Origin of the sequence: Kaistia adipata DSM 17808 (assembly GCF_000423225.1) — a bacterium.
Lineage (GTDB): Bacteria > Pseudomonadota > Alphaproteobacteria > Rhizobiales > Kaistiaceae > Kaistia > Kaistia adipata.
On sequence record NZ_AUHO01000011.1, the window covers coordinates 55,657 to 110,866 of the forward strand.

58 protein-coding genes, 1 tRNA gene and 1 riboswitch (2 of these 60 running past the window's edge) are annotated in these 55,210 nt (G+C 67.8%); of the genes, 25 read left to right on the forward strand and 34 right to left on the reverse strand.

Annotation, left to right across the window (positions count from 1 at the left end):
* Both G539_RS27575 and G539_RS0111850 read left to right on the forward strand, forming a co-directional pair.
* Positions 1–440, forward strand: partial view of a lytic transglycosylase domain-containing protein gene (locus tag G539_RS27575; protein ID WP_245576870.1) — the end only. The gene continues 679 nt to the left of window position 1, outside the view; only the last 440 of its 1,119 coding nucleotides appear in the window; its start codon lies off the left edge, out of view; the stop codon is at positions 438–440.
* Between the two features lie 91 nt (positions 441–531).
* Complete coding sequence (locus G539_RS0111850; RefSeq protein WP_029075392.1) at positions 532–1,014, forward strand: VOC family protein; 483 nt, start codon at positions 532–534, stop codon at positions 1,012–1,014.
* A gap of 9 nt (positions 1,015–1,023) precedes the next feature.
* On the opposite strand, the gene G539_RS0111855 is transcribed toward G539_RS0111850, so the two are convergent.
* The gene (locus G539_RS0111855; RefSeq protein ID WP_029075393.1) at positions 1,024–2,118 is read right to left on the reverse strand and encodes an ATP-dependent DNA helicase; all 1,095 of its coding nucleotides are present in this window, start codon (positions 2,116–2,118) and stop codon (positions 1,024–1,026) included.
* Between the two features lie 410 nt (positions 2,119–2,528).
* Between G539_RS0111855 and G539_RS24570 the strand changes: the two genes are divergently transcribed.
* On the forward strand, positions 2,529–3,341 hold the full coding sequence (locus G539_RS24570; protein WP_084639963.1) for a L,D-transpeptidase: 813 nt from the start codon (positions 2,529–2,531) through the stop codon (positions 3,339–3,341).
* A gap of 94 nt (positions 3,342–3,435) precedes the next feature.
* Here G539_RS24570 and G539_RS0111865 read toward each other — a convergent pair whose 3' ends face one another.
* The 3 genes from G539_RS0111865 to G539_RS0111875 form a co-directional block, all read right to left on the reverse strand.
* A complete protein-coding gene (locus tag G539_RS0111865) occupies positions 3,436–5,103 on the reverse strand; it encodes an NAD+ synthase (RefSeq protein ID WP_029075394.1) in 1,668 nt (555 codons plus the stop codon).
* Between the two features lie 73 nt (positions 5,104–5,176).
* Complete coding sequence (locus tag G539_RS0111870; RefSeq protein ID WP_029075395.1) at positions 5,177–5,971, reverse strand: DODA-type extradiol aromatic ring-opening family dioxygenase; 795 nt, start codon at positions 5,969–5,971, stop codon at positions 5,177–5,179.
* Between the two features lie 103 nt (positions 5,972–6,074).
* Positions 6,075–6,695 carry a TetR/AcrR family transcriptional regulator gene (locus G539_RS0111875; RefSeq protein ID WP_035831193.1) on the reverse strand — a complete coding sequence of 207 codons (621 nt, stop codon included), beginning with the start codon at positions 6,693–6,695 and terminating at the stop codon, positions 6,075–6,077.
* Positions 6,696–6,778: 83 nt separating this feature from the next.
* On the opposite strand from G539_RS0111875, the gene G539_RS0111880 reads away from it, so the two are divergent.
* On the forward strand, positions 6,779–8,053 hold the full coding sequence (locus G539_RS0111880; protein WP_029075397.1) for an MFS transporter: 1,275 nt from the start codon (positions 6,779–6,781) through the stop codon (positions 8,051–8,053).
* Positions 8,054–8,218: 165 nt separating this feature from the next.
* Positions 8,219–8,632: a DUF992 domain-containing protein gene (locus G539_RS0111885; protein WP_245576871.1), complete on the forward strand. Its 414-nt coding sequence runs from the start codon at positions 8,219–8,221 to the stop codon at positions 8,630–8,632.
* A gap of 51 nt (positions 8,633–8,683) precedes the next feature.
* Here the strand turns inward: G539_RS0111885 and G539_RS0111890 are convergent, their stop codons facing one another.
* The 4 genes from G539_RS0111890 to G539_RS0111905 form a co-directional block, all read right to left on the reverse strand.
* Positions 8,684–9,106, reverse strand: a complete 423-nt coding sequence (locus G539_RS0111890) for a GFA family protein (protein ID WP_029075399.1) — start codon at positions 9,104–9,106, stop codon at positions 8,684–8,686.
* Between the two features lie 5 nt (positions 9,107–9,111).
* Positions 9,112–10,497, reverse strand: a complete 1,386-nt coding sequence (locus G539_RS0111895) for a class II 3-deoxy-7-phosphoheptulonate synthase (protein ID WP_029075400.1) — start codon at positions 10,495–10,497, stop codon at positions 9,112–9,114.
* A 134-nt stretch (positions 10,498–10,631) separates the two neighbouring features.
* The gene (locus G539_RS0111900) at positions 10,632–11,444 is read right to left on the reverse strand and encodes an LssY C-terminal domain-containing protein (protein WP_029075401.1); all 813 of its coding nucleotides are present in this window, start codon (positions 11,442–11,444) and stop codon (positions 10,632–10,634) included.
* Positions 11,445–11,472: 28 nt separating this feature from the next.
* The gene (locus G539_RS0111905; RefSeq protein WP_029075402.1) at positions 11,473–12,270 is read right to left on the reverse strand and encodes a helix-turn-helix domain-containing protein; all 798 of its coding nucleotides are present in this window, start codon (positions 12,268–12,270) and stop codon (positions 11,473–11,475) included.
* Between the two features lie 118 nt (positions 12,271–12,388).
* On the opposite strand from G539_RS0111905, the gene G539_RS0111910 reads away from it, so the two are divergent.
* Positions 12,389–12,790: a hypothetical protein gene (locus G539_RS0111910; protein ID WP_029075403.1), complete on the forward strand. Its 402-nt coding sequence runs from the start codon at positions 12,389–12,391 to the stop codon at positions 12,788–12,790.
* A 27-nt stretch (positions 12,791–12,817) separates the two neighbouring features.
* A complete protein-coding gene (locus G539_RS0111915; protein WP_029075404.1) occupies positions 12,818–13,180 on the forward strand; it encodes a nuclear transport factor 2 family protein in 363 nt (120 codons plus the stop codon).
* A 97-nt stretch (positions 13,181–13,277) separates the two neighbouring features.
* Here G539_RS0111915 and G539_RS0111920 read toward each other — a convergent pair whose 3' ends face one another.
* From G539_RS0111920 to rpiA, 4 genes are all read right to left on the reverse strand, one after another.
* Entirely contained in the window at positions 13,278–14,225 is a 948-nt protein-coding gene (locus G539_RS0111920) for a DNA-3-methyladenine glycosylase family protein (RefSeq protein WP_051231329.1), read from the reverse strand.
* 82 nt (positions 14,226–14,307) lie between these two features.
* A complete protein-coding gene (gene gor / locus G539_RS0111925; RefSeq protein ID WP_029075406.1) occupies positions 14,308–15,687 on the reverse strand; it encodes a glutathione-disulfide reductase in 1,380 nt (459 codons plus the stop codon).
* A gap of 5 nt (positions 15,688–15,692) precedes the next feature.
* Positions 15,693–16,199: a DUF2059 domain-containing protein gene (locus tag G539_RS24575; protein WP_035831195.1), complete on the reverse strand. Its 507-nt coding sequence runs from the start codon at positions 16,197–16,199 to the stop codon at positions 15,693–15,695.
* Positions 16,200–16,227: 28 nt separating this feature from the next.
* Positions 16,228–16,926 carry a ribose-5-phosphate isomerase RpiA gene (gene rpiA / locus G539_RS0111935; RefSeq protein WP_051231339.1) on the reverse strand — a complete coding sequence of 233 codons (699 nt, stop codon included), beginning with the start codon at positions 16,924–16,926 and terminating at the stop codon, positions 16,228–16,230.
* Between the two features lie 153 nt (positions 16,927–17,079).
* Between rpiA and gph the strand changes: the two genes are divergently transcribed.
* Positions 17,080–17,751 carry a phosphoglycolate phosphatase gene (gene gph, locus G539_RS0111940; RefSeq protein ID WP_029075408.1) on the forward strand — a complete coding sequence of 224 codons (672 nt, stop codon included), beginning with the start codon at positions 17,080–17,082 and terminating at the stop codon, positions 17,749–17,751.
* 24 nt (positions 17,752–17,775) lie between these two features.
* Here gph and G539_RS0111945 read toward each other — a convergent pair whose 3' ends face one another.
* The gene (locus G539_RS0111945) at positions 17,776–18,666 is read right to left on the reverse strand and encodes a cell envelope integrity EipB family protein (RefSeq protein ID WP_169516642.1); all 891 of its coding nucleotides are present in this window, start codon (positions 18,664–18,666) and stop codon (positions 17,776–17,778) included.
* Positions 18,667–18,861: 195 nt separating this feature from the next.
* Here G539_RS0111945 and G539_RS0111950 point away from each other — a divergent pair, with 195 nt between their 5' ends.
* From G539_RS0111950 to G539_RS0111980, 7 genes are all read left to right on the forward strand, one after another.
* Positions 18,862–19,326 (forward strand): RidA family protein, encoded by a 465-nt coding sequence (locus G539_RS0111950; protein ID WP_029075410.1) that lies wholly within the window; start codon positions 18,862–18,864, stop codon positions 19,324–19,326.
* 5 nt (positions 19,327–19,331) lie between these two features.
* Positions 19,332–20,099 carry a glycerophosphodiester phosphodiesterase family protein gene (locus G539_RS0111955; protein WP_035831199.1) on the forward strand — a complete coding sequence of 256 codons (768 nt, stop codon included), beginning with the start codon at positions 19,332–19,334 and terminating at the stop codon, positions 20,097–20,099.
* Between the two features lie 442 nt (positions 20,100–20,541).
* A complete protein-coding gene (locus tag G539_RS0111960) occupies positions 20,542–21,816 on the forward strand; it encodes a GNAT family N-acetyltransferase (protein WP_029075411.1) in 1,275 nt (424 codons plus the stop codon).
* 6 nt (positions 21,817–21,822) lie between these two features.
* Positions 21,823–23,505: a sulfatase-like hydrolase/transferase gene (locus G539_RS0111965; RefSeq protein WP_029075412.1), complete on the forward strand. Its 1,683-nt coding sequence runs from the start codon at positions 21,823–21,825 to the stop codon at positions 23,503–23,505.
* A 132-nt stretch (positions 23,506–23,637) separates the two neighbouring features.
* Complete coding sequence (locus tag G539_RS0111970; protein ID WP_029075413.1) at positions 23,638–24,066, forward strand: HIT family protein; 429 nt, start codon at positions 23,638–23,640, stop codon at positions 24,064–24,066.
* Between the two features lie 72 nt (positions 24,067–24,138).
* Entirely contained in the window at positions 24,139–24,609 is a 471-nt protein-coding gene (locus G539_RS0111975) for a carboxymuconolactone decarboxylase family protein (protein ID WP_029075414.1), read from the forward strand.
* Between the two features lie 70 nt (positions 24,610–24,679).
* Positions 24,680–25,579: a sigma-70 family RNA polymerase sigma factor gene (locus tag G539_RS0111980; RefSeq protein WP_029075415.1), complete on the forward strand. Its 900-nt coding sequence runs from the start codon at positions 24,680–24,682 to the stop codon at positions 25,577–25,579.
* A gap of 60 nt (positions 25,580–25,639) precedes the next feature.
* Here G539_RS0111980 and clpA read toward each other — a convergent pair whose 3' ends face one another.
* From clpA to G539_RS0111995, 3 genes are all read right to left on the reverse strand, one after another.
* On the reverse strand, positions 25,640–28,081 hold the full coding sequence (gene clpA / locus G539_RS0111985) for an ATP-dependent Clp protease ATP-binding subunit ClpA (protein WP_029075416.1): 2,442 nt from the start codon (positions 28,079–28,081) through the stop codon (positions 25,640–25,642).
* 9 nt (positions 28,082–28,090) lie between these two features.
* Positions 28,091–28,420: an ATP-dependent Clp protease adapter ClpS gene (clpS, locus tag G539_RS0111990; protein WP_029075417.1), complete on the reverse strand. Its 330-nt coding sequence runs from the start codon at positions 28,418–28,420 to the stop codon at positions 28,091–28,093.
* Between the two features lie 311 nt (positions 28,421–28,731).
* Positions 28,732–29,064, reverse strand: a complete 333-nt coding sequence (locus G539_RS0111995; protein ID WP_029075418.1) for a phasin family protein — start codon at positions 29,062–29,064, stop codon at positions 28,732–28,734.
* Positions 29,065–29,565: 501 nt separating this feature from the next.
* On the opposite strand from G539_RS0111995, the gene G539_RS27315 reads away from it, so the two are divergent.
* On the forward strand, positions 29,566–31,083 hold the full coding sequence (locus tag G539_RS27315) for an SPOR domain-containing protein (RefSeq protein ID WP_210162817.1): 1,518 nt from the start codon (positions 29,566–29,568) through the stop codon (positions 31,081–31,083).
* A 53-nt stretch (positions 31,084–31,136) separates the two neighbouring features.
* Here the strand turns inward: G539_RS27315 and G539_RS27675 are convergent, their stop codons facing one another.
* Positions 31,137–31,766, reverse strand: a complete 630-nt coding sequence (locus G539_RS27675) for a DnaJ domain-containing protein (protein WP_281173899.1) — start codon at positions 31,764–31,766, stop codon at positions 31,137–31,139.
* A gap of 174 nt (positions 31,767–31,940) precedes the next feature.
* Between G539_RS27675 and panC the strand changes: the two genes are divergently transcribed.
* Positions 31,941–32,789: a pantoate--beta-alanine ligase gene (gene panC / locus G539_RS0112010; protein ID WP_029075421.1), complete on the forward strand. Its 849-nt coding sequence runs from the start codon at positions 31,941–31,943 to the stop codon at positions 32,787–32,789.
* Positions 32,790–32,862: 73 nt separating this feature from the next.
* On the opposite strand, the gene G539_RS0112015 is transcribed toward panC, so the two are convergent.
* A complete protein-coding gene (locus G539_RS0112015) occupies positions 32,863–33,303 on the reverse strand; it encodes a DUF1489 family protein (protein WP_029075422.1) in 441 nt (146 codons plus the stop codon).
* Between the two features lie 239 nt (positions 33,304–33,542).
* On the opposite strand from G539_RS0112015, the gene G539_RS0112020 reads away from it, so the two are divergent.
* The 3 genes from G539_RS0112020 to G539_RS0112030 all read left to right on the forward strand — a co-directional run bounded on the left by G539_RS0112020 (position 33,543) and on the right by G539_RS0112030 (position 34,789).
* Positions 33,543–33,728, forward strand: coding sequence for a hypothetical protein (locus G539_RS0112020; RefSeq protein WP_029075423.1), 186 nt, complete (start codon positions 33,543–33,545; stop codon positions 33,726–33,728).
* 84 nt (positions 33,729–33,812) lie between these two features.
* Positions 33,813–34,514: a DUF599 domain-containing protein gene (locus tag G539_RS0112025; RefSeq protein WP_029075424.1), complete on the forward strand. Its 702-nt coding sequence runs from the start codon at positions 33,813–33,815 to the stop codon at positions 34,512–34,514.
* On the forward strand, positions 34,511–34,789 hold the full coding sequence (locus G539_RS0112030; protein WP_029075425.1) for a DUF3253 domain-containing protein: 279 nt from the start codon (positions 34,511–34,513) through the stop codon (positions 34,787–34,789). The genes G539_RS0112025 and G539_RS0112030 overlap by 4 nt, the downstream gene beginning before the upstream one ends.
* 24 nt (positions 34,790–34,813) lie before the next feature.
* Here G539_RS0112030 and G539_RS0112035 read toward each other — a convergent pair whose 3' ends face one another.
* The 7 genes from G539_RS0112035 to G539_RS0112070 all read right to left on the reverse strand — a co-directional run bounded on the left by G539_RS0112035 (position 34,814) and on the right by G539_RS0112070 (position 41,758).
* Positions 34,814–35,605 carry a YdcF family protein gene (locus G539_RS0112035; RefSeq protein WP_029075426.1) on the reverse strand — a complete coding sequence of 264 codons (792 nt, stop codon included), beginning with the start codon at positions 35,603–35,605 and terminating at the stop codon, positions 34,814–34,816.
* A gap of 12 nt (positions 35,606–35,617) precedes the next feature.
* Positions 35,618–36,436: an aldo/keto reductase gene (locus tag G539_RS0112040; protein WP_029075427.1), complete on the reverse strand. Its 819-nt coding sequence runs from the start codon at positions 36,434–36,436 to the stop codon at positions 35,618–35,620.
* A gap of 58 nt (positions 36,437–36,494) precedes the next feature.
* Entirely contained in the window at positions 36,495–37,652 is a 1,158-nt protein-coding gene (locus tag G539_RS26215) for a GGDEF domain-containing protein (RefSeq protein ID WP_051231333.1), read from the reverse strand.
* 92 nt (positions 37,653–37,744) lie between these two features.
* Positions 37,745–38,899: a DegT/DnrJ/EryC1/StrS family aminotransferase gene (locus tag G539_RS0112055; RefSeq protein ID WP_051231334.1), complete on the reverse strand. Its 1,155-nt coding sequence runs from the start codon at positions 38,897–38,899 to the stop codon at positions 37,745–37,747.
* The gene (locus tag G539_RS0112060; RefSeq protein WP_051231335.1) at positions 38,899–39,861 is read right to left on the reverse strand and encodes a Gfo/Idh/MocA family protein; all 963 of its coding nucleotides are present in this window, start codon (positions 39,859–39,861) and stop codon (positions 38,899–38,901) included. Before G539_RS0112060 ends, G539_RS0112055 begins: the two co-directional genes overlap by 1 nt.
* Positions 39,862–40,070: 209 nt before the next feature.
* On the reverse strand, positions 40,071–41,486 hold the full coding sequence (gene mgtE / locus G539_RS0112065; protein ID WP_029075430.1) for a magnesium transporter: 1,416 nt from the start codon (positions 41,484–41,486) through the stop codon (positions 40,071–40,073).
* Between the two features lie 187 nt (positions 41,487–41,673).
* Positions 41,674–41,758 (reverse strand) — tRNA-Leu (locus G539_RS0112070).
* 224 nt (positions 41,759–41,982) lie between these two features.
* Here G539_RS0112070 and lipB point away from each other — a divergent pair.
* Entirely contained in the window at positions 41,983–42,693 is a 711-nt protein-coding gene (gene lipB / locus G539_RS0112075; RefSeq protein WP_029075431.1) for a lipoyl(octanoyl) transferase LipB, read from the forward strand.
* Between the two features lie 2 nt (positions 42,694–42,695).
* Here the strand turns inward: lipB and G539_RS0112080 are convergent, their stop codons facing one another.
* Both G539_RS0112080 and G539_RS0112085 read right to left on the reverse strand, forming a co-directional pair.
* On the reverse strand, positions 42,696–42,977 hold the full coding sequence (locus tag G539_RS0112080; RefSeq protein ID WP_029075432.1) for an acylphosphatase: 282 nt from the start codon (positions 42,975–42,977) through the stop codon (positions 42,696–42,698).
* An 8-nt stretch (positions 42,978–42,985) separates the two neighbouring features.
* Positions 42,986–43,648 carry an HAD hydrolase-like protein gene (locus G539_RS0112085; RefSeq protein ID WP_029075433.1) on the reverse strand — a complete coding sequence of 221 codons (663 nt, stop codon included), beginning with the start codon at positions 43,646–43,648 and terminating at the stop codon, positions 42,986–42,988.
* Between the two features lie 230 nt (positions 43,649–43,878).
* Here G539_RS0112085 and G539_RS24585 point away from each other — a divergent pair, with 230 nt between their 5' ends.
* The gene (locus tag G539_RS24585; RefSeq protein WP_035831202.1) at positions 43,879–45,021 is read left to right on the forward strand and encodes a ceramide glucosyltransferase; all 1,143 of its coding nucleotides are present in this window, start codon (positions 43,879–43,881) and stop codon (positions 45,019–45,021) included.
* Between the two features lie 224 nt (positions 45,022–45,245).
* Here G539_RS24585 and G539_RS0112095 read toward each other — a convergent pair whose 3' ends face one another.
* Entirely contained in the window at positions 45,246–47,261 is a 2,016-nt protein-coding gene (locus G539_RS0112095; protein WP_029075434.1) for an acetyl-CoA carboxylase biotin carboxylase subunit, read from the reverse strand.
* Between the two features lie 205 nt (positions 47,262–47,466).
* Between G539_RS0112095 and folP the strand changes: the two genes are divergently transcribed.
* Genes folP through folK form a run of 3 tightly spaced genes read left to right on the forward strand, consistent with a single transcriptional unit; the run spans position 47,467 to position 49,170 of the window.
* The gene (gene folP / locus G539_RS0112100) at positions 47,467–48,306 is read left to right on the forward strand and encodes a dihydropteroate synthase (protein ID WP_029075435.1); all 840 of its coding nucleotides are present in this window, start codon (positions 47,467–47,469) and stop codon (positions 48,304–48,306) included.
* Positions 48,303–48,674 carry a dihydroneopterin aldolase gene (gene folB, locus G539_RS0112105; RefSeq protein ID WP_029075436.1) on the forward strand — a complete coding sequence of 124 codons (372 nt, stop codon included), beginning with the start codon at positions 48,303–48,305 and terminating at the stop codon, positions 48,672–48,674. Before folP ends, folB begins: the two co-directional genes overlap by 4 nt.
* Before the next feature lie 7 nt (positions 48,675–48,681).
* The gene (gene folK / locus G539_RS0112110; protein ID WP_029075437.1) at positions 48,682–49,170 is read left to right on the forward strand and encodes a 2-amino-4-hydroxy-6-hydroxymethyldihydropteridine diphosphokinase; all 489 of its coding nucleotides are present in this window, start codon (positions 48,682–48,684) and stop codon (positions 49,168–49,170) included.
* Between the two features lie 30 nt (positions 49,171–49,200).
* Here the strand turns inward: folK and G539_RS0112115 are convergent, their stop codons facing one another.
* From G539_RS0112115 to G539_RS0112140, 6 genes are all read right to left on the reverse strand, one after another.
* Positions 49,201–50,733, reverse strand: a complete 1,533-nt coding sequence (locus tag G539_RS0112115; RefSeq protein WP_029075438.1) for an acyl-CoA carboxylase subunit beta — start codon at positions 50,731–50,733, stop codon at positions 49,201–49,203.
* 10 nt (positions 50,734–50,743) lie between these two features.
* Positions 50,744–51,565, reverse strand: coding sequence for an ATP12 family chaperone protein (locus G539_RS24590; protein WP_035831204.1), 822 nt, complete (start codon positions 51,563–51,565; stop codon positions 50,744–50,746).
* Positions 51,558–52,559, reverse strand: coding sequence for an RluA family pseudouridine synthase (locus G539_RS0112125; protein ID WP_029075439.1), 1,002 nt, complete (start codon positions 52,557–52,559; stop codon positions 51,558–51,560). The genes G539_RS24590 and G539_RS0112125 overlap by 8 nt, the downstream gene beginning before the upstream one ends.
* Before the next feature lie 31 nt (positions 52,560–52,590).
* On the reverse strand, positions 52,591–52,977 hold the full coding sequence (gene crcB, locus G539_RS0112130) for a fluoride efflux transporter CrcB (RefSeq protein ID WP_029075440.1): 387 nt from the start codon (positions 52,975–52,977) through the stop codon (positions 52,591–52,593).
* A gap of 94 nt (positions 52,978–53,071) precedes the next feature.
* A riboswitch (Fluoride riboswitch) is annotated at positions 53,072–53,146 on the reverse strand.
* 69 nt (positions 53,147–53,215) lie between these two features.
* Positions 53,216–54,229: a 2-hydroxyacid dehydrogenase gene (locus G539_RS0112135; protein WP_029075441.1), complete on the reverse strand. Its 1,014-nt coding sequence runs from the start codon at positions 54,227–54,229 to the stop codon at positions 53,216–53,218.
* A gap of 14 nt (positions 54,230–54,243) precedes the next feature.
* A protein-coding gene (locus G539_RS0112140) for an AAA family ATPase (RefSeq protein ID WP_029075442.1) crosses the window boundary here: on the reverse strand, positions 54,244–55,210 show its 3' portion. Its footprint extends 152 nt past the window's final position; only the last 967 of its 1,119 coding nucleotides appear in the window; the start codon falls outside the window, past its right edge; its stop codon occupies positions 54,244–54,246.

Here is a 55,210-nt window from a genome sequence, read left to right on the forward strand (position 1 = left end):
CCGCCGTGGCCGAGCCGCTGGTGGTCGCCAAGGCGGAAATCGCCCCCATGGACGTCCTGCCGCGCCGCAGTCCGGCCGCGCCAAGCCGTCTGACCGCCCTGGTCGAGACCGAGAAAGGCGCACCGCGCGGCCTGCTCTATGCCGTGCCGCTCAAGGCGTCGACGCGGCTCGCGCACGCCGCGACAGCAGAGGAAATGCTCGCGCGTCCCGAGATGGCGCTGGCCGACACCACGTCCGGCTTTGCAAGTCGCGCCACGGCCGCCGCGCTGGCGCCGGCATCACAGCGCGCCGTCGCCGCCAAGCTGCCCACCGCCGTCCGCCTTGCGGCATCGCATGACGGCACGCTGTCGGAAATCCCGGCCTGCTGCCAGATGCCCTCGGCCAGCGGTGACGTCCTCCCCCTGCCCCGCAGCCGCCCCGTCGGCAGCCGCGTCGAGTGATCCATCCCTCCGCACCGCCCTCGCCTTGACCATTCCGCTCCCGCCTGCCTAGCCTGACGCTAGGTCAGGAACTGCGCGGGAGGGAACGATCATGCGGACATTCACCGAGGGCGGCACCATGCAGGTCGCCTATGTCGTGCGCGACCTGGAAACGGCGATGAAGCGGCACTGGGAGGTGTTCGGCATCGGCCCCTGGGACATCTACCAGTTCGAGGCCGGCAAGGTTCAGGACTACGTCTATCGCGGCAAGCCGGCGGCGCACACCTGCCTGATCGCCGTCTCCTGGAGCGGCGACACCCAGCTCGAACTGATGCAGCCGCTGACGGGCTACAGCATCTATGACGAGCACCTCGAAAAGCATGGCGAGGGGCTGCACCACATCAAGCTCTTCTATGCCGACTGCAAGAAGGCGGTCGCCGACTTCGCCCGCAAGGGCTACCCGGTCATCCAGAGCGGCCGGATCGACGAGGACGAGCACTACTATCTCGATACCGAGAAGGACTTCGGCTACGTGATCGAGCTCGGCAATGCCGGCCGCATCCGGCCGGCGGAGCGTGTCTATCCGCCGGCGTGAGGCGGTGCCTCAGCGGACGATGGTGATCCGCTTCGCGGCCCGGGTCAGCCCGGTATAGAGCCAGCGGTCGCGGTGCTCGCGGAAGGCATAGCTCTCGTCGAACAGGACGAGATTGTCCCACTGCGAGCCCTGCGACTTGTGCACCGTCAGCGCGTAGCCATAGTCGAACTCGTCCGAGTTGCGGCGCTGCGCATAGGGCAGGTCCTCGCCGCCATTCTCGAAGAAGCTCGGATGGACGGAGACCTTCACGGCCTTGCCGGTCGCGTCCTCTTCCGGCTTCACGGCGAGGCGCAGCAGGCTCTTGCGCGGCGCGGCCAGCTCCGACACCACCCAGGTGCCGCCGTTCAGCAGGCCCTTCTGCTTGTCGTTGCGCAGGCAGACGAGCTTGTCGCCGACCGCCGGCATCGGGCTGAGCAGGCCCTTCAATTCGCGGATACGCTGGTTGTAGAGGCGGCGCGTCTTGTTGGTGCCGACCAGCACCTGGTCGGCCGCCAGGATCTGCGCCGCGTCGATCTCGCGCCGCGAGATCACCCGGCTCTCGCCGTGCTCGCCATATTCGATCGTCTCGCCGGCGCGCACCTGCATCGACAGGCGGATGATCGGATTGTCCTGCGCCTGCCGATGCACCTCGGTCAGCATCGCGTCCGGTTCGGCCTCGGTGAAGAAGCCGCCGCCCTTGACCGGCGGCAGCTGGGCCGGATCGCCCAGCACCAGCACCGGGGTGCCGAACGACAGCAGGTCGCGGCCGAGCTCCTCGTCGACCATCGAGCATTCGTCGATGATGATGAGATCCGCCTTCGACGCGGCGCTCTCGTGGTTGATCGCGAAGACCGGCTGCTCCTCGTCCTCGCTGGCGCGCGGCCGGTAGATCAGGCTGTGAATCGTGCCGGCGCCCTCGCAGCCCTTCGAGCGCAGGACGTGCGCCGCCTTGCCGGTAAAGGCCGCGAAGGCGACGTCGCCGTCGATATCCTCGGCGATGTGGCGCGCCAACGTCGTCTTGCCCGTGCCGGCATAGCCGAACAGCCGAAAGACGGGGCTATCCCCGCGCCGCAACCAATCCGATACGGCGGAGAGCGCACTTTCCTGTTGGGGCGACCAGCGCATGAGAACTCCGAACTGTGATCCGCCCCCTGATATCCGATTCATCCGCTCCATGCAGGCGGCCGGGACAAGAAACGTCGCGTCATTTCGGCAACAGTAGGCCGGCGCGGTACGGCCGCCTCCGAAACATGGTTAACGCGCCTTGGTTTCGGCCCATCTCGGTCGCATAGATAAGGCCTTCGCCGCATCACCAGTAGTGTGAAATTGACGTGATTGACCCAGGGTGTGGCCGATTTGTCATTGCGGCCAAAGGCGAAAGCAACCAGTAAGAATGCAGGTCATTCTTGTTGGATCGCGCCGCCAGGCGACGGCGGATTCGAGCCGTTCGAGACGATCGGCACCGGATTCGCGCTCCCCCGGCGTTCCGGTTTTCATTGGGTTCGTCCCAGCATGATGATGAAAAGGAACAGGCTTTGAACAGCACGAAGCCTTCGCAGTCGGCGAGCAAGCTGAGCCGTCGTTCGTTCATGATCGGCCTGCCTGTTGTGCTCGCCGCGTGCCAAACCACGCCGCCGCCCGGCCAGTCCGCGATCACGACTCCGACTCCGTCCTATTCGAGCGAGCCGCTCATCGATCAGGGCTATGCGTCGATGTACGGACCAGTCGGCGGCGAGCCGTTTCCGATCTCGGCGATCGATCTGAAGAAGATCAATCCGCGCTACTACCGCCAGATGGTCGACCTGCCGTCCGGCATCCAGGCCCAGCCCGGCACGATCGTCGTCGATCCGTACAACCACTTCCTCTATCTCGTCTACGAGAACGGACGCGCGCTGCGCTACGGCGTCGGCGTCGGCCGCGAGGGCTTCGCCTGGTCGGGCGACGCGACGATCCAGGCCAAGCAGCAGTGGCCGAAGTGGCATCCGCCCAAGGAGATGCAGGCCCGCGATCCGGCCGCCGCGAAGTGGCCCGACGGCATGCCCGGCGGCCCCACCAATCCGCTCGGCGCCCGCGCGCTCTACCTCTATCAGGGCAATGTCGACACGCTGTACCGCATCCACGGCACGACGCAGCCTTGGTCGATCGGCAAGTCGCTGTCGTCCGGCTGCATCCGCATGATGAACCAGGACATCCTGGATCTCTACAGCCGCGCGCCGATCGGCACCAAGGTCAAGGTGCTGGGCAATTCGACGCCCGAGCCGGTCGCCGCCAGCGAGCCCAAGGACGATGCCGCACCGAAGCGCGGCCGCAAGACGGCGCAGAACGCCGCCGCGACGCCGGCCATCTGACCGCACCGCCGGAACAAGCGGAAAGGCCCTCCAGCGGAGGGCCTTTTTCTTTGTCCGGATGAAAGAGCGTCCGCGCCGACGGTAGCGGCGCGGCTCACGCCTTGTCGCGGAACTTGTTGGTGATCGGGTAGCGGCGGTCGCGGCCGAAATTGCGGCGGCTCAGCTTGACGCCCGGCGCCGCCTGGCGACGCTTGTATTCGGCGATCGCGAGCAGATGCTCGATGCGCCGCACCGTCGCCTCGTCATGACCGCGCGCGATCACGTCGCCGACCCGCATCTCGCCCTCGACCAGGCTCTCGAGAATGTCGTCGAGCACCTCGTAGGGCGGCAGCGAATCCTGGTCGGTCTGGTTCTCGCGCAGTTCCGCCGTCGGCGGCTTGGTGATGATGCGTTCGGGAATGACCTCGCCGGACGGGCCGAGGCAGCCGGCCGGCACGACGCCGTTGCGGTAGCGCGAGATCGCGAAGACCTGGGTCTTGTAGAGATCCTTGATCGGGTTGAAGCCGCCATTCATGTCGCCATAGAGCGTGGCGTAGCCGACCGACATTTCCGACTTGTTGCCGGTGGTGACGACCATGGCGCCGAACTTGTTCGAGATCGCCATCAGGATCGTGCCGCGGGCCCGCGATTGCAGATTCTCTTCGGTGATGTCGGCCTGGCGGCCGGCGAACATCGGCGCCAGGGCGTGCATGAAGCCTTCGACCGGCTCGGCGATCGGCACGATGTCGTAGCGCACGCCGAGCTTGTCGGCGCAGGCCTTGGCGTCGACCAGGCTGTCCTCGGAGGTGTAGCGATAGGGCAGCATCACGCAGTGGACGCGATCCGCACCGAGCGCGTCGACGGCGACCGCCGCGACGAGCGCCGAGTCGATGCCGCCGGAGAGGCCGAGCACGACGCCCGGAAAGCCGTTCTTGCCGACATAATCGCGCAGGCCGAGCACGCAGGCGAGATAATCGGCCGCCTCGCCCTCCTCGACGCGAGCCTTCGGCCCCTCGACGCAGGACCAGCCATCGCCGTCGCGCCGGAACTCGACGACCTGAATCGCCTCCTGGAAGGCCGGCATCTGCACGGCCAGCGAACCGTCGCCGTTGAGGACGAACGAGCCCCCGTCGAAGACCAGCTCGTCCTGGCCGCCGAACTGGTTCAGATAGACGAGCGGCAGGCGCGATTCCGTCACGCGCGCCACGGCCACGTTGAAACGCTGATCCATCACGCGGCGGCGATAGGGCGAACCGTTCGGCACCAGCAGGATCTCGCCGCCGGTCTCGGCGATGCACTCGACCGGATCGGGGCCCCAGATGTCCTCGCAGATCGGCACGCCGACGCGGACGCCGCGCAGCACCACCGGGCCCGGATGCGGTCCCGGCGTGAAGACGCGCTTCTCGTCGAAGACGCCGTAGTTCGGCAAATCAACCTTGAAGCGCACCGCCTCGATGCGGCCGTTGTCGCAAAGCGCGTAAGCATTGTAGAGCGCGTCATCCTCGCGCCATGGCAGTCCGATCAGCACGGCCGGCCCACCATCGGCGGTGTCGGCGGCGATCGCCTCGCAGGCGGCGCGGCAGGCATCCTGCAGCGCCGGCTTCAGCACGAGGTCCTCCGGCGAATAGGCCGAGAGGAACAGTTCGCTGAACATCACCGCGTCGGCGTTTTCCGCCGCGGCCATCGCGCGCGCGGCGCGCGCCTTCGCGAGATTGCCGGCGATGTCGCCGACAATCGGATTGATCTGGGCAAGGGCGATGCGGAGCGTATCGGGGCGGGTCATGCTCTCGCTTTACCGCGCCGCCGCAGCGGCGGCAACGGGGTGTCGCCTGCCGCCGCGAAATCCGCGCCGCGGCTCAGCCGAAGCGGTACATGTCCATCGAGAGCGCGGAATACTCATAGGAATTATGGATGCGCTCGCCCCTCGCCCCCTCGCCCGCCGCGCCGAGCGCGACGAAGAAGGGCATGAAGTGATCATCCTCCGGATGCGCCATCACGGCATGCGGCGCGCGGGCGCGATAATCGACCAGCGCCTCGGCGTCGCCCGCCGCGGCACGATCGGCGACCCAGTCGGCGAATTCGCGCGCCCAGTCGACCGGCTCGGCATCGACGGCCGGCATGCCGCCCGGATTGCGGAACAGAACGCGCAGATTATGCGTCGCCGCGCCGGTGCCGATCACCAGCACGTTCTCCTCGCGCAGCGCCGCGATCGCACGGCCGAGCGCCAGGTGATGCGCGGCGTCGCGATGTGGCTGGATCGACAACTGCACCAGCGGGACATCCGCGTCCGGCCAGACCAGCGACAGTGGGATCCAGGTGCCGTGATCGAAGCCGCGTTGCGGCGCGACGTCGACCGGCAGGCCCGCGGCGCGCAGCTGGTCCGCCACTTCCGCCGCGACGGCGGCATCGCCCGGCGCCGGATAGTTGATCTCGTAGAGCGGCTTCGGGAAGCCGCGGAAATCATGGATCATCTCGGGATGCGGGTCCGAGACGACGGTGGGCGTCTCGGTCTCGAAATGGGCGGAGACGACGAGCACGGCGCGGGGACGCGCGACGGTGGAGGCGAAATCCTGCAGGAAGCGATGGGCGGGCGTGTCGGTCAGCGCCAGCATCGGCGAACCATGCGACAGGAAGAAGGTGGGAAGCGACATCGGACTATCCTTTGCGTGTTGAGCAAAAGGTAGTCCCGACGCGAATGATCCAGAAGATGCACAAGGAAGCACGCAGTGTTCAGCCTGTGTGATCAATCTGCCGTCACGACTTGAGGCTGGCCTCGATCAGGCGGTCGGCCGCCGCAGCGAGCGAGCGCGAAGGACCGCCCTCCCCGAACAACTGGCCGCTGGCGTAGGCGCCCTCGGCGAGAAGATAGAGCCCGTCGCCCAGCGCCTCCGGCTCCGCCGCCCCCATCGCCCGCGCCATCTCGGTGAAGCGCCGGCGCAGCTCGCGCTTGTTCTCGACGGCCACAAGACGCGCGGGATTCTCCCTGTCGGGAAACTCGACGGCCGCATTGGTCATGCCGCAGCCGCGATACTCAGGGCTCTGCGAGCGCGTGCCGACACCGGCCATGTAGGCGATGACCTGCGCGCGCGGATCGCCGGGATGCCTGGCCATCACGGCGTCGAAGCGCGCCCAGAAGTCAGCGTCATAGTCGCGCATATAGGCGGCGGCCAGTTCGTCCTTGGACGCGAAACTGCGGTAGAGGCTTGGCTTGGTGACGCCGGCCCGCTCCACGATTTCCTCGATGCCGACGGCGCGAATGCCCTGGCGATAGAAGAGTTCGCGCACCGTCGCGCGGATGCGATCCGCGGCGCGCGGCCTCGCCTCCGCCAGCCCCTTGCCGGCCTTCGTAGCGAGCTGATCGCTTGCGCCTGACAAAACTTCCCTCCTGGCACGCTTGACGATGTAACTGAACGGTACGTATCATACTGCATCCAACCCGAAACGGAACGGTCAGTAACATGAATATGGTTCGCCAGCGGCCATTTGGCCAGCGCTATGCCTTTGTCGTCGCCGGCGTCGTGTTCCTCAGCCTTCTGGCCGCCGCCGGCCTGCGCGCGGCGCCCGGCGTCCTCATCCTTCCGATCGAATCGGCCTTCGGCTGGAGCCGCGACACGATCTCGCTCGCCGCCGCCATCGGCATCTTCCTCTACGGGCTGACGGGCCCCTTCGCCGCCGCGCTGATGCAGAGCTTCGGCATCCGCCGCACCCTGATCGGGGCGCTGCTGGTGATGTCGGTCTCGACGGCGGCCAGCTACTTCATGACTGCGCCCTGGCAATATGTCGCCACATGGGGCGTCCTGTCCGGCGTCGCGTCGGGCGCGGTGTCGATGGTGCTCGGCGCCACCATCGTCAACAGGTGGTTCGTCACCAATCGCGGCCTCGTCATGGGCCTCCTGACGGCCAGCACGGCGACCGGCTCGCTGGTCTTCCTGCCCGGCATGGCCGCCCTGGCCGAGTGGCAGGGCTGGCGGGCGGTGGTGATCGCCGTCTCGATCGTCTCGGCCATCCTGATCCCGCTGGTCTACTTCTTCCTGCCGGAGCGCCCGCGCGACATCGGACAGCTACCCTACGGCGCGTCCGGCCCGGACGAAGGAGCGTCTGTCCCGCGCGGCAATCCGCTCGTCAATGCCTTCGTAGTGCTGTTCGAGGCGGCCCGCACGCGCACGTTCTGGTTCCTGTTCGCGACCTTCTTCATCTGCGGCTTCACGACCAACGGCCTCGTCGGCACCCATATGATCGCTTTCTGCGGCGACATGGGCATCCCGGCCGTGCAGGCGGCCGGCCTGATGGCGGCCATGGGGCTGTTCGACATCATGGGCGCCACGGGATCGGGCTGGCTCAGCGACCGGCTCGACCCGCGCAAGCTGCTCTTCGTCTACTACAGCCTGCGCGGCCTGGCCTTGATCTACCTGCCCTTCTCCGACTTCAACCTGTACAGCCTGACGCTCTTCGCCGTGTTCTTCGGCCTGGACTGGATCGCGACGGTTCCGCCGACGCTGCGCCTCGCCAACGAGGCCTTCGGGGATCGCAAGACGCCGGTCGTGTTCGGCTGGATCGTCGCGGGCCATCAGTTCGGCGCCGCCTCGGCCGCCTATATGGCGGGCTACATGCGGACGGTGGAGGGCAACTATTTCAACGCCTTCCTGATCGCCGGCGCCACCGGCATCCTCGCCGCGCTGCTGTCGCTGCTGATCGCCCGCCGGCGCGTCGAGCTCGAAACTGCGATCGCATGACCAGGAATTGAGACGCTAGGCCATAGCCGACCCGCACGCTTCGCGTGTAAAAGGGGGCCATGGCGCCCCGAGCGCCAGCCTCCCCCACTGAGCATGAGGTCGACCATGTCGAGACTGCACAAGGCTTTTCTGGCAGCCGTTCTGGCCGCTGCAACCACCCTTCCCATGGCCACGACTGCGCAGGCCGCCGTCAAGACCGGCGTCCTGACCTGCCGCGTCGCCGCCGGTGTCGGCCTGGTGTTCGGCTCGCGCCGCAACGTCGAGTGTGATTTCCGCTCCAGCCGCGGCAACATCGAGAAGTACACCGGCCGCATCGGCCGCGTCGGCCTCGATATCGGCGTCACCCGCAACAGCGTGATCGTCTGGAACGTGTTCGAGCCGACCCGCCGCCATGGCGATCTCACGGGCCGCTACACGGGCGCCACGGCGCAGGCGACGATCGGCGTCGGCCTCGGCGCGAACGTCCTGATCGGTGGCGGCGAGAACAGCATCGCGCTGCAGCCGCTCTCGGTGAGCGCCCAGACCGGCCTCAACCTGGCCGCCGGCGTCAGCTCGCTGCACCTGACCCGCGTCCGCTGAGCGGAAGCGCCGACAGAGAATGGTTGCGGCCCTTGCGGCCGCAGCCGTTCGTCAGGGACCGGCAGATTTCGGACGCCGCCGGCCAAGGGCGGGCGCGTCCCCCTCGATCTCGTAATAGTCGCCCTTGTCGGCGACGAAGATGTGCTTGTCCCAGGTCACGCCGGTCGGCCCCTCGAAGCCGCCCATGGCGATTGCCATCCGGGGTCGCTCGTCGCTCTCCCAGAACAGCACCGATCCGCACACGCCGCAGAAGCCGCGCCGCGCGAAATCGGACGACTGGTACCAGCGCAGGCTGGGCTCGCCCTCGATGACGAGATCCTCCGTCGCGACCGAGGTCGAGGCGAGGAAATGTCCGGTCTGCTTGCGGCACATGGTGCAGTGGCAGCCGACCACCGGCTCGAGCGGGCCGCTGACGCGATAGCGCACCGCGCCGCAGAGGCAGGCGCCGGAATGGATTTCCCCGCCTGCCGTCATCGGCGTCAGAGCCCGGCGACGAGACGCTGCTGCGCCTCGCCCTGGCGGCTTGCCTTGAGCAGCTCCGCTACCAGGAAGGCCAGCTCGAGCGCCTGGTCCGCGTTGAGGCGCGGATCGCAATGGGTGTGGTAGCGGTCCGACAGGTCCTCGTCGGTGATCGCCCGCGCGCCGCCGGTGCATTCGGTGACGTTCTTGCCGGTCATCTCGATATGGATGCCGCCCGGCAGCGTGCCTTCGCCCTGATGCGCCTCGAAGAAGCTCTTCACTTCCTTGAGGATCAAGTCGAACGGGCGGGTCTTGTAGCCGCTCGAGGCCTTGATCGTGTTGCCGTGCATCGGGTCGCAGGACCAGACGACGGAGCGCCCTTCCCGCTCGACGGCGCGGATCAGCTGCGGCAGGTGGTCGAACACCTTGTTGGCGCCGAAGCGGCAGATCAGCGTCAGGCGGCCGGCCTCGTTCTCGGGGTTGAGCAGGTCGATCAGCTGCAGCAGGCCATCGGGCGTGAGCGACGGGCCGCACTTCAGGCCGATCGGGTTCTTCACACCGCGCATGTACTCGACATGGGCATGGTCCGGCTGGCGCGTGCGGTCACCGATCCAGAGCATGTGGCCGGAGGTAGCGTACCAATCGCCGGTCGTCGAATCGACACGCGTCATCGCCTGCTCGTAGCCGAGCAGCAGCGCCTCGTGCGAGGTGAAGAAATCGGTCGACCGCAGCGACGGGGTCGAATCCGGGTCGACGCCGCAGGCGCGCATGAACGCCATCGACTCGGAGATGCGGTTGGCGATCTCCTGGTAGTGATGGCCCTGCGGGCTGTCCTTGACGAAGCCGAGCATCCACTGGTGCACATGCTCGAGATTGGCGTAGCCGCCCTGCGCGAAGGCACGCAGCAGGTTGAGCGTCGCCGCCGACTGGCGATAGGAATCCTCGATCCGGCGCGGATCGGGAATACGCGCCTCGGGCGTGAACTCGATGCCGTTGATGTTGTCGCCGCGATAGCTCGGCAGCTCGACGCCGTTGATCGTCTCGGTCGGGGCCGAACGCGGCTTGGCGAACTGGCCGGCGATGCGGCCGACCTTCACGACCGGCATCGAGCCGGCGAAGGTCAACACGACGGCCATCTGCAGGAAGACGCGGAAGAAGTCGCGGATGTTGTCCGGGTGATGCTCCATGAAGCTCTCGGCGCAATCACCGCCCTGGAGCAGGAAGCTCTCGCCCCGCGACACGGCGGCGAGGCTCTTCTTGAGCTTGCGCGCCTCGCCGGCGAAGACGAGCGGCGGATAGCTCGAAAGCCGTCCCTCGACCGCCGCGAGACCCGCCGCATCGGCATAGTCCGGCACCTGCTGGATGGGCTTCGACCGCCAGCTGTCCGGCTTCCAACTCGTCTTCATCGTGAACGCTCCACGCCCTTGCCCACCTGCGCGCCTCACCGCGCGCGACGGACCTCATCGGCTTCTGAAAGGTGGTGCCTTATACACGCTGGAGCCCTTTGAGGAAACACGCGATCCCGTGCGTCAGCGCCGCCCTAGAACCAAGAGGCGACCTGGTGCCAGACGCGATCCTTCAGCCCGACAAAGGGCGGCGGCGGCAGGATGACGGCCGGCGAGGTCGCCTTGGTGCCGGCCGGCACCAGGCGCGACATCCAGATCTCGCCGTCGCTGTAGTACGGGTCACCCTCGCCATTGTGGCCGTTCACCGTCGGGCCGATGCCGGTGACCTGATAGGTCGCCTCGACCATGCCCGCCTTCTTCAGATCGTCGGTCAGGAGGTCGCGCACGGCGTCGATATCAGGGCCGATATGGTGGGTCACCTGCCCCGTGTCGTGGCTGAGGCCGACGCCCCGGTCGTAGGTGGCCGATCCGAGCCAGACGGGCCGCCCTTCCGCGCCCCTGTCGAGCACCTTCCAGAACCGCACATGATCGCGCTTGTCGGCGCTTTCGCCGACCGGCTTCTCGAAGGCGAAGTCCTCACGGCGGCCGTCATAGTAGAGCGGGCTGACCGGCGCATCGTGGTAGGGGCGGTCGAGCACGACGCTGCCGACGATCTCGACGCTGGAGCGCCAGGTGATCGGATCGGCCGGATACCAGCCAGCCGCGTGCATGGCGTGGAGGACATCCTGCCGTCCGCCGACGAGGCCGACATTGAGCGGATCGCCCGGAATGCCCTGTCCCGTCCGGGTCACCATCGGCCGGTCGGCGAGGCCCGGCTGATGCTCGTAGTGCGTCCAGGCCATCGGCAGCACGACATAGGCGGCGAGCCCATAGAGCGCGAGCGCCACGACCAGGATCGTGGCGAGATTTCGTAGCCTCAGCCGTTCGACAAGCGTCCGCGTCGCCATCGTTCCATCCCCAGCCCCGACGGCTGCATCATGGCTGAGCTGCGGCGCGACGCAAGATTTCCGCCGTGGTATCGTCGGCGGGAAAGAAGGATTCGATCGCCAGCTCCGATAGCGTCACGTCGACGGGCGTACCGAACAGGGTCGTCGCCGAGAGGAAGGACAGCATCTCCCCTCCGACGCGGACACGGAACGGCACGGCGATGCCGGCGAGGTCGTCCCTCGCGACCGGTCGCTGCTCGCTGTGCGAGGGATAGGCGCGCAGCTCGTCGAGCAGGTCGGTCAGCCCGGCGTCGCCGGTCAGGTCGATCTCATGCGCAAGCCGCGCCAGCAGGTGGCCACGCCATTCCGCGAGATTGTCGGTACGCGCCGCCAGCCCCTCCGGATGCAGCGCCAGCCGTAGCACGTTCACGGGTGGCTCCAGCAGAACCGGCGACACGCCGGCGACGAGGCGCATCACGGCCTCGTTGGCGGCGATCAGGTTCCAGTGCCGGTCGATGGCGAGCGCTGGAAAGGGCTCGTGCCCCTTGAGGATCCGCTCGACGGCGCGCTGGATGGCCGCAAGCCCCGCATCATCCAGCTTTCGCTCGCCATAGGCCGGGGCATGGCCCGCCGCCACCAGCATCCGGTTCTGCTCGCGCAACGGCACGGCGAGCTCGGTCGCGAGCCGCAACACCATCTCGCGGGAGGGGCGCGACCGCCCCGTCTCGATGAAGCTGAGGTGCCGGGTCGACAGCTCGGCGTCGCCGGCGAGTTCCATCTGGCTCAGGCGCCGGCGCTGGCGCCAGTCGCGGATCTGTTCGCCGATCGGGCGCGGATTCGTGTCCATGCGGCGACGATAGCGCGCCGATTCGCGCCGATCCAATTACCTCCGAGGTAATCGACTTCATGCCCTCCAGCCGCAAATCTCCGCTCCGTCAGCAACGATGGAACCGAGGAACGAACCCATGAGCCTTACCTCTCACCCGAACTTCCTGCGTGGCGTGCTTCTCGCCGATGCGGCGAGCTGTCTCGTCATGGGCGGCGCCCTGATAGCAGGCGCCGACCTGCTGTCGGGATGGTTCGGCCTTCCCGCCGCGCTGCTTCAGCAGGCCGGCCTGCTTCTCCTTCCCTTCACGGCCTTCCTGACCCTGGTCGCGACGCGGCCCACGATCTCCCGCCCGGCCGTCTGGCTGGCCGTCGCCTGCAACGTCGCCTGGGTCCTCGGCAGCGGCGCGCTTCTGGTCAGCGGCCTCGTCGCCCCCACCCTCTTCGGCTTCGCCTTCGTGATCGCACAGGCCCTGATCGTCCTGCTGGTCACCGAAGTCGAGATCATCGGCCTGCGCCGCGCCGAACCCGTTCCCGCCTGAAAATCCCCCTCTTCAAGGAGACCTCCAATGACCGACATCAACACCCTCGTCAGCAACTACATCGCCAGCTTCAACGAAACCGACGCGGACAAGCGCCTCGCGCTGATCGGCGAGACCTTCGCGGAGGGGGCGACCTATGTCGACCCGCTGATGCAGAGCGAAGGCCGGCACGGCATCGACCGGATGCTGGCGGCCGTCCAGGAACGCTTCGCCGGGCTCACCTTCAAGCAGGTCGGCAAGGTCGACGCCTATGGCGACCGCGTCCGCTTCTCCTGGGAACTGGGTCCGGCGGACGGCCCATCCATCGCCGGCGGCACGGACTTCGCTACCGTCGAGGCCGGCCGACTGGCCGCAATCGTCGGCTTCCTGGATTTCGTCCCGGCCGCCTAGGGTATTTCCTCGTTTCCAGGAAACGAGGAAATACCCAACTTCTTGTCGGGTCGCGTTCTCTTCACGCGAACCGACATCCACTTCGCTCGAAAACGCTCTAGGCGTCCGCCAGGCTGGCCCAGAGATGGGCGGTCGCGAGGCTTCGATGCGGGGCGAACGCCTGCATCGAGGCCTCCTGCATCTTGGCGTCCGGTCGCTCGGGCAGATCCAAGAGGCGCTGCAGCGCCGCGGCGAGACCGGAATCGCCGATCGGCGCCATGTCGGGAAAGCCGAAGCCACGGAGCAGGATGTAGCGCGCCGTCCAGGTGCCGATGCCGCGCACGGCGACCAGCGCCGCTTCCGCGTCCGCCGCCGTTCCTTCGGCAAGCGAGTCGAGCGATAGCGCGCCATCGGCCACGAGCCGCGCCGTTCCGATCAGATAGCTCGCCTTGGAGCGCGAAAAGCGCAGCGCCGTCAGGTCCTCGACCTCGAGCGAGGCGACACGGGCGGGATCGGGATGGGCGCGTAGGCCGCTTTCCGCGTGGAGCGGGCCGGTGCGCTCGATCATTGCCCGACGCAACGCCGCCGCGAAGGTCAGGTTGATCTGCTGGCCGATGATCGCCCAGCTCACGGCGTCCCAGATGTCGGCGGTCAGGGGAATGCGTAGGCCGGCGCGCGCGCCAAGGATCCTGCCTCGGTCGGCCCGCGTGGCCACCAGCGCCTCGAAGCCGTCGGGATCGCTGCCGAGCCCGAGCATGCGTCCGGCGATCGCCGCCACGCGCTCGGGCGACAACACGGCCCGGTCCAGCCGGATCCGGGCGAGTGGGTTTTCAGGATGACCTGCGTCTGCCAGGTCGATCTCAAGCCGGCGCGCCACGCCATCGACGAGAAGCGTCTTGGCGATCACACGGCCCGAAACCCGCTCGCTGACGCTCAGCGGGTCGCGGCCGTGATAGGCGAGCGCATAGTCGGGGCGGTAACCCGCCCCGAGTGGCAAATCGAGCGTGAGAGCGCCATCGCCCGCGATCCTGTCGTCCATCCGCACCTCGTCCGGCTTGTCCGGCACCGGCTATCCGATGTTGGCGCGGCGGGCGCTCCGGATCTTGCCTTCGAATTCGAAGGCAAGACTGCCATGTGCCGGCAGCGCCTCAGGCCGTGCGACGATGCCGCGTGGTGGGTTGGCGCATCGTGACGAGCTCCTCGGCCGCCGTCGGATGCAGCGCCATGGTGGCGTCGAAATCCGCCTTGGTGGCCCGCATCTTGAGCGTAATGGCGACGATCTGGATCATCTCGCCGGCATCGGGTCCGAGGATGTGGCAGCCGACGACGCGATCGCTGTCAGCATCGACGAGCAGCTTCATCAGCGTGCGCTCGTCGCGACCCGAAAGCGTGTGCTTCATCGGCCGGAAGCTGGTCTGGTAGACGTCGACCGCCTCGAACTCGGCCAGCGCCTCTTCTTCGGTCAGGCCGACCGAGCCGATCTCCGGCTGTGAGAACACCGCCTTCGGCACGCCGAGGTGATCGACCGAGATCTTCTTGCCGCCGAACACCGTGTCGGCGAAGGCATGGCCTTCGCGGATCGCCACCGGTGTCAGGTTGATCCGGTTGGTGACGTCGCCGACCGCATAGATCGACGGCACGTTCGACTGCGAATAGGCGTCGACCACGATTGCGCCGGAACCATCGAGCGCGACACCGGCCTTCTCCAGGCCGAGGCCGCTCGTATTCGGCCGCCGACCGGTGGCGAGCATGACCTCGCCGCAGGCGATGGCCTCGCCGCCATTCGTCCGGGCGATCAGGCCGTCGCCGCTCTTCTCGATCCCGGCGAGCGTCTCGTTCAGGAGGACACGGATGCCCTTCTTCTCGATCTCCTCGCGCAGCGTCCGCCGCATATCGGCATCGAAGCCGCGCAGCAGCCCGTCGCCGCGGTGGATCAGCGTCGTCTCGACGCCGAGTCCGTTGAAGATACCGGCGAACTCAACGGCGATATAGCCGCCGCCGACGACGACGATCTTCTCGGGCAGCCTGGCCAGATGGAACGCTTCATTGGACGAAATCGCCAGCTCGCGGCCCGGCAGGTCCGGCATGATGAACGGCGTGCCGCCGGTCGCCACCAGGATGGTCTTCGCCCGGACGAGGCGATCCTCGGCCAGGAGACGCACGGTGTGCGGGTCGACGATCTCGGCGCGGCTCTGCACGATCTTGGCGCCGGAGCGCTCGAGATTGCGGATGTAGATGCCGTTGAGCCGGTCGATCTCCTTGTCCTTGGCTGCGACGAGGCGCGACCAGTCGAAGCTCGTCTCGCCCGGCGTCCAGCCGAAGCCGACGGAATCCTCGAATTCCTCGGCGAAGCGGGACGCATAGACGAACAGCTTCTTCGGCACGCAGCCACGGATCACGCAGGTGCCGCCGACGCGGTATTCCTCCGCGACCAGGACGCTGGCGCCGTAGCCGGCCGCGATGCGGCCGGCGCGCACGCCGCCGGAACCCGCACCAATGATGAAGAGATCGACGTCGAACTGGGTCATGGCGACTAGAGGTCGATGCCCTTCTTCTTCAGCCCTTCGCGCGACTTCTCGAACAGCTCCTCGCCGACGCGGTCCGACCAGCCCTTGACCGACTGCAGCGTCTCGCCGACGACCTTCGGGCCGATCTCGGCAAGCTTGGCGCCGGCCGGGCTCTTGTAGAACTCGGCGATCGCCTTCAGCTCGTCCTCGGAGAAGTGCTTGGCCCAGATGCGGGCAACGTCATTGTCGAGGTCCTTGCGGCGGGCGACGAGCTCGAGCGCCTGGGCGTCGACCACTTCGGCGATCGCCTGGTGCTGGTCGGGACGCAGGCGGATCAGCTTGTTCTGGGTCTGCTGCGACAGAAGCGGCAGCAGGTTGTCGAAACCGCGCGAGGTCTTCGCCGCATGGACGGCGTCGAGCGCGGCCGCGACGTGGGAATCGGTCACTTCCTGCGCCTGGGCGAAGCCGGCCGAGCCCATGGCGAGACCGGCGGCCAGCACGGCTGCGCCGATGGATTTGCGGATGAAGGTCATGGAGAAACTCCCGATGGGCGAAATGATGTTAGGCCACCAACCAGCTGATGCCTTCCGGACGAGCGATGACGGCGGCGGAGGCTAGTCCGATGAAGAGCCCGTGCTCCACGACCCCCGGAATCGCCGCAAGGGCAAGACTCAAGGCTTCTGGATCGCGAATACGGCCAAAAGATGCATCGATGATGGCATGGCCACCGTCGGTGACGAAGGGATTTCCGTCCGCCGCAAGACGCCGGGTCAGCGTGACAGGCATAGCGAGGCGGGCGGCCGCGTCGGCGATCGCGGCGACAGTGGCGCCGATGCCGAAATGATTGACTTCGATGGGCAGCGGAAAGGCGCCGAGCGTGTCGACCAGCTTGGTGCCGTCGACGATGACGATCATCTCGCGGGACGCCGCGGCGACGATCTTCTCGCGCAGCAGCGCGCCGCCGCCGCCCTTGATCAGGCGCAGATGGCCGTCGATCTCGTCGGCGCCGTCGATGGTCAGGTCGAGGCGAGGGGTCTCTTCCAGCGTGGTGAGCGGCACGCCTTCGGCGCGCGCCAGCGCGGCGGTGCGCTCCGAGGACGGAACGCCGACGACCTGGAGCCCGTCGCGAACCCGCGCGCCGAGGCCACGAATGAAGTGATTGGCCGTCGATCCCGAGCCGAGGCCGAGCTTCATGCCGGATTCGACCTTCTCGAGCGCGGCGAGCGCCGCCTGCTTCTTCAGTTCATCGCTGTTGATCATCATCACTGCACGTTGTGAAATCGACGCCGTTCCGGCGCGGCTTGTTAGCATGGGCCAAGGCCGTCGCCAACGTCCCCGCGACATCCTCCCGCCTTTCGCGGAGCGGCCCGGCTTGTTAGCCTTCCGTTACCCCTCGCAGGAATCCCCTCGCCCATGCGCCCGATTCTCGTCTTCGACCTCGACGGCACGCTCGTCGACACCGCCACCGATCTCGTCGCGACGCTGAATGTCGTACTCGAGCAGGAAGGCCTCGACACCGTTCCATACGAAGACGCCCGATCGATGGTCGGCCATGGCGCGCGCGTGCTGATCGAGCGCGGCCTCGCCGCCAACAACGTCACCCGCGACGCCGCCACCATCGACCGGCTATTCGATACCTACATCGCCTATTACGCGGCCCATATCGCCGACACCAGCCGCCCCTTCGAGGGCGTCGTCGCGGCCCTCGACCATTTCGCCGCCGAGGGCTGGCTTCTCGCCGTCTGCACCAACAAGCTCGAGGGCCTGTCGATGCTGCTGCTCGACGCGCTCGGCCTGTCGGAGCGCTTCGCGGCGATCTGCGGCGCCGACACCTTCGCGGCGCGCAAGCCCGATCCGCTGGCGCTCAACGAGACGATCCGGCGCGCCGGTGGCAACCCGGCCCGGGCGGTGATGGTGGGCGATTCGAAGACCGACATCGACACGGCGAAGGCCGCCGGCATCCCGGTCGTCGCGGTCGATTTCGGCTATACGCCGGTGCCGGTTACCGAGCTCGGCCCCGACGTCGTCATCAGCCACTTCGACGAGCTCCGCGACGCGGTCGCCACGGTGCTGGTCGAGGCCTGACGGCGCCGCCCCGGGGCGCGCCCGTCAATGGCAGTGCTTGCCGGACACCTTGATCGGCTTCATATCGAGACGGACCAGCTTGCCCGTCAGGGCGAAGTCGCCATAGTCGAGCCGCATCCGCCGCGTCACGCCGTTCTCGTAGACGATGAAGGAAAGCTGGTAGGACGGCTTCTGCTCGCCATCGACCTTCTCGTCGAAATAGCTGAGCGTCACCGGCCAGTGGCGGACATCGGCGATGCCGGCCGCCTTCGCCGTCGCCTCGTCGCCGAGATTGTCGGCGCCGGTATTGACCGCACCGATGACGGCGGCGGTGGCATAGGGCTTCTCGCCCTTCTCCGAGCCGTCGAACAGGTCGACCTGGACGAAATGCTCGCCGCGGCCGGCCGCGTCGATGATCCGCGCCAGGTGCTGGCTCGGGAACTGAAAGCGCGTCGGAATGTCGAAGCGGCGCGATTTCGGCTTCGCCATCGTCACGTGCAGCTTGCCGTTCTCGCGCTCGGCCGAGCCGGTCGAATCCTCGGTCAGCGTGCCGTCGACATAGCTCTTCGTGGCGAAGGAGAAGCTCTTGCCGTCCGGATCCTCGAAGGTCGAGGTGACGACGTCGGTCAGCCGCGTGTTGCCGTCGCTGTCGCTGATCCGCGTGACGAAGCGGAGCTTGGTATTGTAGCCGTCGCAGTGCGAACCGCCGAAATGGTAGACCATCCGCCCTTCGGCATCGCTGATCGTGTCGGAGCTCGCTCCGGCGTCGAGGCTCAGATCGTAGACGGCCTCATGCGGCGACAATCCCGGCACCGGCGCGGAGGACAGGGCCTGCGCGCCGCCGGGCATGGCGAGCCAGGCGGCGGCGACGCCCGTCGCAAGCGCCAATCCCCTGCCCGAGATCCTGCGGGCGGCCTTCATCGATACGGACGTCATTCTGGCTCCATCGTCGTCAAGCCGACATAGGGCTGAGATAGAGCCCATTTCAATCAGCAAAAGGGCGAAAGGTCTACGAGCCGCAATTTGCGGGCCTGCAAGCTGTGGTTTCACGGATGGCTTGCGGCGCCCCCGGTTTCGGGCCAAACCGGAAGCTCCACGGCCAAGCCGCAAGAACCTTGAGGAGAACCCTGCATGACGAGCCAGACCGAAAGCCGCCTCGAGGCGCTCGGAATCAAGCTGCCCGCCGCGGCGGCGCCCGCCGCCAACTATGTTCCCGCCGTCGAGAGCCAGGGCTATCTCTACATTTCCGGCCAGATCCCGATGGGCCCGAACGGCGTCGAATATGTCGGCAAGCTTGGCCAGGAACTCGACATCGCCGCCGGCCAGGCCGCGGCGCGACTCTGCGCCATCAACATCCTCGCTCAGGCCAAGGCGGCGCTCGGCGATCTCGACCGGATCGCCCGCGTCGTGAAGCTGGTCGGCTTCGTCAATTCCGACCCCGCCTTCCTCGATCACCCCAAGGTCGTCAACGGCGCCTCCGACTTCATGGTCGAGGCGCTGGGCGACAAGGGCCGCCATGCCCGTTCCGCCGTCGGCGTCGCCGCGCTGCCCTTCAATGTCGGCGTCGAAGTCGAAGCCATCCTCGAAATCGCCTGAGTATCATGACCGCATCCACCACGACCGTTCCCGACTGGTTCACCGCCCGCCCGATCGCCCACCGCGCCTATCACGACGCGGCGAGCGGCCGGATCGAAAACACGCTGTCGGCCGTCCAGGCCGCGATCGACCACCGATTCGCGATCGAGGTCGACCTGCAGCTGACCCAGGACGGCGCGGTCGTGGTGTTCCACGACGACACGGTCGATCGCCTGCTCCAGGCGACCGGCCGCGTCGATGCGATGACGCTCGCGGCGCTGAAGGCCACCGCCTTCCGCCAGGGCGGTGATGTCGTGCCGACCCTCGACGAGCTGCTCGCGACCGTCGCCGGCAAGGTGCCGCTGGTGATCGAGCTGAAGAGCAACTGGGACGGCAATCGCCGTCTGGAGCAGGCCGTCGCGCCGATCCTCGCCCGCTATGACGGGCCGGCCGTCGTCATGTCGTTCGATCCGGGCTCGATGGCCGTCATGCAATGGCTGCTGCCGGAAATGCCGCGCGGCATCGTCGCCGACCGATACACCGACCTCGACGAATGGGGCTTCCTGACGCCGCGCCAGCGCTTCGAGCTGCGCAATCTCTCGGCGGTGCCGCATGTCGGGGCGTCCTTCGTTTCCTACGACCAGCACGGCCTGCCCTCCTTCGCGCCGTCCAGGGTCCGCTCCCTCGGCCTGCCGGTCATCACCTGGACCATCCGCAACCGCGAGCAGGCGGCCCGCGTCGCCCCCTTCGTCGACCAGATCACCTTCGAAGGTTTCGATCCCGACGCGGCGTGAGGGCGTTTTCGCAGACGCGACGGCGAAGGAGATTGCAACGGCCGCCCGCCTGAGAACCTCAAGCCGGGCCCCAAGCTCGCCGTCATCCCGGCCCCCGAGCCGGGATCCATTTCCGCCGGGTTGCCAGCTGCCCAGGATCGGTGCGGCAGAAGGATGGATTCCTGCTTTCGCAGGAATGACGGCGGAGCGTGGTGACGCCGGCGCATCCCGAAAGTCCTCCGCGTCCCCCACGCTCGCCGTCATCCCGGCCTCCGAGCCGGGATCCATTTCCGCTGGGTTGCCAGTTGCCGAGGATCGGTGCGGCGGAAGAATGGATTCCTGCTTTCGCAGGAATGACGGTGCATGACGAAGCCCGCCACCCCCCACGTCATGACTTGCGCTTGCGGCATTCCGCCTTAGATGCTGGGATGCCGCCATCCGCCAAGCGAGAGCGCCTTCCCCCATGACCGCTGCCTCCGATGCGCGTCTCAGCGTCGTTTCCTCCTTGAGCCAGATCGAACGACGGGACTGGGACGCCTGCGCCAATCCCGGCTGGGATTCCGATCGCCCGTTCGGCGACGATCCCTCCGCCTTCCTAAGGGCTTGGCACGGGTTGGCGGAATCAGGATCTGAAGCCTCCGCGCTTGAATCAAAATCTCAACGGGCCGCCTATAACCCCTTCGTATCGCATGACTTTCTGAAGGCGCTCGAGGAATCCGGTTCGGCCACGGCGCGTACCGGATGGCTCGGCCGGCATCTGGTCCTCGAAGGCGAGGACGGACGCCCGGCCGGCCTCGTGCCCTGCTACCAGAAGCCCCATTCGATGGGCGAATATGTCTTCGACCAGGGCTGGGCCGAGGCCTATGAGCGCGCCGGCGGCGACTATTATCCGAAGCTGCAGGTGTCCGTGCCCTTCACGCCGGCGACCGGCCCGCGCCTCCTGGTGCGCGAGGGCGCCCCGCCGCAGACGCGCGCGCTGCTCGCCGCCGGCCTGGTCGCGCTCGCCCGCCAGCTCGGCAGTTCCTCCGTGCACGCCACCTTCCTCGAGGAGGTTGACGCCGACCTCCTCGACGACAGCGGCTTCCTGGCCCGGACCGACCAGCAGTTCCACTTCATCAACGAGGGCTATCGCGACTTCGAGGATTTCCTCGGCGCGCTCGCCTCGCGCAAGCGCAAGGTGATCCGGCGCGAGCGCCGCGAGGCGCTGGCCGGCGGCATCACCGTCGAGCACCTGACGGGCAAGACCATCAGCGAGGACGACTGGGACGCGTTCTTCGGCTTCTACATGGACACCGGCTCGCGCAAATGGGGCCGCCCCTATCTGAACCGGCTGTTCTTCTCGCTCCTCGGCGAGCGCATGGCGGACCGGATCCTGCTGATCCTGGCGAAGCGCGACGGCCGGCCGATCGCCGGCGCGCTCAACCTGATCGGCTCGGATGCGCTCTACGGCCGCTACTGGGGCACGACCGAGGACGTGCCGTTCCTGCATTTCGAGCTCTGCTATCACCAGGCCGTCGACTGGGCGATCGCGCACGGCCTGCCGCGCGTCGAAGCCGGCGCGCAGGGCGACCACAAGCTCGCCCGCGGCTACCGGCCGATCGTCACCCGCTCGGCCCACTGGATCGCCGATCGCGGGCTCCGACGCGCCGTCGCCGACTATCTGGCGCGCGAGCGCGCCGCCGTCGCCGCCGACCACGAGTTCCTCGACGAGCACACGCCCTTCAAAGCTGATACGTGATCCCGCATGACAGCGATTCTACTCTGGGGCGTCGCGGCCGCCATCGTGCTCGCATCCGAGCGGCGCGTTACCCGGCCGACCTTCTCACTCGTCGCCTTCGCCTTCCTGACCGCGCTGTTCCTGCTGGCGACGGGCGACCTGCCGCGCGCGACGCTGCTCGCGCTGATCCTGACGTTGACCATCGTCGGCGCCTCGGCGGTCAAGCACCACCACAGCGGCATGAAGTTCGCGGTCGCGGACCTGGCGCTGACCTTCGCCGGCACGATTCCCTTCATGCTGCGGCAGTATCGCCGCACGGCGACGCTCACCATCGCCGGCGCCGTGCTGCTGGCGCTCGCGGCGATCGCCACGCTCGCCCTGGTCCGCGGCGAACCGATCACCTTCCCCCTCCGCCTCCTCGCCTTCGCCATTGCCTGCGCCGCGCTCTACGCCTTATGGCGCTTCGACGGCGGCACGGCCTACCGCGTCGACGTCACGCGGCAGGACCGCTTCTTCTCGTTCTTCATCGCCTCGCTGGTCGACGTCGCGAGCTGGTGGCCGAGCGGCGGGCTCCGGATGCTCGACGTCGCGGCGACGCCACTGCCGCCCGAAGCCCCCGTCCCGGCCCGCTCCGAGATCCGGCCCGACATCATCGTCATCCAGCATGAATCGGTCTTCGACCCGCGCCTCTACGGCCTGCCGGTCGACGATCGCGTGGCCGAGTTCCTGACGCCCAGGGATGGGCTCAACGGCACGCTGCATGTCGACATCTATGGCGGTGGCTCCTGGCAGACGGAGTTCAGCCTGCTGACCGGCCTCTCCTCGGCCAGTTTCGGGCCGGATTCCTATTTCCTGTTCAAGAAGGGCGTCGGACGCTTCCGCCATTCGCTGCCGAGCGAACTGACCGCGCTCGGCTACCGGACGATGCTCGCGACGAGCTGCCGCCGCGAATTCATGAACTACGACGCCTTCTATGCCGGGCTCGGCGTCAAGGAGCGCGTCTTCTCGGACGAATTCCCCGCGCCCTTCGACCTCGCCGCCTTCGAGATCACCAATTCCGATACCGATTTCTTCGCGGCGACCGAGGGCGCCATCGAGCGCTCGATCGACCGCGATCCGGCGCCGCGCTTCATCATGGCGCTGACCAACTACAATCACGGTCCGCACGAGACGCGGCTGGTGCCGCCGGGCCGTTTCGAGGACGAGCGCCGCTTCGCCCTCGCCGCGCTCCCCGACGCGACCTATGGCGAATATTTCGCCCGCCTCGCCGAGACGGCGGAGAGCTATGCCGCGTTCCGCGACGCGCTCAGGGCGCGTTACCCCGATCGCCCGATGCTGATCGTCCGCTATGGCGACCACCAGCCGACGATGAGCCGCGCCATCGAGGCGGCGCGCGACATCGCGCCCGACGACCCGCGCCAGTTCGAGACCTTCTACGCGATCGAGGCGGTGAACTTCGAGCCGGCGATCGCGAGCGTGCCGGAGAAGCTCGACATCGCCATGCTCGGCACGGTGGCGCTGCAGGCATCCGGCCTGCCGCTCGACGCCATCACGGCCACCCGCGCCAGCCTGATCGACGAATGCGGCGCGCTCTACATGGCGACGCCGTCGGAGCGCAAGGACCGTTTCCACAAGACGCTCGTCGACCAGGGCTGGATCGATCTCGGCACGACCACCCCGGTCTTGCCGACCGTGGCCGAACGGGCATGATGCGCCAATCCCGGGGGTCTTTCATCGTTTCCTGACAGCGATGAAAAGACCCTGGCTCACTGTTTGATCGCGTTTTCCTCACGCGAGCCGTCACCCACTTCGCTTGAACACGCTCTAGGACCGGAGATCCCGATGACCAGCTATGACGACGCCAACATCTTCGCCCGGATCCTGCGCGGTGAAATCCCGTCGCATCGCGTCTATGAGGACGCCGAGACGATCGCTTTCATGGATGTGATGCCGCAGGGCCCCGGCCATCTGCTCGTCGTGCCGCGCGCGCCGTCGCGCAACCTGCTCGACGCCGCGCCGGACACGCTGGCGCGCCTGATGCCGGTGGTGCAGAAGCTTGCCCGCGCCGCCAAGGTGGCGTTCGCCGCCGACGGCGTCACCGTGATGCAGTTCAACGAGCCGGCCTCTGGCCAAACCGTGTTCCACCTGCACGTCCACATCATCCCCCGCTTCGCGGGCGAGCCGCTGCATCCGCATTCCGGCACGATGGAGAAGCCCGAGATCCTGGCCGAGCACGCCGAGCGCGTCCGCGCCGCGCTGGCCGCCGGATAGTTTTTTCTCGCCGGCATGTCACAGGCGGCTGCGCCGTCTCGTCTTATCTCCGTCAACCGCACGGAGACGATCATGACCGAGAGACTGAACGCCTATGCCGCCGCGCCCGAAGCCTACAAGGCGATGCAGGAACTGGCCACGAAGCTCGCCGCTTGCGGCATCGAGCACAGCCTTCAGGAACTGGTGAAGATCCGCGCCTCGCAGATCAATGGCTGCGCCTATTGCCTGCACATGCACACGGCCGATGCGCGCAAGCAGGGCGAGACCGAGGAGCGGATCTACCTTCTGAGCGCCTGGCGCGAGTCGCTGCTCTACACGCCGCGCGAGCGCGCGGCGCTGGGCTGGACCGAGGCGCTGACCCTGATCGCGCAGACCCAGGCGCCCGACGCCGACTATGAAGCGCTGCAGGCCGCGTTCACCGCGAAGGAACAGGTCGAGCTGACCTTCCTGATCGGCGCCATCAACACGTGGAATCGGATCGCCGTGGGGTTCCGCTCGGTGCATCCGAACGACCGCAGGATGGCCGCCCGCGCGGCCGCCTGACACATTTGCCTTCTCCCGGCCGCGGCCGCCCCGTGTCGCGACCGGGAGAAACCTTCGAGACGGGAGCTAAATGGTCGACGCGTCCACCGCCGAGTTCGAACAGCATCGCCGCTTCCTGACCGGGCTTGCCTATCGCATGCTCGGATCGCTGGCCGATGCCCAGGACATCGTGCAGGACGCGTTCCTGCGCTGGCACGGCGCGGCGCGCGCCAGCATCGCCAGCCCACGCGCCTGGCTCGGCACGACCGTCACGAGGCTCTGCCTCGACATGATCAAATCGGCCCGCGCCCGGCGCGAGAGCTATGTCGGGCAATGGCTGCCGGAGCCGGTGATCGCCCCCCTCGATGCGACCGATGCGGCGCTGGCGGCGGAGGATCGGATCGACGCGCCGGTGGCGCTGATGATCGCCATGGAGCGGCTGTCGCCGCTGGAGCGCGCCGTCTTCATCCTGCACGAACTGTTCGATTTCGGCTTCGCCGAGATCGCTGATGCGATCGACCGCAGCGAAGCGGCGTGCCGGCAATTGCTGGTCCGCGCGCGCGGCCATGTCGGCGAGGAACGCTCCCGCTTCGACGTCGATGCCGACGAGGCCGCCCGCGTCACCACCGCCTTTTTCGCCGCGGTCGGCAGCGGCGACGCCTCGCGGCTGCGCGACCTCCTGGCCGAAGCCGCGCGGATGCACAGCGACGGCGGCGGCAAGCGCCTCTCGACGCTCAACGTCATCCGCGGCGCCGACCGGATCAGCCGCTTCTTCGCCGGCGTCGCGCAGAAGCACGGGCCGGAGGCGTTTCGCGACTGGTCGGGGCCGCTCTGGATCAACGGCCTGCCCGGCTATGTCTCCGCCGACGACCACGGCCTGCTGCAGACGACGGCGCTCGAGATCGCCGATGGCCGCATCGTCGCGGTCTACATCATGCGCAATCCCGACAAGCTGGCGGGCGTCGGGGACTTCCTGCTTCCCGCCGGCTGACGCATGAAAAGGGCGGGACGCCTCAGCGTCCCGCCCTTCGCATTCGTCACCGGATCCGGATCACTCCGTCTTCAGCGGCACCTTCGGCACCAGCCCACCGCGCTTCGGCGGCGTCGGCTTCTCGGCCGGCGGCTTCTTCGCGGTCGCGCTCGCGGCCTTGCGCTTCGGCTTGGCCTTGGCCTTCGGCTCCTCGGGCTCGGGCTTCGGCGTCACCGGGCCGTCCTCGATCGGCTCGAGATGGAGGCCGGTCTCGCCGTCTTCCTTGGTCTCGACCGTCACCTTGACGGTGCCGCCCTTGCGGAGCTTGCCGAACAGCACCTCGTCGGCGAGCGGCTGCTTGATCGTCTGCTGGATCACGCGGCCGAGCGGACGCGCGCCCATCTGGCGGTCGTAGCCCTTGTGCGCCAGCCAGTCGATCGCCTCGGGCGAGAGATCGAAGGTGACGCCGCGATCGGCGAGCTGCGCCTCGAGCTGGAGCACGAACTTCTGCACGACATTGTGCACGACCTCGATCGGCAGGTTGCCGAACTGCACGATGGCGTCGAGCCGGTTGCGGAACTCCGGCGCGAACAGGCGGTTGATCGCCTCCTGGTCGTCAGGATCGCGCGTCGAGCTCTTGAAGCCGATCGCCGGCTTGGCGAGATCGGCCGCGCCGGCATTGGTGGTCATGATCAGGATGACGTTCCTGAAATCGACCTGCTTGCCGTTGTGGTCGGTCAGCTTGCCGTGGTCCATCACCTGCAACAGGATGTTGAACAGGTCCGGATGTGCCTTCTCGATCTCGTCGAGCAGCAGCACGCAATGCGGATGCTGGTCGACGCCATCCGTGAGCAGGCCGCCCTGGTCGAAGCCGACATAGCCCGGAGGCGCGCCGATCAGCCGCGAGACGGTGTGGCGCTCCATGTATTCGGACATGTCGAAGCGGATCAACTCGACGCCGAGGCTGGCGGCCAGCTGCTTCGCGACTTCGGTCTTGCCGACGCCAGTCGGGCCGGCGAACAGGTAGGAACCGATCGGCTTCTCCGGCTCGCGCAGGCCGGCGCGGGCCAGCTTGATCGCCGAGGTCACCTGCTCGATGGCGCTGTCCTGGCCATAGACGACGCGCTTCAGCGTGGTCTCGAGCCCCTTCAGCACTTCCTGGTCGTTCTTCGACACCGTCTTGGGCGGGATCCGCGCCATGGTGGCGATGGTGTCCTCGATCTCCTTGACGCCGATCGTCTTCTTGCGCCGGTTCTCGGGGATCAGCATCTGTGACGCGCCGGTCTCGTCGATCACGTCGATCGCCTTGTCCGGCAGCTTGCGGTCATGGATGTAGCGGGCCGAGAGCTCGACCGCCGACTTGATCGCCTCGTTGGTGTAGCGGACGCGGTGGAAGTCCTCGAAATAGGGCTTCAGGCCCTTCAGGATCTCGATCGCATCCGGCACGGACGGCTCGTTGACGTCGATCTTCTGGAAGCGCCGGACGAGCGCCCGGTCCTTCTCGAAGAACTGCCGGTACTCCTTGTAGGTGGTCGAGCCGATGCAGCGGATCGAACCGCCGGCCAGCGCCGGCTTCAGGAGGTTGGAGGCGTCCATCGCGCCGCCCGAGGTGGCGCCGGCGCCGATCACCGTGTGGATCTCGTCGATGAACAGGATCGAGCCCGGATACTCCTCGATCTCCTTGACGACCTGCTTCAGCCGCTCCTCGAAATCGCCGCGATAGCGGGTTCCGGCCAAAAGCGTGCCCATGTCGAGCGAGAAGATGGTCGAGCCGGCGAGCACGTCGGGGACGTCGCCCTCGACGATTCGCTTGGCGAGCCCCTCGGCGATCGCCGTCTTGCCGACACCGGGATCGCCGACGAAGAGCGGGTTGTTCTTCTGGCGACGGCAGAGCACCTGGATCGTGCGCGCGATCTCGCTGTCGCGACCGATCAGCGGATCGATCTTCCCCTTCTTCGCCTTCTCGTTGAGGTTGACGCAGTAAGCATCGAGCGCATCGGCCTTTTTCTTGTTCTCTTCACGGGCATCGACGGTTGCCGCGTCGTCGTCGACGCCGCGCACCGGCCGGCTCTCGCTCATGCCGGCCCGCTTGGCGATGCCGTGCGAGATGTAGTTGACCGCGTCGTAGCGGGTCATGTCCTGCTCCTGCAGGAAATAGGCGGCATGGCTCTCGCGCTCGGCGAAGATGGCGACGAGCACGTTGGCGCCGGTGACTTCCTCGCGGCCGGACGACTGGACATGGATGACAGCGCGCTGGATCACGCGCTGGAAGCCGGCGGTCGGCTTCGAATCCTCGTCGGGACCATGGGCGAGATTGGCGAGTTCGGTGTCGATATAATCGACGAGGCTGCGCTTCAGCATGTCGAGGTCGACATTGCAGGCGCGCATGACCGCGGCCGCGTCCTGATCCTCGATCAGGGCCAGCAGCAGATGTTCGAGGGTCGCGTATTCCTGATGGCGTTCGTTCGCGAAGGCGAGCGCCTGGTGGAGGGCCTTTTCGAGGCTGCGGGAGAATGACGGCACGTTAGGACCTCACTTCCTTTCCATCACGCATTGGAGCGGATGTTGGTGTTTGCGCGCGAAATCCATCACCTGCGTGACCTTGGTCTCGGCCACTTCGTAGGTGAAGACACCACACTCCCCCACACCATGCTGATGCACATGCAGCATGATCTGCGTCGCCTCCTCGCGGTTCTTGTTGAAGAACCGCTCAAGTACGTGCACGACGAACTCCATCGGCGTGTAGTCGTCGTTCAACAGCAGAACGCGGTACAAGTTCGGCCGCTTGGTCTTCGGCCGTGTCTTCGTGGCGACGCCGACATCGCTATCGCCATCATCGGGTCGACGGGTTTCTTTGCTCATCTGCTTCGATCGGTACGTCGCTAAAACGGAATCCTGCCGATAATCCCGCTGCAGCGCAATCGCTCATTTCGAGCATTCCGCACCGCCGCGCGCTAAACAGGCGGAAGGGGTGTCGAACCTCTATATGGGGAGGTCGCGCAGGGATGGAAGTAGGCCGCCATCCGGACGACCGGCCAGCGCCGCCATCGGCAGGATCCGGCGGCGACCCGGACGGCCGCCGCAGGCCCCAAGGGACGAGACCTCGGACACAGACAGCAAAAAGCCCGGCGCGAGGCCGGGCTTCGGAACGGGTGCGGGACGCGTCCGGAGCGCTACTTGCCGAACTTGCCGAACAGGCCCTCATACGGCTTGCAGGCCTCGCGCGTCGCCTCGGTCATCATCGTGCCGAGCTTCGACATTTCGCCGAAATAGCCTTCATAGGCGGTCTTCAGATAGTCCGTCTGCGCTTCGATGGCCTTCTCGACGCTGGTCGACGCCATCACCTTCCCGAGCGCGGCGGTGCCGGTCTCGAGGCTCTTCTTGGAATAGTCGGCCGCCTCGACCGCGATCGCCTGCAGCCCCTGGCTGAGCGAGCCGAAGCTCTTCATGGCCATCTCGACGCTTTCCTTGCCAGCCTTCTGCATGCCATCAAAATCGGTGATCACAAGGGCACCCTCCGCCTTCGAGCTTGCGCCATAGCCAGCTCAACGAGCACAGGATTCCCCCGGACACGCCCTAAAGTCAACAAAATTGCTGCGCCGCACAACAATGCGCGCGCAGCGCAGCAGCACCGGACCGGCCCCGTCCCAGCCGGCAACCTCCCGTTCACCCTTCACCGATTTTTACGGTTTCGTAACGGCGTTTCCTTAACCTCCGACAACAGACCGAGGATCGGCACGGCGCGCGCCATACGGCATTCTCCTGGCGCGGGTACGGGTTTCCGCGGGAAAGCGAAGCGCCGGACGCCGCCAGCGGCATCCGGCACGGATCTTCCCGGTTAAGGATTCTCCCGGCCTGCCTCAAAAAAGTGCGGGTTTCGCGGTCTGTTGGGTATGGGCACTGCCGGAGCGGAAGCTCCGGTTCTGCGAGACGCGGAGATTTCAGTCGAAATGTTGATGGGCCTGAACCCCCTCGGTCGGCATTGCGCCCGCTCGATCCGGAACGCCTTGGCTGGCCTTCTCGTCGCGGGCATGTCGCTCACGGCCGCCACGGTCGAGGCCAGCGCCGCGCCCACATCCTCGATCGTCATCGACGCCAAGACCGGCAAGGTTCTCTACGCCAAGGAGCCGGACGCGCTGCGCCGGCCGGCCTCGCTCACCAAGATGATGACGCTCTACGTCCTCTTCGGCGAGCTCGAGGCGGGGCGCATGTCGCTCTCCACGCGCATGAAGGTTTCGCAGTTCGCCTCGCGCCAGTCGCCGACCAAGCTCGGCCTCAAGCCCGGCTCGACGATCGCCGTTCGCGACGCCATGCTCGGCCTCATCACCCGCTCCGCCAACGACGCCTCCGTGGTCATCGCCGAGCACATTTCCGGCTCGGAAGCCGCCTTCGCCAAGCGCATGACGCAGCAGGCCCGCTCGATCGGCATGAGCCGCACCACGTTCCGCAACGCTTCCGGCCTGCCGAACAATGGCCAGTGGTCGACGGCGCGCGACATGGCCACGCTGGGCCGCGCCCTGCAGGAGCGCTATCCGCGCTACTACAAGTATTTCGCCACCAAGAGCTTCGTCTATAACGGCCGCGAGATCCGAGGCCACAACCGCCTGCTCGGCCGCGTCCAGGGCGTCGACGGCATCAAGACCGGCTACACCAACGCGTCGGGCTTCAACCTCGTCTCCTCCGTCAAGCGCAACAACCGCTCGCTGGTCGCCACCGTCATCGGCGGGACCTCCGGCGCGGCGCGCGACAAGCAGATGGCGGGCCTGCTCGAGAAGTATCTCCCGGTCGCCTATGCCGGCCCGGCCAAGGGATCGGTCTTCGCCCGTAACCAGAAGGCGCCGGTGATCGACGATGAGGTCGAGATCGAAGTCGCCGAGGCCGCGCCGACCCCCGCTCCGGTTCCGGCCGCCCGCCCGCAGCGCGCCGCCGCCGTGCAGTCGGTCGCAGCGCTGATCGAGGCCGCGCCCGCTCCGGCGCCTGTCCCCGCCCGTGCCCCGGCCCGCCAGCAGGCCCCCGTCGCCGTTGCCCTGAACGAGGCCCAGCCGCTTCCGCAGGCCGAGCCGATCGACGAGCCCGCCTCGTTCCAGGCCTATGCCCCCGAGCCCGTCGAGCCTGCCGGCCCGCGCATGGTTTTCCGCGTCGGCCCCTCGGGCAAGGACATCGCCCGTCCGTCCGTCAAGACGGCATCGATCGCCCAGCCGGTTCCCACCGCCGACAGCGACGCCGCCACCGTGACCGGCAGCATAATTACGGAAGCGGCGCCGGCTGCAGAAATCGCGGATGGCTGGAAGATCCAGATCGCGGCCGCGCCGAGCGAGGACGGTGCGCGTGAGATGCTCGATCGCGCCAAGTCCAAGGGCGGCAAGGTGCTCGCCTCCGCCACGCCTTCGGTGGAGCCGGTCGCCAAGGGCCAGTCCACCCTCTATCGCGCCCGCTTCGCCGGGTTCGACAACAAGGATCAGGCCCGCGCCGCCTGCGCCTACCTGACCAAGCGGGACGTGTCCTGCCTTGCCATCCGTCAATGACGGCTGGATCTCGTGAGAGTTTCGCCCTCCTTCCTTGTATCCGCGTTCAGGAGCTAGCGATGTCCGCCGAGGAGTCTTTCCTTCGCCTCGTTGATCTGGGCGGCCAAGAACGTCGATCCTCCCTGGTCGGGGTGGACGCGTTTCATCAGCCGTCGGTAGGCCGTCCTGATTTCGGCCTCGGAAGCGCCGGCCGAAAGGCCAAGGATCTCGTAGGCCTGCTCATGTGTCATGGTGCCAGGGCGCGCCGCGCCGCCCGCCCGGCCTGCCGCGTCACCCTTGACGTTTTCACGCCAACCGGGCATCCGGCGGTCGAGATAAGCTTCGAGTAGCGCCCGGTCCCTGGCGCGACCGGCGACCTGGCCGTAGAGCGCGGCCAGCTCGGCATTGTCGAGCGAATCGAGCGTGCGGCCGGCAAGGCGGCCGCGCTTCACCACGCCGCCCGCGATCCACGGCTTCATGTCGAGAAGCTTGGGCTTCAGCATCCAGAGACCGATGGCGAGGAGCGGAATTCCGAGCCCGATCCGTCCGGTCAGCAGCGTCGCCGCGCCGGTCGAGATCAGCGCGCCCGCTATGCCGCGCCGCGCCGCCCTGCCGAGCGCCTCCGCGCCCTTCTCGCCCCCGAAGAGAAAGGCGATGCCGATCGACACGGCGATCACGCCCAGAAACGGGATTAGCAAACCCATCATCACTCCCAACCGGCCGATTCCGCTGCGGCCACGCCTTCTATTGGGGCGAAGATCCCGCCGCCGCAATGGCTAGCGGGAACGTGATTTGCTAGACCGTCGCGGCACGACCCGATCGCGCCGCGCCCGCGGCCTCCGGCAATCGCGTCGTTGCCCGCGCAACGAGGACCCGCCATGACCACCAGCCCGACCATCTTCCGCACCGTCGACGATCTCCGCGTAACGCTTGCGGGCTGGCGCCACGACGGGTTGCGCATCGCGCTGGTGCCGACCATGGGCGCGCTGCATGAGGGCCATCTCGACCTCGTCCGCGCGGCGCGGCAACACGCGGATCGCGTGGTGGTCTCGGTCTTCGTCAACCCGACCCAGTTCGGGCCGAAGGAGGATTTCGGCTCCTATCCGCGCACCGAGGCGAGCGACGTCGAGAAGCTCGCCACGCTCGGCGTCGAGGCCGTGTTCGCCCCCAGCGCGGCGGAGATGTATCCGGAAGGCTATGCAACGACGATCTCGATGACCGGCCCGGCGCTCGGGCTGGAGACGGATTTCCGGCCGCATTTCTTCGCCGGCGTGGCGACCGTCGTCGGCAAGCTGCTGATCGCCGTCATGCCCGACGTCGCGGTGTTCGGCGAGAAGGACTACCAGCAGCTGATGGTGGTCCGCCGCCTGGTGCGCGACCTCCGCCTGCCGACCGAGATCCTCGGCCTCGCCACCGTGCGCGAGAAGGACGGCCTCGCCCTCTCCTCCCGCAACGCCTATCTTTCGGCCGAGGAGCGCCGGCTCGCGACGACGATCGCCCGCGTCATGGGCGAGGCGGCCGACGCGATCCGCGCGGGCGGCGCCGTGGAACCGGCGCTCGAGACCGGACGCGCGGCGCTCGCGGCGGCCGGGTTCCGCGTCGACTATCTGGTGCTGCGCAACGCCGAGACGCTGGCGGAGCTCACCGATCCGGCGAGCGAGCCGCGCCGCATGCTGGCCGCCGCCTGGCTCGGCAAGACGCGGCTCATCGACAACATCGCGGTCTGACGAGCGAGCCGCAGGCTTGGTTTGGTCGCGTTTTCTTCACGCGAACCGGTATCCACTTCGCTCGAAAACGCGCTCAGAGAAGGCCGAGCTCGGCGAGTTCGGCCTTCAGCGCCGCCGGCAGCTCGTCGCCGGCGCTGCCGCCGATCGCCGCGAGATCGCGCGGCGCGTCCTTCGGCAGCAGGTAGCGCCAGCCCTGGAAGGGCCGCTTCGGCTGCCATTCGGTCGGCACGACCTCCGGATCGAACACGATGCGGCAGCGCTGGATGTTGTCGGCGCCGGTGACCGCCTGCAGGTCGAGGATGCGCTGGCGCGCCTGCACCTGACCCTTGATCACCCAGTAGAGTGAGCCGCCGTCGAGGATCTCGGGGATCCGCTTCGGCATCATGCGCGTGGTGTGCGTATCTTCGGGCTCGAGGCCCAGGCCGCGCTGGCGCGCCTGGTCCTCGGCGATCCAGCCGATGAGTTCCTCGAGCGATTCAACGCCGACACAGAGCTTGATGAGATGCAGGGCCATGCCCGGACACTAGTCCTCGCGCCGGGGGGCGACAGGCGCCGCGGCGATTTTTCCACAAGGATCGGTTGGCGCTTCGCCGTCCGTTGGCCTATGAGCCATGCTCTGAGGCCGACGCCACCCTATGCGCTCCGGACCCGGCGCGAAAGCGCGCGACGGTCGCAGGGCGTGGCGGCGATCTGGACCGTACCGGCGAGCCACGGGCTCGAACAAGCTGCACCACACGGGATCACGAGGCCACCATGTCCGACCAGAAGCCCAACCTCGACATCAAGGCGAGCCGCGTCGCGATGACGGGCATCATCGCCTGCCTCGTGCTGACGGCGGCGGGCATGATCGCGCGCGAGCCGCTGTTCGGCGCCCTCGCCCTGATCGTCATCGTGATCGCGGTGATCTTCCGGCGGCCGATCGCCCGCCTGCTCCCCTGATCCCGCAGACCCGCCGGTTGCCGTCCTGACGCCGGTTTGGCACCATCGCGGACGGGAATGGCAAGCTCCGGGAGCAACGCCGAATTGATCGAGATCTCCACGATCGACACCATCGCCATCGTCGTCTTCGTCGGCGCCTGGCTGCTCTATTCCGTGATCCTGACGCGGATGGCCAAGACGGGCCGCACGCTGTCGTCGGCGATGGATTTCCAGCGCCGGCAATGGATGCGGACCATGGTGCACCGCGACCTCCGGATGATCGACACCGGCATCATGAGCGGGCTGCAGAACGGCACGGCCTTCTTCGCCTCCACCTCGCTGCTGGCGATCGGCGCCTGCTTCGCGCTGCTGAACTCGACGGACCACGTCTATGGCGTGATGCGCGACCTCGCCATCGTCGAGACGGTGCCGAAGGGCCTGTTCGAGGCCAAGGTGATCGGGCTGATGCTGATCTTCGGCTATGCCTTCTTCAAGTTCGGCTGGTCGTACCGGCTGTTCAACTACGCCTCGATCCTGATCGGCGCGACGCCGACAGCCGCCCATGCGAGCGAGGCCGAGGCCGTCGCGGCGGCCGAGCGGGCCGCCGTGTTCACGATCACCGCCGGCCGCCATTTCAACCACGGCCTCCGGGCCTTCTTCTTCTCGATCGGCTATCTGGGCTGGTTCGTGAATGGCTGGACGCTGATCGCCACCACGCTGGTGGTGGCGCTCGTCCAGCTCCACCGCCAGTTCCTCTCGGACTCGGCCAAGATCGTCATCGAGGCCGCGCGCCAGGGACAGCCATGAAAATCAGCCACGAACTCATCGAGTCGACCCTGCTCGACCTCCTCGCCGCCCTGCCGTCCGGCAAGAGCCTCGACCCGACCGCGCTGGCGCGCGCCGTCGCCGGGCCCGACGAGAAGGTCTGGCGGCTGCAGATGACGCCGATCCGCGCGATCGCGATCCGCCTGGCGGACGAAGGCAAGGCCACCATCCTGCGCAAGGGCAAGCCGGTCGACCCGCATGATTTCAAGGGCGTCTACCGGATCGGGCCGGCACCGGCCGCACCCGACGCGGGCTAGATCCACTTCGCTCGAATTCGCTCGTCAGGGCGCGGGAAACAGCGCGTCGCTCCGGCCGGTCAGGCGATAGGCGATCAGCCCCGCCCATTCCTTGGCCGCGAGATTGACCAGGGTGAATCCGCGCGACGGCCCGCCGACCGGGCGAACCAGATCGCGATAGCCACGCGTGCGATAGTCGGTCGGCCAGGGCACCGGGTCCCAACCGGCGGCGCGAAAACTGCCCATCGCCCGCGGCATGTGGAAGGCGGACGTCACCAGCAGCCAGGTCTCACCCGGCTTCGGGTCGACGATCGCCGCGGCGAAGCGGGCATTCTCGGCCGTGTTGCGGCTGGCGTCCTCAATGGTGACGCGCTCGTCATCGATGCCCAGGCTCCGAAGCAGACGGCGCGCGGCGGCGCCCTCGGTGGCGCCGCTGGCCGGGACGAGATCCCCCGAACCGCCGCTGAAGACGATGCGCGCCGCGGGGAAGCGCCGTGCCAGCGCCAGCGCCTCGGCCATCCGGTCGCTGGCGGCCGGGGCCATCGCCACGGAGCCCGTTTCTGGTTCGCGCTCGGTTCCGCCACCAAGCACGATGATGCCGGTGACCGCCGCCTTCGGATCAACCCGTTCGAAGCGCCGCTCCAGCGGCAGGAGCAGCGCGGGCCCGAGCGGCGCGAAGGCCGAGGCGAAGAGCCCCGCGAGGGCGACGGCAGCCATGGCGCCACCCAGCCTGTGGCCCCCACCCGCCACCAGCAGCAGGCCGCCGATCAGGAGCAGCAGCAACGCCACCGGCGGCTGCAGCAGGAACCAGACCAGCTTGGCGGCGTAGAAGAACACGGGGCGCCGGCCTCAGTCCCAGTCGGGCGAGAACGGCGTGTCGCACATCCGGCTGCCCTCGGTCCTGAGCGCATCGATCGCCGCCATCTCGGCCGCGCCGAGCTCGAAGCCGGCGATGTCGAGGTTCTGGCGGATGCGGGCGGGATGCGCGCTCTTCGGAATCGCGACGCAGCCCTTCTGGATCTGCCAGCGCAGCACGATCTGCGCCGGGCTGCGGCCATGCCGGCCAGCGATGTCCTGGATCACCGGCTCGTCCAGCACCTCGGACCGCCCGAGCGGGCAATAGGCGACGAAGGCCGTGCCGTGCCGGGCGGTCGCCTGCATCAGCCGGGTCTGGTCGAGATAGGGGTGGTGCTCGCACTGGTTGACGACGATCGGCTCCTCCGTCGCCGCCCAGGCCTCGTCGAGCAGGCGGATGTTGTAGTTGGAAACGCCGATATGCCGGGTGAGCCCGCGCTGCTTGACGCGGCTGAGCGAGCGGATGGTCTCGGCGGCCGAAAGCGCCTTGCTCGGCCAATGGATCAGCAGCAGATCGAGTTGATCGACGCCGAGGCGACGAAGGCTTCCCTCGGCAGCGCGCATCATGTCGTCGGCGGCGAGTTGTTCCGGCGGCACCTTGGATGTCAGGAAGATCGCGTCGCGCGCGATGCCGGTCCGGCGGAGCCCCTCGCCGACCTCGGCCTCGTTGCCATATCCGATCGCCGTGTCGATGTGGCGGTAGCCCGCCTCGATCGCCGCGGCGACGGCGGCGCTGGCGGTTTCGCCATTCAGCTTCCAGGTGCCGAGCCCGATGACAGGCAAAGTGGCGCCGTGCGCCGTGACGGTTTGCATGGGGGTCTCCTCGGGGATTGGATCGCCAGCATCCGGCGCGGCCGGCCCAGCGTCAAGCTCAGCTCGCCACCTGGTAGACGAGGTCGCGGCCGCCGCGCTTGGCGGCGTAGAGCGCCTCGTCCGCCGCCACCATCAAGCGCTCGAACTCGATCTCGGGGCCCCGGACGCTCATCACGCCGATGCTGACCGTGACCGCGACCGTGCCCCCCGCGTGCTCGATCTGCTCGGCCGCCAGCTCGACGCGAATCCGCTCCGCCACGGCCCGTCCCTGCACGGCGCCGGCTCCGACCAGCAGGGCCGCGAACTCCTCGCCGCCGATGCGCCCGACCAGCTGGGCTTCATCGACCTGGCGGCGCACCACTTCGGCGAAACGGCGCAGGGCCGCGTCGCCGGCCGCGTGGCCAAAGCGGTCGTTCAGCTGCTTGAAGCGGTCGAGATCGAACAGCAGCAGCGTGATGTCCTCGGCATCCGCGCGCGCCCGCTCGACCCTGGCCCGCGCCAGATCCATGAAGGCGCCATGGTTGAGCAGCCCGGTCAGACCGTCCACCGAGGCCGCGCGCTTAAGGAGGTTCTTCAGGCGCTCGTCGCTGAGCCGGAGCCCGATGATCGTCGCGGCGAACATCATCAGGATCGGCTCGAGCAGGCCGATGCCGAGGCTGAGCGCGCTCCGGCCGGCGAGGAAGTTCTCCGGCAGGTCGAGGCTGAGCGCCAGGAGGGCGCGAAAGACGAGAAACACCGCATGGACGGCCGGAACGGCGGCGAACGGCCCGCGCCAGACCAGGTCATCCTTGCCCCTCGCCCAGATTTCCCAGGCCAGCGCGCAGGACAGCACGCAGGACAGCACCGACAGCAGCGCGATGCGATAGGAGAGCGAATGGGCGATGGCGGGAACCTGCCACGCGACCAGCCAGACCGTCGGCGCGATCAGCACGGGCCACCAGCGCGCCGGCCGGCCGTTGAAGGCTCGCGCGCCGTTCCAGCCCAGGCCCATCGCCAGCAGCACGCCGGAATTGGCGAGCGCGATCGACACGAAATCCGAAGTGACGCCGCGCAGGAGCAACATGGCGCAGCAGATCGCGCCCAGCTGCAGTCCACCCGCCCAGAGAAGCGTGTGGCGCTCGAAACGACGCCCCGTCCACGACGTCATCAGCGCGATGGCCGCCATCTGAAGGATGGCGACCAGCACGACCAGAAGGGTCGGAACGTCGAGTTTCATGCTGATGGGCCCCCCAGCCCTTCGTCCAGCTGGGAGCGACATACGGGAAACGCGTTAAGGAAGCATTCCCCCATCAGAACGAATCGCCTTGATCAGCCGACCGCGTCGAGAACCGCCGCGATGACGCGCTCGACCTCTTCATCCGTCAGGTCCGGATGCATCGGCAGGCTGATCACCGTGTCGGCGAGCCGCTCCGAAACCGGCAGCGGCCGCTTCGGCGCCTCGGCGAAGGCCGGATGCTGGTGCAGCGCCACGCGATAGAAGAACGCATTGCCGATGCCGCGCGCGTCGAGCTCGGCCTTCAGGGCCTCGCGGTTCGGCAGCGTGATCGTGTAGATCGCGTTGGCGCTGAAATAGCCGGACGGCTGCTTCTGGATGCCGACCTTGCCGGCGAGCGCCGCGTCATAGCGCCGGGCGACCGCGTCGCGCTTCTCCAGCTCGTCCTCGAACACGGTCAGCTTGGAGAGCAGAACGGCGGCCTGGAGCGTGTCGAGACGGCCGGTGACGCCATTACGCACGGCGACGTCGCCCGTGCCCTGGCGGCCATGCGAGCGCAGCGTGCGCACGGCTTCGGCCAGTTCGTCGCTGTCGGTCAGGATCGCGCCGCCGTCGCCATAGCAGCCGAGCGGCTTAGTCGGATAAAAGCTGGTCGCCGAGATCGGCGCCATGCCGCCGACGCGGCTGTTGCCGGCGCGGCCGCCGAAGCTCTGCGCGGCGTCGGAGAACACCGTCATGTCGTGGCGCGCCGCGATCTTGCCGATCGCCTCGTAATCGGCCGGCAGGCCGTAGAGATCGACGGGCATGACGACGCGCGGCTTCAGCTCGCCGGCGGCGATCACCTCGTCGATCGCGCGCTCGAGATCGGCCGGGTCCATGTTGCGCGTCTCGGGATCGACATCGACGAAGATCGGCGTCGCGTTGATCGAGCAGACGGCGCCGGCCGTGGCGGCGAAGGTGAAGGCGGGGACGAACACCGCGTCGCCCGGCCCGATGCCGAGCGCCATCAGGCCGATCATCAACGCGTCGCGGCCCGAGGAAACGGCGATCGCATGCGGCACGCCGGCGAAGGCGGCGAGCTTGCCCTCGAGTTCGGAGACCTCGGGGCCGAGGATGAACTGGCCGTGCACCAGCACCGCGTCCATGCGGGCGCGCACGTCGTCGTGGATCCGGCGCTGCTGGCGCTGCAGATCGAAGAAGCCGATGCGGTCGTTGGCGGCCACGACGGCCGGCTGCGGGTTGGACGCCATCAGTGCGGTTCTCCAATGAGGACGGAGGAAGCTGGTCGCTTCGCCTGTCCGATACGCTGAATGATCATGTCGGCGACCAAGAGGGCATCGAGCCCTGCCCTGCCGTCGACGATGGGCCGGCGGGCGCCGGCGATGGAATCGAGGAACGAGTCGATCTCGAGCGCGAGGTTGTCGCTCGGCGGCACGGCGATCTCATCCTGCGCCAGCACGGCGTGGCCGCGCGGGAAGGAACTGACCGTGCGGGCGGCTAGATCGGCGGCCCAGTAGCGATCCGGCTCGACCACCTTGATGGTGCGCTCGGACCGGTCGGCGACGCGGCTTGCATGCAGATGCGCCACGGTGCCATTGCCGAAGCGCAGTTGCGCCTGCGCGAAATCATTGGTCGGCGCCAGGACGGGCGAGCCCATCGCCTCGACCGCGACGACCTCGGAGCGGACCAGCGCCAGCACCAGGTCGATGTCGTGGATCATCAGGTCGAGAACGACGTCGACGTCGATGGCCCGGCCCTTCCAGGGACCGATGCGGGTGCATTCGACCGTGAGCGGCGCCGTGACGCGCTCGCGCAGCGCGCCGAACACCGGCGAAAAGCGCTCGATATGGCCGATCTGCAGCACAACGCCCCGCTTCTCCGCCCGCGCGATCAGGTCGCGCGCCGAATCAGGCGTGTCGCAGATCGGTTTCTCGATCAGGACATGGATGCCGGCATCGATCATATCGGCGGCAACGGCGTGATGCAGCGAGGTCGGGACCGTGATCGACACGGCGTCGACCTTGCCGATCAGATCGCGGTGGTCGGCGAGCGGCGCTGCGTCATGCTGCGCGCCGACGGCCTCGGCGCGGGCCCGGTCGGCGTCCACGACGGCCACCAGTCTCGCCTTCGCGTTGGCGGCGTGCTGGCGCGCATGGAAGGAACCGAAATACCCGAGTCCGATGACACCGGTCCTGATCTCGCTCGTGGTCAATCCTGTTTCTTTCCGCATTCCGCCATGGCCGCGAAGCAGCGCGCTTCGCTGGCATCGGTCTAACGATTTCTCGCTCAAAGTCGATCAATCGCGGCGTGACCACGGTCACAATTTGTCCAATTGGGAAACATGGCGCGACACCGGCGGCCGCCCATATCAGATGTCCGTGCCCCCGCCTGCGGCAGTGCGTCGCGCCGCGGCGGCGCCCATCAGGCAAACCCGAACCAGAGCGCCGCGAATCCGAGGAAGGAGAAGAATCCGACGACGTCGGTGATCGTGGTCACGAAGGAACTCGAGGCGATGGCCGGATCGATCTTCAGGCGGTTGAGCGCGAGCGGGATCAGGATGCCGCCGAGCGCGGCCGCGACCAGGTTGATGATCATCGCCGCGGCGATGACGAAGCCGAGATCGAGGATGCCGAAGCGGTAGACGGCCATGGTGCCGACGATCGCGGCGAACAGGAAGCCGTTGAACACGCCGACGGCGAGCTCGCGGCCGATGACGCGCAGCACGTTGTGCGGTCCGAGCTCGCGCATCGCGATGGCGCGCACGGCAACCGTCATGGTCTGCGTGCCGGCATTGCCGCCCTGGCTGGCGACGATCGGCATCAGGACGGCGAGCGCCACCATCTTCTGCAATTCGTCCTCGAACAGGCCGATGACGAAGGAGGCGAGCACGGCGGTGATCAGATTGATGAAGAGCCACGGGAATCGGCTCTTGGCGATCGACCAGACCTTGTCGGAGACCTCTTCGTCGCCGACGCCGCCGAGGCGCTTGATGTCCTCGTCCGCCTCTTCCTGAATGACGTCGACGATGTCGTCGATGGTGAGAAGGCCGACGAGGCGGTCGGATTCGTCGACGACGGCGGCCGAGATCAGGTTGTAGCGCTGGAACATCCGCGCCGCCCCTTCCTGGTCCTCCGTGGCGCGTACGAGATGGCGCGCCTCACTGACCAGGTCGGCGATCTTCACCGGGCGCTTGGTGCGCAGGAGCCGGTTCAGCGAGACCGTGCCGAGCAGGTGGTAGCCGGGATCGATGACGAAGACCTCGTGGAATTCCTCCGGCAGGTCCTGCGCCTCGCGCATGTAGTCGATCGTCTGGCCGACCGTCCAGAACGGCGGCACGGCGATGAACTCGGTCTGCATGCGCCGGCCGGCGCTGTCTTCCGGATAGTCGAGCGCCCGCTTCAGCGCCAACCGCTCGACCGAGGGAATCTGGGCGAGAATCTCGTCCTGATCGGCCTTGTCGAGGTCTTCCAGAATGTAGACCGCGTCGTCCGAATCGAGTTCGCGCATGCCCTCGGCGACGGTCTCGGACGGCAGCTCCTCGAGAATCTCGACGCGGACGGCCTCGTCGAGCTCGGTCAGCGCGGTGAAGTCGAAGGCATCGCCGAGAAGCTGGATCAGCGCCGGGCGCTGGTCGGGATCGAGCGCCTCGAGGATAGCGCCGACATCGGACTCGTGCAGGTCCTGGGTGAGCGCCCGCGCCCGCTCGCCGTCGCCGGCTTCGATCGCCGCGCCAAGCGCGTCGAGGAATACCGACGAGACGTTGTCGTTCTCGTCGCGCAGCGGCGGAAGGTCGTTCGCCGGACGGTCGTCGCGTTCGATGGTCAGCTCGTCCGACATGGCCCCTCTAGAACGCGTGCCGAGATTTCAGGGGAGGATTCGCGCGAGCTTTAACGCCCAAGTTTGTTCGGGCAAAGGAAAAATAGTGGCGCGCCACGCATTCTCGACAGGCCCGCGCCAGCATGGCCCAGAAACAAAAACAGCGGCCCGAGGGCCGCCGTTTTGCGAGGCTTTTTGCATTTGGGTTTGGTGCGGTCGAGAAGACTCGAACTTCCACGCCTTGCGGCACAGCGACCTCAACGCTGCGCGTCTACCAATTCCGCCACGACCGCGAAACCCAAGCCGGTGTGTTGCCCGGCGCGAGGTGGGATGTAGCAAATGCCCTCCGACGAAACAAGCGGCTTTGCGCATCCTTTGAATTCATCCACAGGGGCGATTTTCGCATGGCCGGATCGCGGCAGGTGAAGATCTCGTCCCCTTGCGCTATGACCGGAGCAACCGACATGAGACTGAACACCACGAATGGGCCGGAACCCCGCCGGCCGAAAGCGATGCCATGACACTCCGCGATGACCTCGACGCCACCCTCCTCCCGAAGGCGGGCAGCCCGCCTGTCGAATGGGTGATCGCGGAAGCGCCGGTCGCCTATCCCGACGCCGTCGCCGAAATGGAGGCGCGCGTCGCGGCCATCGCCGCCGGCACGGCCTCGGAGCGAATCTGGCTGGTCGAGCATCCGCCACTCTATACGGCCGGCACCAGCGCCCATGACGAGGACCTGATCGCCCCGGATCGCTTCCCGGTGTTCCAGACCGGCCGCGGCGGCCAGTACACCTATCACGGCCCCGGCCAGCGCGTGGCCTATGTCATGCTCGACCTGAACCGCCGGCGGCAGGACCTCCGGCTGTTCGTCGCCACGCTGGAACAATGGATCATCCGCACACTGGACGGCTTCAACGTGCGCGGCGAGCGCCGCGACGACCGCGTCGGCGTCTGGGTGCGCCGTCCCGACAAGGGCCCGCTCACGGAAGACAAGATCGCCGCGATCGGCATCCGCGTCCGGCGCTGGGTGACCTTCCACGGCATTTCGCTGAACGTCGAGCCGGCGCTCGACCACTTCGACGGCATCGTGCCCTGCGGCGTGCACGGCCATGGCGTCACCAGCCTCGCCGACCTCGGCCGCATCGTCACCATGCCGGAAGTCGACGCCGTCATGCGCCGCGAGTTCGAAGCCCTGTTCGGCGCGACGGAGCGAGTGGACGGCGCCTGACGTCAGACCGTCGGCAACACGCGGAAGGCCCCCTCTTCCGCCAGCTCGCGCTCCTCCGCATCGACGGCGCGGACCGCCGCGAGCGGCGGCCCTCCCGAGCAGGCGGCGACCATCGCGTCGACCGTCGCAGCCTGGCCGGAAAACACGGCCTCCACGCCGCCATCCCGCCGGTTCCGCACCCAGCCCGACAGCCCGCGCGCCACGGCCTCGTCGGCCGTCCATGCCCGGTAGCCGACGCCCTGGACGCGGCCGGAGATCATCACATGCACGGTGCGGACAGCCATGGCGAGCCTCAGCGCAAGAGCCCCAGCACGACGGAGGCGAGATCGGACACCTGCGGCACGATCACGTCGGGCGGGAATGTCTCGAACTCGTCGATCGTACCATAGCCCCAGCCGACCGCGGCGACCTTGATGCCGTTCGCGCGCGCGCCCTCGATGTCGTAGCGCCGATCGCCGATCATGACGCAGGCGGCCGGATCGATCGCCTCCGTCGCCAGGACATGGCTGATCAGCTCGGCCTTTTCGCCCAGCCGGCCGTCTAGCTCGGCGCCATGCACCGTGTCGAAGAAGCGCGTTAGGTCGAAGTGATCGAGGATGCGCTCGCAGAAGACGCGCGGCTTCGAGCTTGCCAGATACATCCGGACACCGGCCGCCTGCAGCGTGGCGAGCGATTCGGGAATGCCGTCGAAGACGGTGTTCTCATAGAGCCCGACCGCGCCGAAACGCTCGCGATAGTGACCGAGCGCCTCTCTGGCCAACACCGCGTCGCCGCCCAGCATCGCCGCGAAGGTCCCCTCGAGCGGCGGCCCAATCGCGGCGCGCAATGCAGGCTCGTCGGCCGCCGGCCGGTCCAGCTTCTCCAGGGCATAGAGGATGGAGGCGCTGATTCCGGGATAGGGATCGGTGAGCGTGCCGTCGAGATCGACGAGCGCCGTCAGTCGGGATTCGGTCATGGGGCGTGCATTCCGTCCTGGCTTGAGATCGCTGCCGGACGGCTTGCGCGCTCGCGCCGCCCGCGTCAAGCGCGGCCCTTCATCAGAACGTCATGCCGATGCGCGACGAGGTGCGATGCGGCGCCACGCGAATCGCGCCGGACATGGTGGCGCGGATCACGGCGCGCCACGGATCAGGGAGCACCGAGCTTGCCGTCATCCGCAGCCCTCCCGAGCGCCCGGGCCTTCCGATGAACCTTCTCGTCACGCTCGCCCTCGTCTTCTGCCTGGCCGCCGCGCTCGTCCACTTCGCCAGCATCGCGCTCGTCACGTTCCGCGCCCGCCGCCTTCGTTCCGCCGAGGCCGCGCCGCATGGCCGGCCGCCGATCAGCATCCTCCGCCCCGTCCGCGGCCTCGAACACGCGATCGAGCGCACGCTCGGCTCCGGCTTCGCACTCGACTATCCCGACTATGAGATCGTCTTCTGCGTCGCGAGCGCTTCCGACCCCGTGGTGCCGCTGATCCGCCGGCTGATGGCGGTTCACCCGCATGTGCAGGCGCGCCTGCTGGTGGGCGACGAGCGCATCAGCATCAATCCGAAGCTCAACAACCTCGCCAAGGGCTGGGACGCCGCCGCGCATCGCTGGATCGTCATGGCCGACAGCAATGTGCTGATGCCAGCGGACTATCTCGATCGCATGCTGGAGCGCTGGGACGGCACGACCGGCCTCGTCTGCTCGCCGCCGCTCGGCAGCGAGCCGGACAATCTCGGGGCCGAGCTCGAATGCGCCTATCTGAACACCTACCAGGCGCGCTGGCAGTTGGCGGCCGATGCCGTCGGCCAGGGATTCGCGCAGGGCAAGTCCATGCTGTGGCGGCGGGAAAATCTCGATCGCCATGGCGGCATCGCGGCGCTGGCCGCCGATCCGGCCGAGGACGCCGCCGCCACCAAGGCGATCCGCGCCAACGGCCAGCGCGTCCGCCTCGTGAGGCAGCCCTTCGCGCAGCCGCTCGGCGCGCGCGAGATCGGCACGATCTGGCAGCGCCAGCTGCGCTGGGCGCGGCTCCGGCGCGTCACCTTCCCGGCCCTGTTCTGCCTGGAACTGGCGCTCGGCGGGCTGCTGCCGATCGGGCTGACGCTTTGGCTCGGCCTCGCGGGCGAACTGCCGCTCTGGATCGCGCCGGCGCTCGCCATCGCGTGGTATGGCGCCGAGGCGCTGATGGCGAGAAGCCTCGGCTGGCACTGTGGCCGTAGCTCGCCGTTCGCCTGGATCCTGCGCGACCTAACCATGCCGGCGCTCTGGATCGCGGCCGTCTGCGGCAGCGGCTTCGAATGGCGCGGCAACCAGATGAACGTCAAGACCGACAGCCTGCTCGCCGCCGAGGGCGACTGACGCCGCCACTCAAATCCGCGAGGATTGGCTGCTCACGCCGTCTAGCCCTCTGCCGTCATCCCGGCGAAGGCCGGGATCCAGACACACCGGCCTTGGGCCGATGGGCTGGGCCTAGCTTTCCTGGCCGGTGTTCATGGGCCCCGGCCTCCGCCGGGGCGACGTGAGCCGCAGGAGCGACTCGCGCAGAGATATGGCCGCCCCCTGCTTGAGCTACGGACCAGCGCTCAGCCGAACTCCATGATCACGGCGTCGACGGCGAGGCTGTCGCCCGGCTTCGCCGCGATGCGCTCGATGACGAGGTCGCGCTCGGCCCGCAGCACGTTTTCCATCTTCATCGCTTCGACGATCGCCAGCGTCTCGCCGGCCTTGACCTCCTGCCCTTCCTCGACCGCGATCGAGACGACGAGGCCCGGCATCGGGCAGAGCAGGAACTTCGACGTATCGGCCGGGACCTTCTCCGGCATCAGGCTGTGCAGCGCCGCGATGCGCGGCGTCATCACCCGCGCCACCACGTCGATGCCGCGATGGAGGAGCCGGGTGCCCGACAGGACCGGACGCACCTGCACCGTGAACGGTTCGCCGTCGATCGCGCCTTCCCAGACGAGGTCGCCCGGCATCCACTCGGACGTCACCATCACAGGCCGGTCGCTGCCAGGCAGCACGACGTCGATTTCCATCGGCATCAGCGCCAGGCCGGACGGGCTCGCAAGCTCCACCGTCGTGCCGCCGATCGCGACGACCCAGTGCTCGCGCCACTTGCCGGAATGCGGCGCCAGGCGCCCCGTGAGATGGTCGAGCCGATCCTTGCGGACGATCTCCATCGTCAGCGCCACGGCGGCGAGCCGCGCCAGCGTCGCCGCGTCGGGCGCCACGCCGGTGAAGCCCTCGGGAAACTCCTCCGCGATGAAGCCGGTCGAAAGCCGTGCCTCGCGCCAGCGCGGATGCGCCATCAGCGCGGAGAGGAACGGCACATTGTGCTGGATGCCCTCGACGACGAAATCGTCCAGCGCCAGGCTCATCGCCTCGACCGCCTCGGCGCGGGTCGGCGCATGGGTGCAGAGCTTGGCGATCATCGGGTCATAGAACATCGAGATCTCGGATCCCTCGACCACGCCCGTATCGTTGCGCACGGTGACGCCGTCGGCGGTCGCCTCCTCCGGCGGCCGGTAGCGCGTCAGCCGGCCGATTGAGGGCAGGAAGCTGCGATAGGGATCCTCGGCATAGATGCGGCTCTCGATGGCCCAACCATCGAGGCGGACGTCCTCCTGCGCGATGGCGAGCCGCTCGCCGGCTGCGACGCGGATCATCTGCTCGACCAGATCGATCCCCGTGACCAGCTCGGTCACCGGATGCTCCACCTGCAGGCGCGTGTTCATCTCGAGGAAGAAGAAGCTCTTGTCCTGGCCGGCGACGAACTCGACCGTGCCGGCGGAATCGTAGCCGACGGCCTTGGCCAGCGCGACGGCCTGCTCGCCCATCGCCTTGCGGGTCGCGGCGTCAAGCAGCGGCGACGGCGCCTCCTCGATCACTTTCTGGTTGCGGCGCTGGATCGAGCATTCGCGCTCGCCGAGATAGATCGCGTTGCCGTGCTTGTCGGCGAGAAGCTGGATCTCGATGTGGCGCGGATTGACGATGAACTTCTCGATGAAGACGCGGTCGTCGCCGAAGGAGGAGCGCGCCTCCGAGCGCGACAGGCGGAAGCCCTCGCGCGCCTCGGCGTCGGAATGGGCGATGCGCATGCCCTTGCCGCCGCCGCCGGCCGAGGCCTTGATCATGACCGGATAGCCGATCTCGCGGGCGATGGTGACCGCTTCGTCCTCGTCCTCGATGATGCCGAGATGGCCGGGCACGGTGGAGACCTTTGCGGCGGCAGCCACCTTCTTGGAGGCGATTTTGTCGCCCATCGACTCGATCGCCGCCGCGTTCGGCCCGATGAAGACGATGCCGTTGGCGACCAGCGCCTCGGCGAAGGCGGCGCGCTCGGAGAGGAAGCCGTAGCCAGGATGGATGGCATCGGCGCCGGTCTGCTTGGCGGCGGCGATGATCCGGTCGATCAGCAGATAGGACTGCGCCGCCGGCGCCGGGCCGATATGCACCGCCTCGTCCGCCATCTCGACATGCAGCGCGTCGCGATCGGCGTCGGAAAACACGGCTACCGTCCCGATCCCCATGCGTCGCGCCGTCTTGATGATGCGGCAGGCGATCTCGCCACGGTTGGCGATCAGGATCTTGTTGAACATGGGTACTCCTCGCGACGGCAGACGGCCGATCCGGCCTGATGGTTTCTAGGCCTTCTGCCGGCGAGCGGCAATCGTGCTGGCGGCTCGGGAGCGCCACTGCGGCGAGCCGGCGGCCGACAATGCGTTGACAGGGCAGCGCGTTTGGGTGCTGTAACGGCGATGCGGCCCCCGCCGCGTGAATCGTCTACCAGCCAAGAGTTTCCCGATGGCGCCTGCCGCCCCCATCGATATCGATCATCTCGACCGCCGCACGAGCGGTCGCAGCCTGATCATGGGCATCCTCAACGTGACGCCCGACAGCTTCTCCGATGGCGGCGACCATGCCGAGGGCGAGGCCGTCGTCGCGCACGCCGAGCGGCTCGTCGCCGAGGGCGCCGACATCATCGACATCGGCGGTGAATCGACTCGCCCCGGCGCCGCCGAGGTGAATGCCGAGACGGAACTCGCCCGCGTCCTCCCGGCGATCCGCGCGGTCGCCGCCCGCACCAACGCGCCGATCTCGATCGACACCTACAAGGCCGCGGTCGCCGAGCAGGCGCTGACGGCTGGCGCGACGATCGTCAACGACGTCTGGGGCCTGCAGCGCGAGCCGGAGATCGCCCGCGTCGCCGGCGCGCATGGCGCCGCCGTCGTCATCAGCCACTGGGAGCGCGAGACCTATTCGCCGGCGACGATCCTCGACGCGATGCAGCGCTTCTTCGACCGCTCGATCGCGCTGGCGCGGGCCGCCGGCATTCCCGATCACCGCATCGTGCTCGACCCCGGCATCGGCTTCGGCAAGAACATGACCGAGAACCTGCTGATCCTGGACCGGATCGACGAGATCGTCGCGCGCGGCTTCCCCGTCCTCCTCGGCGTATCGCGCAAGCGCTTCATCGGCGAGATCACGGGCCGGGAGCCGAAGGACCGTCTCGCCGGCACCATCGCCACCAATGTCCTGGCCGCCGCCAAGGGCGTATCGGCCTTCCGCGTGCACGACGTCGCCGCCCATCGCGACGCCCTCGCCGTCACGGACGCCATCCTTTCGAGCCGCGAACACTCATGACCGACCGCATCTTCATCAACGACCTGCGCTTCTACGGCTTTCACGGCGTCTTGCTGGAAGAGGCCGTGCTCGGCCAGCGCTTCCGCGTCGACATCGTCGCCGAACTCGACCTCTCCGCGGCCGGGCGCACCGACGATCTCACCAAGACGGTTCACTATGGCGAGATGGCGATGCTGATCGAGGAGATCGGCCGGATGCAGCGCTACAAGCTGATCGAGGCTCTGGCAGAAGCGATGGCCGATGCGATCTTCGACGCCTATCGGCGGGTCGATCGACTGACGGTCCGCATCACCAAGCCGGAAGCGCCTGTGCCGCTCACCACCGGCGTCATCGCCGTCGAGATCGAGCGGGAGCGCAAGCGTGACTGAAGCCTGCATGACGGAAGCCTTCCTGGGCCTGGGCAGCAATCTCGGCGACCGCGCCGCGACGCTGCGCGCCGCGATCACCGCCCTCGATGCCGCCCCGGGCGTGCGCGTAACGCGCACCTCCTCGCTCTACGAGACGCCGCCCTGGGGGCCGGTGCCGCAGGGCCCCTATCTCAATGCCTGCATCGGCGTCGAGACCATCCTGTCACCGCGCGCGCTGCTGGAACTCGGCCTCGCCATCGAGCGCGACCATGGCCGCGAACGCGCCATCCGCTGGGGACCGCGCACGCTCGACATCGACCTGCTGCTCTACGGATCCGATCATGTCGACGAGGACGGCCTGATCGTGCCGCATCCGCGCATGGCCGAGCGCGCCTTCGTGCTGGTGCCGCTTTCGGAGATCGCGCCGGAGCTCGAGATCGGCGGCCGGCCGATCCCGCAGCTGCTCGAGGGGCTCGACGCCTCCGAGATCGTGCGGATCGGCCCGATCCCCGCCTAACACCGTCCCTGCCTCAGGATGCCATGCCGCTCAGAGCGGCATGGTGTTGTGCTTCTTCCAGGGGTTTTCGAGTTCCTTGTTGCGCAGCAGGCGAAGGCCGCGCGCGATGCGGCGGCGCGTCGAATGCGGCATGATCACCTCGTCGATATAGCCGCGCTCGGCGGCGACGAAGGGCGACAGGAACCGGTCCTCATACTCCTTGGTCCGCGCCGCGAGCCCCTCCGCGTCGCCATTTGCGGCACGGAAGATGATCTCGACCGCGCCCTTCGCGCCCATCACCGCGATCTGCGCCGACGGCCAGGCATAGTTCAGATCGCCGCGCAGATGCTTCGACGCCATGACGTCATAGGCGCCGCCATAGGCTTTTCGCGTGATGACTGTGATTTTCGGCACCGTCGCCTCGCCATAGGCGAAGAGCAGCTTGGCGCCGTGCTTGATCAGCCCGCCATATTCCTGCGCCGTGCCCGGCAGGAAGCCCGGCACATCGACAAAGGTGACGATCGGAATGGAAAAGGCGTCGCAGAAGCGCACGAAGCGCGCCGCCTTGCGCGAGGCGTCGCTGTCGAGCACGCCGGCGAGCACCATCGGCTGGTTGGCGACGAAGCCGACCGTGCGGCCCTCGACGCGGCCGAAGCCGGTGACGATGTTCTTGGCGAAGGCGGCCTGGATCTCGAAGAAGTCGCCCTCGTCGACCGTCTTCAGGATCAGTTCCTTGATGTCGTAGGGCTTGTTCGGATTGTCCGGCACCAGCGTATCGAGCGACATCTCGATGCGATCGCCCGCGTCGTAGCAATCGATCTCCGGGATATCGCCGTCATTGTTGAGCGGCAGCAGATCGACCAGCCGGCGCATCTCGAGGAGCGTCTCGACATCGTTCTCATAGGCGCCGTCGGCAATCGACGAGCGCGTGGTGTGCACGGTCGCGCCGCCCAGTTCCTCGGCCGTGACCGTCTCGTTGGTCACGGTCTTCACGACGTCCGGACCCGTGACGAACATGTAGCTCGAATCGCGCACCATGAAGATGAAGTCGGTCATGGCCGGCGAATAGACGTCGCCGCCGGCGCAGGGCCCCATGATGACGGAGATCTGCGGGATGACGCCCGAGGCCAGGATGTTGCGCTGGAACACCTCGCCATAGCCGCCGAGCGCCGCCACGCCCTCCTGGATGCGGGCGCCACCGGCGTCGAACAGACCGATGATCGGCGCCCGGTTCTTCAGCGCCATGTCCTGGATCTTCATGATCTTGCCGGCATGCGCTTCCGACAGCGAGCCGCCGAAGACGGTGAAGTCCTTGGCGAAGACGAAGACGGTGCGGCCGTTGACCGTGCCCCAGCCGGTGACGACGCCATCGCCGGGGATCTTGGTCTTCTCCATGCCGAAATCGGTGCCGCGGTGCTCGACATACATGTCGAACTCCTCGAACGAGCCCTCGTCGAGCAGCACTTCGAGGCGCTCGCGCGCCGTCAGCTTCGCCTTGGCGTGCTGCGCCGCGATGCGCTTTTCGCCACCACCGAGGCGCGCCTCGGCCCGCCGCTTCTCGAGTTCAGCCAGCACGTGCTTCAACGGCTTTCTCCTATGCCCGGGCGGCGAGAACCAGCGCCGCGGCCTGCATCTCACGCCAGCGCGCGGCCCGCCGCGCGCTCGCTTCCTCATCCTCGCCCCAGAGCGAGATCTGATAGTCCTCGTCGATATGCGCCAGCGCCCATGCCTCCTCGGCGGAGAGGCGGCCATGCAGCAGCGCCAGCGCCAGCACGGCCGAGCCGGTCAGCGTCGTCACCGTGTTGAGCGCCGCGATCCGGAAAACGTCCTGCGGACCGATCGCCGCGTCGACGGCCGCGATCGTCTCGGGGAACTGGTCGACATGGACGATGCCGGCCGCCAGCATGAAGCGGGCATGGAAGCGCTGCTGCATCCAGTCGAGCAGCGGCCCCCACTTCTCCTGCTGCAGCTCGGCCAGCCGCTCCGGCGCGTCGGCGCGGTAGCAGAGGAGATCCGAGCCGGCATAGCGGAGGATTTCCGCGCGGGTCTCGTCCATCGTGTTGGCGACGCCGTCGACGGCCGAATTGGCCAGGCGCGTCAGCGGCATGGTGGAGGGCTTGATGAACTCGCCCTGCGCCGCCCACTCCGCCACGATCGCCGCGGCGATCGCCTCGTCGGCAACCACCAGGCGCGCCTTGCCGGGCGTGCGCACGGCGCGGCCGTCGAGCCTTATGACGAAACCGCCCACTTCGGCCGGCGCATAGTCGGCCGCCTCGTAGAAGCGCTTCGGCAGGACGGGGGCGTCGAGCTTCTCGGGGATCTTGCGCGGCGCGTCGGCCGTGTCGTCACCCGTGTCGCCCAGATCGGCGAGCCTGCCACCAGGCTCCTTGCCCGCGCCCTTGCCGGTCTCACTCATCGTCTTCGCCCGTATCACCGAGATCCTTGTCGAAGCCGAGCAGGTTCCAGCTCTGCACCATGTGCGGCGGCAGCGGCGCCGTGACGTCGAGCACGCCGTTGCCCGAGGGATGCGGGATGATGATCCGGCGCGCATGCAGATGCAGCTTGTTCTGGATGCCGCCCGGGAAGTCCCAGTTGATGTCCGCCTCGAAATATTTCGGGTCGCCGATGATGGGATGGCCGATATGGGCGGCGTGGGCGCGCAGCTGGTGCGTGCGGCCGGTGACGGGGCGCATCGTCAGCCAGGCGAGGCCCTGCCCCGCGACGTCGACCACCGAATAGAGCGACACGGCGTGGCTCGCATCGTCCTCGCCATGGCGCGCGATCTTCATCTTGTCGCCCGAGGGGCCGCCGTCGCGGGCAAGCCAGGTCGAGACACGGCCCTGCGGCGGACGCGGCACGCCCTTCACCAGCGCCCAGTAGATCTTCTTGGTCGTGCGCGCGCGGAAGCTGGCAGAGAGCTTCGACGCGGCGAGGCGCGTCTTCGCGACCACCAGCACGCCGGTCGTCTCGCGGTCGAGGCGATGCACCAGGCGCGGCTTCTGGTCCTTGGTGTCGCGCAGCGCCTCCAGCATGCCGTCGACATGCGTCGTCAGGCCGGAACCGCCCTGCACGGCGAGGCCCTGCGGCTTGTTGAAGACGTAGACGTGGTCGTCCTCGTAGAGGCACATCGCCATCAGCGCGTCGGCGGCGCTGCCGCGCGCACCGAGCGGACGGGCGACATGCGGGCTGCCACCGGCGGAGTCGACGCCGAGCGGCGGAATGCGCACCACCTGGCCGGGATTGACGCGATCGTTGGTCTTGGCGCGGCCGCCATCGACGCGCACCTGGCCGGAGCGCAGCAGCTTCTGCAGATGGCCGAACGACAGGCCTGGATAGTGATCCTTGAACCAGCGGTCGAGGCGCATGCCGGCCTCGTCGGGGCTGACGGTCTTGTTGACGATGCTCGCCATGGGAAAGTCCTTCTCTTGAAGGCGCCTCATATCACCCGGCGAGCGTCCTGACGAGCCAAAGCCCTGCAAACAGCGCAAGAACCGACACGACCAGCGACGCCAGCGCATAGATCACCGCGCTTCCGGTCTCGCCGCGCTCGAGCAGGACCGCCACGTCGAGCGAAAAGGTCGAGAAGGTGGTGAAGCCGCCGAGCACGCCGGTCGTCAGGAAGAGGCGCGCATGCTGAGTCCAGTTCATCCCGTCGCGAAAGGCGAAATAGCCGGCGGCAAGCCCCATCACGAGCGAGCCGACGATGTTCACGGTCAGCGTGCCCCAGGGAAAGCTGGTGCCGAACAGGCGGGCGGCGGTCAGGTTGACACCATGGCGCAGCACGCCGCCGAAACCCGCACCGACAAAGACGAGAATGGTTGGAAACATGGAATCTCCTTCGGGCCCGAGCCCGATCACGCGACGTCCAGCCTGACCATGCCGTGACAGGACGCCGGACGGATTCCTGCCATGGGTGCGAGAGCACAAGGCAGGAGCCATCAGCTTCTAGGCGGTTCAGGCCATGACGGCCTCGGGAGACTCCATTCCCGATCGCAAGGATTAGGCAGGGCGGCGCCGAATTGCAATCGGCCTGAACCGGGCTCGGGCAAAGGCGGAGCAACGGGATCTAGTAGGCGCTCACCGCTGCCGCCTCGACGCGGTTGTCGAGCGGCTTTCCCGCCTCGAACGCGGCGATGTTGCCGAGCGTCGTCGCGCTGATCGCACCGAGCGCCTCGGCGGTCAGGAACGCCTGATGGCCGGTCACCAGCACATTGGGAAAGGTCAGCAGGCGCTGGAAGACATCGTCCTGGATGATCTCGTTGGAGAGGTCCTCGAAGAACAGGTCCGCCTCCTGCTCGTAGACGTCGAGCGCCACGCCGCCGACCTTGCCGCTCTTCAGCCCCTCCACCAGCGCCTGGGCGTCGATCAACGCGCCGCGGCTGGTATTGACGAGCAGGAAGCCCGGCCGCGCCCGCGCGATCGCCTCGGCATCGACGATGTGGTGGGTCTCCGGCGTCAGCGGGCAATGCAGCGTCAGGATGTCGGCTTCCGCCACGATCTCCGTCGGCGAGCGGTACTCGATGCCGATCTCGACGAGCGCCGGATCATGCGACTGGTCATGGGCCAGCACGCGGCAGCCGAAGCCGAGCTTCAGGCAGCGGGCGACCAGCGCGCCGATGCGGCCCGTGCCGATGACGCCGACCGTCTTGCCGAAGAGATCGGTGCCGATCAGGCCGTCGAGCGAGAAGTTGTTGTCGCGCACCCGCGCCCAGGCGCGCGGGATCCGCCGGTCGAGCGCCAAAAGCAGCGCGACGGTGAATTCGGCGACCGCATGAGGCGAATAGGCCGGCACGCGCACCACCTCGATGCCGAGCTCGCCGGCCGCGACGAGATCGACATTGTTGAAGCCGGCGCAGCGCAGCGCCACCAGGCGCATGCCGCGCGCGGCGAGATCGGTCAGGAGCGCGCGGTCGAGATAGTCGTTGACGAAGACGCAGACCGCCGGAAAGCCATCGGCCAGCGGCGCGGTCGTACGGTCGAGGCGCGGCTCGAAGAACACGAGCTCGTGCCCGAAGCCGACATTCGCCTCCGTCAGGAATTGCCGATCGTAGGGCTTGGTGCTGAAGACGGCGACACGCATGGCGAAAAGAGCCCCTAGTCCTGTTCCGCGAATTCGCCGAAGAGCTTAAGCCCTTCGATCCAGGTCGCGCCATCCTGCTTGACGACGGTTCGCGGCGCCACGCCCGCCTCGCCGGCGAGTGCCGCTGCCAGAGCCTCGGAATGGGTGACGACCCAGACCTGCGTTCGCTCCGACGCGCGGGCGATCAGCCGCGCCAACGGCCCGACCAGATCCGGATGCAGGCTGGTCTCCGGCTCGTTCAGCGCGATGAAGCCCGGCAGGCGATAGGCCGACAGCGCCGCCACCAGGCAGAGGAAGTGCAGCGTTCCGTCCGACAGCTCGTGCGCGCCGAGCGGACGCGGCAGATCGGGAAACTTGAGGCCGAGCGAAACAGAGCCCTTGCCGAACTCGGTGACCAGCGTCGCGCCGGGAAAGGCGTCGTCGACCGCCGCCTCGATGGCGGGCGCCTCGCCGCGGATCTCGATGACGGTGGCGAGCGCGGCCGCCAGGTCGTAACCGTTCGAGGCGAGCGTCGGCGTGGTGATGGCGAGCGCCGGCTGACGAATGGGCGACGCCTTGTCGGTGCGGAAATCGTGGTAGAAGCGCCAATCGAGCAACGCCCGGCGGACGAGGTCGAGCTCGGTGAACCGCCCCTGATCGCGAAAGCCGGAAAGCGCCGTCTCGGAGGGGACCAGCGCCTCCTCGTACGACTGGCGGCGGCCGTCCTCGTCACGCAGCCAGGCGCTCGGGCCCTGCCGCTTCAGGAGCGTCACCGCCTTGCCGCGGCTGCGCTGGACCAGCTCCTCGGCCTTCACCATCGGCTCGGTCGCGGTCAGCGCGGCCTCGTCGATCGGCGCCGGCAGGCCGATCTCGATCGAATACTCATAGTCGCCGAATTCGGCGCCGAGCTTCAGCCGCACGGGCCCCTTGGTGCGGGGACCGGCCCAGAGCACGGACTCGAAGCCGCCCTCCTCCGCGATTTCGCGCGTGATCGTGCCGCGC

Coding starts and splice junctions, on each gene's coding strand:
- G539_RS0111850 (WP_029075392.1), top strand. CDS start 532: ATGCGGACATTCACCGAGGGCGGCACCATGCAGGTCGCCTATGTCGTG.
- G539_RS0111855 (WP_029075393.1), bottom strand. CDS start 2,118: ATGCGCTGGTCGCCCCAACAGGAAAGTGCGCTCTCCGCCGTATCGGAT.
- G539_RS0111865 (WP_029075394.1), bottom strand. CDS start 5,103: ATGACCCGCCCCGATACGCTCCGCATCGCCCTTGCCCAGATCAATCCG.
- G539_RS0111870 (WP_029075395.1), bottom strand. CDS start 5,971: ATGTCGCTTCCCACCTTCTTCCTGTCGCATGGTTCGCCGATGCTGGCG.
- G539_RS0111880 (WP_029075397.1), top strand. CDS start 6,779: ATGAATATGGTTCGCCAGCGGCCATTTGGCCAGCGCTATGCCTTTGTC.
- G539_RS0111885 (WP_245576871.1), top strand. CDS start 8,219: ATGGCCACGACTGCGCAGGCCGCCGTCAAGACCGGCGTCCTGACCTGC.
- G539_RS0111890 (WP_029075399.1), bottom strand. CDS start 9,106: ATGACGGCAGGCGGGGAAATCCATTCCGGCGCCTGCCTCTGCGGCGCG.
- G539_RS0111895 (WP_029075400.1), bottom strand. CDS start 10,497: ATGAAGACGAGTTGGAAGCCGGACAGCTGGCGGTCGAAGCCCATCCAG.
- G539_RS0111900 (WP_029075401.1), bottom strand. CDS start 11,444: ATGGCGACGCGGACGCTTGTCGAACGGCTGAGGCTACGAAATCTCGCC.
- G539_RS0111905 (WP_029075402.1), bottom strand. CDS start 12,270: ATGGACACGAATCCGCGCCCGATCGGCGAACAGATCCGCGACTGGCGC.
- G539_RS0111910 (WP_029075403.1), top strand. CDS start 12,389: ATGAGCCTTACCTCTCACCCGAACTTCCTGCGTGGCGTGCTTCTCGCC.
- G539_RS0111915 (WP_029075404.1), top strand. CDS start 12,818: ATGACCGACATCAACACCCTCGTCAGCAACTACATCGCCAGCTTCAAC.
- gor (WP_029075406.1), bottom strand. CDS start 15,687: ATGACCCAGTTCGACGTCGATCTCTTCATCATTGGTGCGGGTTCCGGC.
- G539_RS24575 (WP_035831195.1), bottom strand. CDS start 16,199: ATGACCTTCATCCGCAAATCCATCGGCGCAGCCGTGCTGGCCGCCGGT.
- rpiA (WP_051231339.1), bottom strand. CDS start 16,926: ATGATCAACAGCGATGAACTGAAGAAGCAGGCGGCGCTCGCCGCGCTC.
- gph (WP_029075408.1), top strand. CDS start 17,080: ATGCGCCCGATTCTCGTCTTCGACCTCGACGGCACGCTCGTCGACACC.
- G539_RS0111945 (WP_169516642.1), bottom strand. CDS start 18,666: ATGACGTCCGTATCGATGAAGGCCGCCCGCAGGATCTCGGGCAGGGGA.
- G539_RS0111950 (WP_029075410.1), top strand. CDS start 18,862: ATGACGAGCCAGACCGAAAGCCGCCTCGAGGCGCTCGGAATCAAGCTG.
- G539_RS0111955 (WP_035831199.1), top strand. CDS start 19,332: ATGACCGCATCCACCACGACCGTTCCCGACTGGTTCACCGCCCGCCCG.
- G539_RS0111960 (WP_029075411.1), top strand. CDS start 20,542: ATGACCGCTGCCTCCGATGCGCGTCTCAGCGTCGTTTCCTCCTTGAGC.
- G539_RS0111965 (WP_029075412.1), top strand. CDS start 21,823: ATGACAGCGATTCTACTCTGGGGCGTCGCGGCCGCCATCGTGCTCGCA.
- G539_RS0111970 (WP_029075413.1), top strand. CDS start 23,638: ATGACCAGCTATGACGACGCCAACATCTTCGCCCGGATCCTGCGCGGT.
- G539_RS0111975 (WP_029075414.1), top strand. CDS start 24,139: ATGACCGAGAGACTGAACGCCTATGCCGCCGCGCCCGAAGCCTACAAG.
- G539_RS0111980 (WP_029075415.1), top strand. CDS start 24,680: ATGGTCGACGCGTCCACCGCCGAGTTCGAACAGCATCGCCGCTTCCTG.
- clpS (WP_029075417.1), bottom strand. CDS start 28,420: ATGAGCAAAGAAACCCGTCGACCCGATGATGGCGATAGCGATGTCGGC.
- G539_RS27675 (WP_281173899.1), bottom strand. CDS start 31,766: ATGGGTTTGCTAATCCCGTTTCTGGGCGTGATCGCCGTGTCGATCGGC.
- panC (WP_029075421.1), top strand. CDS start 31,941: ATGACCACCAGCCCGACCATCTTCCGCACCGTCGACGATCTCCGCGTA.
- G539_RS0112015 (WP_029075422.1), bottom strand. CDS start 33,303: ATGGCCCTGCATCTCATCAAGCTCTGTGTCGGCGTTGAATCGCTCGAG.
- G539_RS0112020 (WP_029075423.1), top strand. CDS start 33,543: ATGTCCGACCAGAAGCCCAACCTCGACATCAAGGCGAGCCGCGTCGCG.
- G539_RS0112030 (WP_029075425.1), top strand. CDS start 34,511: ATGAAAATCAGCCACGAACTCATCGAGTCGACCCTGCTCGACCTCCTC.
- G539_RS0112040 (WP_029075427.1), bottom strand. CDS start 36,436: ATGCAAACCGTCACGGCGCACGGCGCCACTTTGCCTGTCATCGGGCTC.
- G539_RS26215 (WP_051231333.1), bottom strand. CDS start 37,652: ATGAAACTCGACGTTCCGACCCTTCTGGTCGTGCTGGTCGCCATCCTT.
- G539_RS0112055 (WP_051231334.1), bottom strand. CDS start 38,899: ATGGCGTCCAACCCGCAGCCGGCCGTCGTGGCCGCCAACGACCGCATC.
- mgtE (WP_029075430.1), bottom strand. CDS start 41,486: ATGTCGGACGAGCTGACCATCGAACGCGACGACCGTCCGGCGAACGAC.
- lipB (WP_029075431.1), top strand. CDS start 41,983: ATGACACTCCGCGATGACCTCGACGCCACCCTCCTCCCGAAGGCGGGC.
- G539_RS0112080 (WP_029075432.1), bottom strand. CDS start 42,977: ATGGCTGTCCGCACCGTGCATGTGATGATCTCCGGCCGCGTCCAGGGC.
- G539_RS0112085 (WP_029075433.1), bottom strand. CDS start 43,648: ATGACCGAATCCCGACTGACGGCGCTCGTCGATCTCGACGGCACGCTC.
- G539_RS24585 (WP_035831202.1), top strand. CDS start 43,879: ATGAACCTTCTCGTCACGCTCGCCCTCGTCTTCTGCCTGGCCGCCGCG.
- G539_RS0112095 (WP_029075434.1), bottom strand. CDS start 47,261: ATGTTCAACAAGATCCTGATCGCCAACCGTGGCGAGATCGCCTGCCGC.
- folP (WP_029075435.1), top strand. CDS start 47,467: ATGGCGCCTGCCGCCCCCATCGATATCGATCATCTCGACCGCCGCACG.
- folB (WP_029075436.1), top strand. CDS start 48,303: ATGACCGACCGCATCTTCATCAACGACCTGCGCTTCTACGGCTTTCAC.
- folK (WP_029075437.1), top strand. CDS start 48,682: ATGACGGAAGCCTTCCTGGGCCTGGGCAGCAATCTCGGCGACCGCGCC.
- G539_RS24590 (WP_035831204.1), bottom strand. CDS start 51,565: ATGAGTGAGACCGGCAAGGGCGCGGGCAAGGAGCCTGGTGGCAGGCTC.
- G539_RS0112125 (WP_029075439.1), bottom strand. CDS start 52,559: ATGGCGAGCATCGTCAACAAGACCGTCAGCCCCGACGAGGCCGGCATG.
- crcB (WP_029075440.1), bottom strand. CDS start 52,977: ATGTTTCCAACCATTCTCGTCTTTGTCGGTGCGGGTTTCGGCGGCGTG.
- G539_RS0112135 (WP_029075441.1), bottom strand. CDS start 54,229: ATGCGTGTCGCCGTCTTCAGCACCAAGCCCTACGATCGGCAATTCCTG.